The following is a 56,910-nucleotide window of genomic DNA, read 5'->3' on the forward strand; positions in this document are numbered from 1 at the left end:
GCAGCACGCGCTGGGATCCGAAGATCCCGGCGAGCTTCTGGAGCCGCGGGTCGGGCAGGTTCACGACGCCGATGTTCGGTTCGATGGTGGCGAACGGGTAGTTCGCCGCCAGCACCTGGTTGCGGGTCAGTGCGTTGAAAAGAGTTGATTTGCCGACGTTGGGCAGTCCGACGATGCCAATAGTAAGAGCCACGGACACTGATTCTACCCGGTGCGCCGGCGCCGGCTGCCACGGGCCGGGTCTCCAGGCGTCACTTCCTTGCCTGCGGCCCGGTTCTGTCAGGGCGCGGCTACCCACGGTCCCGCTGCCTTCGGCAAAAATGTCGCACCTGCATGCCACAGTGAAGGCATGGATTCTTTTGCAGTGATTCTGGCCCTCCTGATGCTGTTGCTCGGCGCCCTCGCGGGGGCGGCCTTTGCCTACACGGTCCTGCGCCGCCGCACCGCGGCGCTGGAAGCGGATTTCGACGGCGTCTCGGCACGGCTCTCGGCGGTCACCGCCCAATATGCTGCGGCCGAAGCCGAGCGTAAGCTGCTCGCCGTGCAGAACCGGGAACTGGGTGAGTCACGCCAGCAGGACGGCAGTGTCCTGCGGGCTCTGGCGCCGGTTGCCGAAAAGCTGACGGCCGTTCAGCAGCAGGTTTCCCTGCTGGAACGTGACCGGCTGGAGCAGTACGGGCAACTGGCACAGCAATTGCAGGAGGCCAGGCTTTCGGATGAACAGCTGATGAGGTCCACGCATGCCCTCGAGGCGGCGCTGCGTTCGAACAGCGCCCGCGGCCAATGGGGTGAAGTCCAGTTGCGGCGGGTCGTTGAAGCCTCCGGGATGCTGCGCCATGTCGATTTCCACGAGCAACTTCACAGCGCGGGAACCGACGCATCGGTCCGCCCGGACCTCGTGGTGCAGCTGCCCGGTGACAAGCAGCTGGTGATCGACGCCAAAGTGCCGCTGTCTGCTTACCTTGAGGCCCAGGATCTTGGCCACACCGACGGGGACACCGCCGGGAGCCGGTCAAACCAGCAGGTCCTTCTGGCTGCGCACGCCAAGGCGCTCAAGTCCCATGTTGATGCCCTCAGCAACAAAAAGTACTGGGACATATCCGGCAACTCCCCTGAGCTGGTCATTTGCTTCCTGCCGGCCGAGTCCATCCTCGCGGCCGCGCTCTCTGCCGATCCCGGGCTCCTGGACCATGCGCTGTCCAGGAACGTGGTCCTGGCCTCGCCGGGCACGCTGCTGGCCGTCCTCAAATCCGTCGCGTTCACCTGGCGGCAGGACGTGCTTACCGACAGTGCCCGCGAACTGTTCGAACTGGCCCGGCAGCTCTACGAACGGATGGGAACCCTCGGGGAAAATGTCAGCAAGCTGGGGTCCTCGCTGAAAACCTCGGTGGACCGGTACAACTCCATGGTGGGCACGTTGGAAGCACGGGTCCTCCCCACGGCGCGGAAGCTCAATGCCCTCGACGCCACCGGGCTTGCCACACCTTCCGCGGTCCAAGTCACCGCCCGCGCCGTATCCGCTCCCGAACTGCAGACACGGGAACGGTCAGCGGCTACACCGGAGGAGGCATCGGAAGAGGACGCCGCGTAGGCCTCACCCTTCCGGCCTGCCGGCTAGTTTGAGCGCCGGCCGCCGAGGGCCCGGGAAACGTCGCCGGCTTCCTTAAGGGTTGCGCGCAGTTCCTTGGGCAACGAGAAGAGCAGGTCCTCCTCGGCGGTGACGACTTCCTCGACGCTGCCGTAGCCGTAGTCGGCCAGCAGGCGGAGAACGTCTTTGACCAGCACTTCGGGAACGGAGGCACCGGACGTGACGCCGACAGTGGCCACGCCTTCGAACCAGGCCTCGTCCACCTCGTTCGCGAAGTCGACGCGGTAGGAAGCCTTTGCCCCATACTCGAGCGCGACCTCAACCAGGCGCACCGAGTTGGAGGAGTTGGCCGAACCGACCACAATCACGAGGTCCGCCTGGGGCGCGATCTTCTTGATGGCCACCTGTCGGTTCGTGGTGGCGTAGCAGATGTCATCACTGGGCGGGTCCTGCAGCGTCGGGAAGCGCTCCTTGAGCAGCCGGACGGTTTCCATGGTTTCGTCGACGCTCAGCGTGGTCTGCGACAGCCAGATGACTTTTTCCGGATCCCGGACGGTCACCTTGTCCACCTCGTGCGGACCGTTAATGATCTGGATGTGCTCCGGTGCTTCCCCGGCCGTACCCTCCACTTCCTCATGGCCGTCATGGCCGATCAGGAGGATGTCGAAGTCGTCCTTCGCGAAACGGACGGCTTCCTTGTGGACCTTTGTCACCAGGGGGCAGGTGGCATCGATGGTGCGCAGGCCGCGGTCGCCGGCGGACTGGACGACGGCCGGCGACACGCCATGGGCCGAGAAGATGACCAGGGCGCCTTCGGGCACCTCATCGGTTTCATCGACGAAGATGGCGCCCTGCTCTTCAAGGGAGCTCACGACGTGCACGTTGTGGACAATCTGCTTGCGGACGTACACCGGAGGCCCATAGTGCTCCAAGGCCTTCTCCACCGCGATGACGGCACGGTCTACCCCCGCGCAGTACCCGCGGGGGGCCGCCAGCAGGACCTTTTTGGGGCCGGATACCGGTGCGGCTGCCGACACATCCTCGGGCGAACGCCGCCGGCGCGGGACAGTTGGCATCGAAAGGGAGACTGCTGAGGAGGTCATTTCTCCATGCTACCGGGTGTGGCAGTGCGTCCCGGCAGCCCGGTCGGCCGGCCGAAAACCTCCGCTCCGGGCACCGTCCCCGGAGGGCTTCAGCCCTTTCGGACAGCGCCGCCAAGAAAACCGAGCACGAGCCCTGCGCCCAGCAGCACGGCACCGGTGACCGCGCCGGCCTGGATCCAGGACCCGAATCCGTTGGCCGAGGCAGCCACGAATTCCCGCTTAAAGAGGTCAGCCACCTCGTTGCCGCTCGCTGCGCCCATGACCGCGTCGGTCGCCCAGCGAGATCCCAGGCTCCACAGGCCGGCCAGCCCGAGTACTCCAATCCCCGTGCCCACCAGCACTGACCAACGCCGCCGGGCCGCCACAAGGGCAAGGAGGAAGGCGATGCCTGCCCCGATGGCCAGGCTGTAGCCAACAGGAGCGTAGGCGGCGACCTGCTCGATGAGCTGGCGCTGGCTGGACTGGCCAACGGTCAGCAGGGTCTGCTCCGGGGCTTCCAGCGGCACGCCGAGACGCTCGGAGATCTGCTCGGCCGCGAGGGCCACAAGCGGCGCCACATCCAGGGTGATGGACGTCGCGGCCTCGGTTTCGGAGGTGCCGGCGCCCGCCGCGGCAAAGTTGAGCCGGTGGCTCTTCCGCAAGGTTTCTTCCCAGGCAGCGGGGTAGCCCGGGAGTCCGGTGAGCGACGAGGCAGCCGATTCCAGCAACGGCCGGACGGCCTCGGCCAGGGGGCCGGGCACCGCTCCCCCGGTGTCGATTCCGCCCACCGCGGCGGCAGCAAGCCGGTTCTGAAATGTAGGATCCTTGCCCAAAGGAGCGGCCAGGGCAACAAAACCGTCCTCCTGCACGATGTTGCGGTCCACCCACATGGCCGGGACGGCAACTGCGGCCAGCAGCAGGCCAAGGACAACGGCCAAGGCCGAAACAAAAGAACGCAAGGGATTCCTAGCTGGTTGGGGGTTCCTGGCGGGTCGATGCGACACAGCCATCCTAGGTGCGCGGCCGCATGAGCAGAAAATGTCGCCGCCCGGTGATAAAGCTATGGATAGAGTTGATTAACCCACCGCGACGGCAAAGGACAGCCACTCATGCAACAGGGCAACGCCTCCACCCGGGCTGCACATGGCTGAAAATGCCATCGTGCCGGCCGCCGGGCGCACAACGGTGCCTCCCACCGCCGCAGACACCAGCCCGGACAATCCGTGGCCGCTGCAGCTGCTGTCCCAAAAACTCAAGACCCATATCGAACGAGCCCCTGCGGCGTGGGTCGAAGGCCAGGTCATTGAACTGAACCGGCGTGGCACCAGCGCCTTCCTGACGCTCAGGGACGTCGACGCGGAGATTTCACTGCCGGCGTCCGTCTGGTCGAAGATCCTGGACCGCCAGGAGACGCCGCTCGAGCGCGGCAGCCGCGTGGTTGCCCTGCTCAAGGCCGAATTCTGGCTGAAGACCGGACGGCTAAACATGTCCGTCAAGGACATCCGCCCGGTGGGCCTGGGCGACCTCCTCGCCCGGATCGAGAGGCTGCGCCACGCGCTCGCCGCCGAAGGCCTCTTTGCCGAATCCCGGAAGAAACGGCTGCCGCTGCTGCCCCACCGCATCGGCCTCATCACCGGCCGGGACTCCGACGCCAAGAAGGACGTCCTCCGCAACGCAGCGTTGCGGTGGCCCGCCGTCGAGTTCGAAGTCCGGGAGGTGGCCGTTCAGGGGAACACCGCGGTGAGCCAAATTGTCGGGGCGCTGAAGGAACTCGACTCCCGCTCCGACGTCGACGTCATCGTCATTGCACGCGGAGGGGGTGCGCTGGAGGACCTCCTGCCGTTCAGCAACGAGGAACTGATCCGGGCCGTCGCCGCCGCCGTCACCCCGGTGGTGAGTGCCATCGGGCACGAGGCGGACCGGCCCATCCTGGACGACGTCGCCGACCTTCGCGCGTCCACGCCCACGGACGCCGCCAAGCGGATCGTTCCGGAAGTCTCGGAGGAGCTCGCCCGGGTCCGGCAGGCCGAAGCCCAGCTGCACCGCTCGGTCTCCCAGCTTGTCGCCAGGGAATCTGACCGCCTCGCGGCCCTGCGTTCCCGACCGGCCCTCGCCTCACCGGAAGGCATGGTCACTGCCCGGGAGGAGGATGTGGAACGGCTTTCCCGCCGCTCCACTGCAGCGATCAGCGCGGCTGTCACCAGGGCAACGGACCAGCTCGCCCACCTCCAGGCCCAGGTCAGAGCGCTGTCTCCGCAGCAAACCCTGGACCGCGGCTACGCCGTGGTCCAGCTCGGCGAAGCCAGCGGGGCGGCAGCAGGGACAGTGGTGCGCCACCCCTCGCAGGTTCCGCCCGCCACGGAACTTTCCGTCCGGGTAGCGGGCGGGCGGTTCGGTGCGACATCGACCGGCGCCCGCCAGCCCGCCGGCGCCTGATGCATGACCGAGAAACCGCCCAGTTCAACAAACACGACAGGTGAAACTGACATGACGGACCAGACCAACGACGCCGCACCCGAGACTGCAGCGCAGGCACCCCTGCCGGCAGACATCGAGGCGCTGAGCTACGAGGAAGCACGGGAGCAGCTGGTGGGCGTGGTATCCCGGCTCGAAGCCGGCGGGACAAGCCTTGAAGATTCACTCGCCCTCTGGGAGCGGGGCGAAGCCCTCGCCCGTCGCTGCGAAGAATGGCTGGAGGGCGCACGGAAGAGGCTGGCGGCCGCCCGCAAGGTCAGCTGAAGCAGCAGTAAATAGCGGCCGTTCCGTCCGTTAGGACCTTTCAACGAGGCGGCGTTCGGCGTCCACATCGAACTCGGCTTTGGGCCACTCGAGCTGAAGCTCTCCGAGCGCCTCCAGAAGCAACTGCTGCACGGCGATCCGCGCGTACCATTTCTTGTTGGCAGGCACGACGTACCACGGGGCATGCTCCGAGTTGGCGGCATCGAATGCCGCCTGGTACGCAGCCATGTAGTCTTCCCAGAATGCGCGTTGCTTCAGGTCTCCGGTGTTGTACTTCCAGTGCTTGGCGGGATTATTCAGCCGGGCCAGGAGGCGCTCCTTCTGCTCCTCGTTGCTGATGTGAAGCATGACCTTGATGACCTTCGTGCCCACGGCAACCTGCCTGGCTTCGAACTCGTTGATGGCCGCGTAGCGGCGTTCAAGCTCCTTCGGGTCAGCCCAGCGGTGAACCCGGTGGATCAGGACGTCCTCGTAGTGAGACCGGTCAAAGACGCCCAGCATGCCGGCGGCGGGGACTTCCCTTTCGATGCGCCAGAGAAAGTCGTAGGCCTTCTCCTGAGGTGTCGGTGCCTTGAAGGACTTGAACTGGACGCCCTGCGGATCCATGGCGCCCAATACGTGCTTGACGATTCCGCCCTTGCCGGCGGTATCCATTCCCTGCAGGATCAGCAGGACCCGCTTGGTGCCGCCAAATTTCGATTCGGCAAACAGCTTCTCCTGAAGTTCCGCGAGCTTGTGGTCGAGGTCCTTAAGGAGGGTCTCGCCGTCGGCCTTGTTCCCGGGATAGCCCGGGGTGGTATTAGGGTCAACATCCGCCAGCTTGAAGCCCTTGCCGACCCTCAGGGATCCGGAGGGGAACTTCGTGAAATCCACGACGCCGGTCATGTTGGCCTCTTTCCACAGTTGTGTGTGGGAACAGGCTAGTTCCCCTGGTACCTGCCGAGGAAGTCTCCCATACGGCCAATTGCTTCTTCGATGTCCTTCACGTTTGGCAGGGTGACCATCCTGAAGTGGTCAGGCCGCACCCAGTTGAACGCCCGGCCATGGGACACGAGGATCTTTTGTTCCTTGAGCAGGTCCAGGACGAACTTCTCGTCGTCGCGGATGTGGAAAACCTCGGGATCCAGCTTGGGGAACAGGTACAGGGCTCCCCTGGCCTGCTGGGTGCTGACGCCGGGGATGGCGTTGAGCATGTCGTACGCTTTGTTCCGCTGCTCCAGCAGGCGCCCGCCAGGCAGGATGAGGTCGTTGATGCTCTGGTAGCCGCCCAGCGCAGTCTGGATGGCATGCTGCGCCGGCACATTGGCGCAGAGCCTCATGTTGGCGAGCAGATTAATGCCTTCGAGATAGTCGGAGGCGTCCTTCTTCGGGCCGGAGATGGCCATCCACCCTGCCCGGTAGCCGCACACGCGGTAGGCCTTGGACAGTCCGCTGAAGGTCAGGCACAGGACGTCGTCGCCGGTGAGGCCGGCCATGTTCACGTGGACGGCGTCCTCGTACAGGATCTTTTCGTAGATCTCGTCGGCGAAGAGCACCAGCCCATGCTTCTCCGCCAGGGCCACGATTTTCCGGAGTGTGCTTTCGGGGTAGACGGCACCTGTCGGGTTGTTCGGGTTGATGACCACGATCCCTTTGGTGCGCGGCGTGATTTTGGCTTCCAGGTCCTCCAGGTCCGGCTGCCAGCCCGATTCCTCGTCGCAAAGGTAGTGGACCGGACGTCCGCCGGCGAGGGCCACCGAAGCCGTCCACAGCGGGTAGTCGGGCGTGGGGATCAGGATCTCATCGCCCTCTTCGAGCAGAGCCATGAGCGACATGGTGATGAGCTCACTCACGCCGTTGCCCAGGTAGATGTCATCCACGTCGATGTTCTGGATCCCGCGGGTTTGGTAGTACTGCGAAACCGCCGTGCGGGCCGAGAAGATGCCGCGGGAGTCACTGTAGCCCTGGGCATGCGGCAGGTGGCGGATCATGTCCACCAGGATCGCGTCCGGCGCTTCAAAGCCGAAGGGGGCTGGGTTTCCGATGTTCAGTTTGAGGATGCGGTGTCCCTCTGCCTCCATTTGCTGGGCGGCCTGAAGAATCGGTCCACGGATGTCGTAAAGGACATTATGAAGCTTGGTGGACTGCTTGAATTCTGCCATCCATCAAATATGCCATATGCGGGATGTGCTTCCGGGGAGACGTGGCTCACACGTGACGGCGGCTGCCGGCTTCGCAGGGAAGTCCGGCAGCCGCCGTCGTGGTTCAGTTTTTGAGAGTCGGTGGCTTGCCCTACTTGACGATGCCCTTGTCCTTGAGCCAGGCCGCGGCCGCATCTTTGGCATTCTGCTTCTGGCTGCCGCTGACTGCACGGTTGAGGTTGATGAGGTCTTCGGTCGTCAGGATCCGGGACACCCCGTTCAGGGCCTCCTTGGCCTTGTCCGTCATCTTGGCGCTGTTGTACAGGGGCAGCACCTGCTGGGCCTTGAAGTTGTTCTTGGGGTCTTCCAGGACCACGAGGTCGTTGTCGGCGATCGAAGGGGTTGTGGTGTAGATGTCGGCCACCTGGACTTCATCCGTCAGGAGTGCCTGCAGGGTCAGGTTGCCGCCGCCGTCGTTGAACGGTTTGAGCGCCTTGAGTTCGCAGTTGTAGTTCTTCTTGAGCCCTGGGAACCCGTAGGCGCGCGTTTCGAACGTGGCCGGTGCGGCCATCGTGAAGTCCTTGCAGACCTTGGCCAGGTCCTCGATGGATTTGAGCTGGTGCTTCTCGGCCGTTGCCTTGGTCACCACCATGGCATCCTTGGACTCGGCCTTGGCCGCCTCCAGCACTCCGAGGCCTTCCGGCAGCTTCTCCGGCAGGGCCTTGTAAACGTCCTCCGCGGCGACTTCCGGCGCCTCGGGGTCCACATGCGAGAGCAAGTTTCCTGAGTAGTCCGGCACGACGTCCACGGAGCCGTCCTGCACGGCTTTGAAGTAGATCTCGCGGGAGCCGATGTTGGGCTTGGTGGTGGTTGTGATGCCGGCCGCGTTCAGTGCCCCGGCGTAGATTTCGGCAATGACCTGGCTTTCCGGGAAGTCGGCGGAACCGACAACCAGGGAGCCGCCACCCGTCGCACCGCCTGCGGTGGTGGTCGGTGACGTCAGCGGATCGCCGCCGCCGCAGGCCGAGAGCGCCAGGGCCATGCCAACACCTGCGGCAAGGCCGCCCAGGCCGCGGCGGGTGACGGTCGTGCGGATGGGGTGCTTCATGGGGTACCTCCTTGAACAGCGGCGGTCGCGGGTGCGGCAGCCGAGCGTGTGGTGGCGGCCTTGCGGCCGCCCTTGGGACCGGTGGCCAGTCCGGGGGAAACCAGCAGCCTCTGCGCCGCTGCAAGCACGAGGTCGACGGCGATCGCCAGGCCGGCGATCAGCAGCGAACCGGCCAGCATACGGGGGAAGTCCTGGAGGACCAGGCCGTCGAAGAGGTACCGTCCGAGTCCTCCGAGCGGCAGATACGCCACGACGGATACGGTGGCGATCACCTGCAGCACGGCCGTCCGGATGCCCCCGAACATCACTTGGAGACCATTGGGCAGCTCCACCCGGAAGAGGATCTGCAGTTCCTTCATGCCCATGGCGCGCGCGGCATCCACAACTGCCGGGTCGACGCTGGAGATCCCGGCGTACGTGCCTGCCAGCAGCGGCGGGACCGTGAGGATCACCAGCGCCCACACCGGCGGCATGAGGCCGCTGCCCGCGATGAGCGCGAAGAGCACCAGCAGGCCCAGCGTGGGCAGGGCCCGCAGCGCTCCTGCCACGGCCACTGCCGCGACCCTCCCCCGCCCGGTGTGGCCGATATAGAGCCCGACGGGCACGGCGATCGCCGCGGCGATTGCCAGGACGAGGCCGCTGTACTGCAGGTGCTCGAGCAGCCTGTTGGCGATGCCTGAGGTCCCCGTCCAGTGACTTGGATCGGCGAGCCAGGCAAAGGTTTCGGTGAAGATACTCATGGCCGGGCCCCCGCATGGATCTGCGTCTCGGCAATGTACTCCGCCCCCGTCACAGGCTCCGCGCGGGAGGGCGCAGCCGATACCCGGGTCCACGGCGTGAGCAGCCGCTCCAGGAGGACCAAGACGGCATCCATCAGGAGTGCCAGCAGGAGAATCGCAACGATCCCCACCACTACCTCCGTGACGAAGGTCCGCTGCAGCCCGTCCGTGAAGAGGATGCCCAGGTTTCCCACGCCCAGCAATGCGGCAACGCTCACCAGCGAGATGTTGCTCACGGACACGACGCGCAGGCCGGCGAACAGCACTGGAAGGGAGAGGGGCAGATCAATGGACAGGAAGCGTGCCGCGGGTTTGTAGCCCATGGCCACGGCCGCCTGCCGCAGGTCCTCATCGACCGAATCGAAGGCGTCCATAGCAGCCCGCACCAGCAACGCCACGGCGTAGATCGTCAAGGCAACGATGACATTCAGCGGGTCCAGGATCCTCGTGCCCAGCAGGGGCGGCAGGATGATGAAGAGTGCCAGCGACGGGATCGTGTACAGCAGCGACGTCAGGGTGGTTACAAGGGACCTGAGCACAGGGTGGCGCCGCGAGACCTGGGCCAGCGGAATGGATATCAGCAGCCCCAAAACCATGGGCACCAGGGCAAGGATCAGATGCTGGCCCGCCCGCTCGAAGACCATGCCGCTGTTCGCCAGGAACCAGTCCATCAGAGGGCATCCTGGCGGACCCGGCGGGCGGATTCGATGACAGCGAGCACTTCCGCCGCCTCGATCACGCCCGCGACCCTGCCCTCGCTGTCCACCGCCACGCCCAGGCCCGACGGCGAAGACAGGGCGGAATCCAGCGCCCGGCGCAGCGTATCCCCGGGCCGGAACAGCGAGCCTCCCGGGATGAGTTCGGAACCGGAACCGGGGCCTTCCCAGCCCAGGGGACGGGACTCCGCGTCCACGACGAGGCGCCAGCCGCCGGCGTTTCCCGTCATCCCGGCGTCGGCGTTTTCGCCCCGGGTGACAGTCGCCACCGGCCGGATCGTCACGCCGTCGGCCGCCGTAAATCCAAGGTGCCGGAACCCGCGGTCGCGGCCCACGAAGGACGCCACGAACTCACTGGCCGGCGCACGGAGGATTTCCTCCGGTGTGGCGTACTGGGCGAGCTTGCCGCCGACGGCGAAGACCGCCACCTTGTCCCCCAGCACAGTGGCCTCGTCGATGTCATGCGTGACAAAGACAATCGTCTTGGCCAGATCGCGCTGCAGCCGCAGCAGTTCCCGCTGGAGCTCGTCGCGGACCACGGGATCCACTGCGCTGAAGGGTTCATCCATGAGCAGCACCGGCGGATCGGCGGCCAGGGCACGGGCCACGCCCACTCGCTGCTGCTGCCCTCCGGAGAGCTGGGACGGGTAGCGCTTCCCAAGTGCGGCAGCCAGCCCGACGACGTCGAGCAGTTCTTCGGCGCGCCTCCGTGCGTCCGCCTTGGAGACGCCGTTCAGGCGCGGCACCGTGGCGATGTTGTCCAGCACCGAGCGGTGCGGCATGAGGCCGGAGGACTGCATGACATACCCCATGGACCGCCGAAGCTCCGCCGCCGGCACCGACGTGACATCCTTGCCGTCCACAGTGATGGTACCCCTGGTGGGCTCAACCATCCTGTTGATCATGCGCAGGGACGTGGTCTTTCCGCAGCCCGACGGTCCGACGAACACCGTGATGGAGCCTTTGTCGATGGTCATGCTCAGGTTGTCCACCGCCGGCTGTCCACCCTGATACTGCTTGGTGACGCTATCGAACTCAATCATGGCTTCGGCCATTCCCGGGCTTACCTAACTGTTGTCAGCAACATCGGACAAGCGAGCTGATCATAAGCACGCTGAATTTTGGGTGTAAAGCGCACTTTGACAAAGCGTAACCAGTGCCTGCGGGAAAGTAACCGCAGACGCCCATACCGTAACCATTCGGAGACAACTGCCCGCCGGATGGGTCTCCGACCGAAAACCGCCGGGCTAGCCGTTTCTGTACCTTTCCGCCGCGCGCTGGGTCCTGCCCGCTACCGCCACTTTCTGATGCCACTCGCGCTGGTAGGCCCGCCGGGCCGCAGCGTCGTGACGCCGATTCAGGGCGGCAAGTTCACGCTGCAGCTTGAGATAGCTGGCCCACCGCCTGGTGTCCAGGGTTTCGTCGGTTAGCGCAGCCTGGACGGCACAGCCCGGTTCGCGGTCGTGGGCGCAGTCGGAGAACCGGCACTGCCGGAACAGCTCCTCAAGATCGCCGAACATGTCGCCCATGCCCTCGTCGGCGTCGAACAGCCCAAAGCCACGCACTCCGGGTGTGTCCATGAGCACCGCGCCGCCCGGCAGTGACACCAGCTCCCGGGACGTAGTGGTGTGCCGTCCCCTGCCGTCAGCTGCCCGGACCTCTCCCGTGGATTGGACCTCCCTGCCGGCGAGTGCGTTGATGAGCGTGGACTTGCCGGCGCCGGAGGGCCCCAGCAGCACGAGGGTCCCTCCACTGGGCACGTGGGCGAGCAACTCGTCCAGGCCGTCCCCCTGCTCTGCTGATGTGGTCACCACGTCGACTCCGGCCGCCTGCAGGATGACCTTCCCGACGACGTCATCCGCGAGGTTGGCCAGGTCGGCTTTCGTGATGATCACCAGCGGCGTGGCACCTGAATCCCAGGCCGCAACGAGGGTCCGTTCCAGCCGGTTGTGGGTCAGCGGCCGGTCGACCGGAACCACCACGCCCACCACGTCGATGTTGGCGCCCAGAACCTGCGCCTCGGAGGACGCGTCGAACGCCCGTTTGCGGCTCAGCTCGGACGTGCGCGGAAGCACGGCGACGACGGCCGGCTCACCGGCGGCGTTGTGCCCGAGCCAGACCCAGTCGCCGCTGGCAGGCACGGGCGGCGAGGCCGGATACGGCACGTGCACAAGGCCGTCCGCCGTGGCGACGAGAAGGCGGTTACGGTCAACCCGGACGACCCGGCCAGGCATTTGCCCGCCGGTTACCGGGTGGGCCGCGAAATGCGCGGCCGTGGAGGCCGAGAAACCGTACTCGGCTGGTCCCGGCAGGGGTGCGGCGCCGGGCTTGTGGCTGGACTGGTTGTTTTCAGCCGTTGCGTTGTTTTCGGCCATTGCAGGGCCGGAAGGATTGTTCACTGTGGACCTTTGGGTGGGGCCCCTTGGCACCACGCTGGCCGTCCCGTACGAGCACGTATCGGGGTGGCGGCTGAGGATTAGGCGGTGCCGAATCGCGGGGCAGGATTAATGAAGGAGTCTTTGCTTATGCGCTCCGGGCGCAGGAAAGCTGCAATCATCAGGTCCACCTCCCCGCTGCGTCTCATGCCGGATGCCCTATCCGGTCGCTCCCAACAGGATAGCCAGCGGGTCTTTGCTTGGCTAGGAAATTCCGGGCTCGGCTAGGAAAATCCGGGGATTGGCTAGGAAATTCCGGGGCAAAAGGCTCAGTCGAGCTTGCCGTTGACGGGCCGCTCCCTGAACAGCCGCAGCGCCGCATCCACCAGTGAGACGCGGTTCAGGGAGCCAACTTCATCCAGCGGGATCCAGGCAGCGTGGGTGGTGGTGCCGTCCACCTCGTGGGTGAGTTCCCCGCCGGTGATCCTTGCCTCGTACACGAGCCGGAGCGCCTGGAAATCCCGATCGATGCCGTCCAGCCGTGATCCTGAGGGCCAGTGGCCGACGTCGATCCCCAGCATGGCACCGATCTCGGCGTGGTAGCCCGTTTCCTCGAAGATCTCCCGGACGCATCCGTCCACCGGATGTTCGGCGAGGTCCAGGCCGCCCCCGGGAAGCGTCCACCCCTCCTTGCCGTCTTGTTTCCAGTACGCCAGCAGAATGGCGTCGTTGCGGAGGATCACGGCGTATGCCGCGGGGCGGGTGTCGAAGAGAACGCTCATGAATCCAGCCTAGCCCGGGCACAGGAGCTCAATGCCGCCGCGTGCCGCCTGGCACGGGTTGCCCGTCTAGTGCTGTTCGCCCACGAGCTGCAGGACCCCAAACACGGGCTCCCGGTCAAGGACCCGCACGTCTGTGACGCCGGCCGCGCCGAGGTGGTTCCTGAAGGAGTCCTGCAGGCGGACAACGTTCATGCCCAGGCCGCTGCCCAGGATGACCGGGCCCTCCAGCCCTAGCTGGCGCAGAACCTGCGCGGCCATACCGGCCAGGTCCTTGCCCGCCTGGTCGAGGAGCTCCTGACTAACCCGGTGGCCGGCGTCTGCCGCCTCCACGACAAGCCTGGCCTGCTGGGCCCAGTAGCGCCGTCCCGTGGTCGGGGAATGGAACAGGGCGATCAGCTTGTTGGGGTCGTCAATGTTGCAGGAGGCCAGCAGGGCACGGGTGAGGTCGTCGGGCTCCAGCCCCTGGTTCATGCGGCGGAGGCTGTGGCGGACGGCTTCCCGCCCCAGCCAGTAGCCGCTGCCTTCATCGCCCAGAAGGTAGCCCCAGCCGCCGGCCCGGGCTTCTTCCCCCTGCCCGTTCCGGCCCCAGGCAGCCGATCCGGTGCCCGCGATGACAGCCACGCCGCTGGCCGCGCCGCCGGCCGCCAGCAGCAAGCGGGAATCATGGACCACGGTGACCGCTGCGCCGGGTGCGTGGGGCCTGATGAGCGCCGCCAGCGCGGCGGCGTCCTCCTCTGTATCAATCCCTCCGGCGCCGGCATAGACGTGGGCCACGGGACCCTGGCCGATTTTTGCGAACAGATCCGCCAGATGCGCCGCCGCTTCGTCGCGGGTGACGTTCTGGACGTTGGAACTGCCGACGGTTTCGTCGGCCACGGGCCGGCCGTTCTCGAAACGGACGCCCCGCGTCTTGGTGCCGCCGATGTCCAGGCCGATCACGGTACCTGCAGCAGGAACAGCACGGGCCGGGCGGGCGCCCTCCGGGGGAAGGACGGCGTCCGTTTGAGGCGAAGGGGCAGCCTTGCCGGCAGGAACACCCGGGGCATCGGATAGGTTGTCAGAGTCAGTCACCCCACCAGACTACTGAAGTGCATCTAAGGAGCGAGCAATGTCCGCAGGTCTGTTTGGCACCCGGGTCATCGCAGCGCCCATGGCCGGAGGAACGTCGACCACCCGCTTCGTTGAGGCTGTTCACCACTCGGGCGGCCTCGGCTTTCTCGCCGCCGGCTATAAGACCGTCGGCGCGATGAGGGATGAAGTGCAGGCCGCCAAAGCGGCCGGCATCAGGTTCGGCATGAACGTCTTTGTGCCGGATATGCGGCAGCTGCAGCCATCCGCCGAGGCCCTGGCCGGCCTGGAACGGTATCGCCAGAGTCTGCTCAGGGACGCGTCGCGCTATGGCGTCGATGTTCCGCCGCTGACCGTGGATGACGATGATGCGTGGCAGGGCAAGATCGAGGAACTCCTGCTCGATCCGGTGGAGCTGGTCAGTTTCACCTTCGGCCTGCCAGGGGCGGACGTGGTGGGAAAGCTCCGCCGGGCGGGATCAATGGTGCTGGCCACGGTCACGAACAGCGCGGAGGCAGGATTCGCCGCGGAACGCGGCGTGGACGCCCTCGTCGTCCAGCACGGCAGCGCGGGTGCACACAGCGGAGCGTTCCTGTCCGCGGAATCGCCAGCCGCCGGCCGGCCCGGTGACCGGTCCAGTGCCCCCTCCACGACGGCAGATCTGGTGCGGGAGGTGCGCGCCGCCGTCGGCCTTCCGCTGATAGCGGCCGGTGCGTTGTCCGACGCAGCCGAAGTGCAGTCGGTGCTCGCTGCAGGAGCCGAGGCGGCACAGGTGGGGACTGCCCTGCTGCGGACAGAGGAAAGCGGCGCCCGGCAGCTGCACAAGGATGCCCTGGGCTCAGACCGGTTCACGGAGACGCGGCCGACCCGGGCCTTCACCGGACGGTACGCCCGTGCCCTGGTCAATGAGTTCGTGCGGGACCATGACGACGCACCGCAAGGCTACCCGGCCATCCACCACCTCACCGCGCCCATCCGCGCCGCTGCCGCCGCCGCAGGGGACGCCGACCGCCTCAACCTGTGGGCGGGGACGGGATGGAGGTCGGCCCGCACCGGACCCGTCGCCGAGGTGATGGGCGGCCTCCTCGCCGGGGGCTGAGCCGTCCCGTCAGCTCCCGGAGCGCGCACGGACCAGGCCGGCCAGCAGCGCAGGTCCTTCCCCCAGCACGAGTTCCCGGAAATGGCGCACCGGCTCCGGTTCCGGGCCGCTGCGCTCACGCCATGCCAGGCCGATCTCCCGATAGGCCAGTGCCGACTCCAGCGGCACCTCCACCCACCCCAGATCCCCGCTGCGCGCGGCACCGGGCGACTGGGGGCTGGCGCCGGCCGGCAGTGGGCTGGCGCCGGGCGGCAGGATGCTCACTCCCAGGCCCGCCGAAACAAGGCCACGGACGGTATGGGAGTCCTGGCTCTCAAAGGCGATCCGGGGCCGGAACCCGGCCTCCCGGAAGAGTGCATCGGTGAGGGACCGGAGCCCATACCCTGGCCCCAGCGCAACGAAAGGCTCCCCTTTGATGTCCCGCAGGGCGGCGGAGCGGCGTCCTGCAATCCGGTGTGCGTGATGCACCACGAGCCGCAGTGGTTCCCGGTAGAGGGCGGCCGATCCGATGGTCCGGCTGGCCGCCGCCACGGGAGCAGTCAGTGCAAGGTCGGCCGCGCCGGACGCCAACTCCGCAAGACAGGTATCCCTCGCTCCCTGGCTGAGCTGGAACTCGGTCTGCGGGTACCGGTGCCGGAAGGCGCTGATCAGCAGCGGCAGCGTGGCCTCGCCAAACGTGTGCTGGAAGGCCACGGCGATCCGGCCGCGGACCACCTCGGATTCGTGGCGCACCAGGTCAAGGCCGGCGCGGAACTCCGCGAGCGCGGACTCGATGTAAGGCAGAAGCGCCCTGGCCGCCGGCGAGAGGCGGACGCCCCGGCCCTCGCGGATGAGCAGTTCCGTGCCCACCACGGCACTGGCGCGGGCCAGCGCCCGGCTCACCGTCGACTGCGGAACACCCAGGAGTTCGGCAGTTTCCGTGATGTGCTGTGTGCGCCCCAGCTCAGCGAGCAGCGGCAGGATGGGCAGCAGCTGAACGAGCTGCCCATGCTCGATGTCCATTGATTCCCCGCCATTCCCTGCTGCCGCAGAAAGGGATGCGTTCCATCCATCCTTGCATGATTCACTGCTGAATCATGCATTGGATACTAAATTACGGCAGTCCTACGCTGAAAGCATGCCAACACCCGCCGTTCCCGGCTCCCGCAGCCAGCCAAGCCCCGGCCTTCCCGGCTCCGCACCTCCTGAGGAGACGGGATGGGAGGGCCATGCGAAGGGATCGGGCGCCTACGGCAAGATCCTCGCGGGTCTGGCTTTCGCCGGCGTGGCGACTTTTGCTCAGCTCTACTCCACCCAGGCTGTGCTGCCCCTGATGTCCTCTGAACTCAAGGTCACGGCAGCTGAGGCCGCGCTGACCATTTCGCTGGCAACGGTGGGACTCGCCGTCACCGTCATCCCGTGGTCGTTCCTGGCCGACAGGATCGGGCGGGTCAGGGCCATGACCTGGGGCATCTCGGCCGCCACGGTGCTGGGGCTGCTGGTTCCGCTCGCCACCTCGTTTCCTTTGCTGCTGGGACTCAGGATGCTCGAAGGCATGGCACTGGGCGGCATCCCCGCCATCGCCATTGCCTACCTGAACGAGGAAATCAACAAGGCCCATGCCGCAATGGCCGCCGGCAGTTACGTGGCCGGGACCACCCTTGGTGGACTGGCCGGACGGCTGGTCGCCGGGCCGGTGGGCGAACTCTGGGGCTGGCGTGCCGCCGCCCTCGCCGTCTCCGTTCTCGCCACACTTGCGGCCGTGTTGTTCCTGGTGCTGGTTCCGAAGGCCAGGGGGTTCAAACCCTCCCCGGCGAACGGCCTTCGCGGCGCACTCCGGACACTGGGCGGGCATGTCCGTAATACTCGCCTTCTGGCCCTCTACATCCAGGCCTTCCTCCTCATGGGCGGCTTCGTTGCCGTTTACAACTACCTCGGCTTCCGGCTCTCCGGCGCACCGTTCAGCATGCCGGCAACTCTGATCAGCATGATCTTCCTGGCCTATCTGTCCGGGACGGTGACCTCCAGATGGGCAGGCGGCCTGACCCAGCGGTTTGGCCGGCGGACCGTGCTGCTGGCGGGCATCCTGCTGATGACGGCCGGCCTCGCCCTCACGCTCACCCACCTGCTGCCGCTGATCCTGGTGGGGCTGCTGGTGTTTACGGGCGGGTTCTTCGCCGCGCACAGCATCGGGGCAGGCTGGACTGGCACCATCGCTTCCGCGGGGAGGGCACAGGCCGCGTCGCTGTACAACCTCGCCTACTACCTGGGATCCAGTGTGATCGGCTGGGCCGGCGGCCTGGTGTTCCAGTCGCTGGGCTGGACGGCGCTCGCCGTCACCGTGATCGTGCTGGGATGCACGACGGCGGTGATCGCCGCCGTCGTGCATCCCAGCCGGGGCGGAGGTTCCCCGTCGAGGTTAGAGAGTCCCCTCGGTGGCCTGGACGAGGTCTCCAAGAATGTCCGTGGCGTCTTCCAGTCCTACTGAAACCCTGAGCAGGCTGGCATGCGGCTTCGCCTCAGCAGCCACCGGGCGGTGGGTAAGGCCGGCAGGGTGCTGGATCAGGGTGTCCACTCCGCCGAGGGACACCGCATGCGTGATCATCCGGACGGCGGCCGGGACGCGCTCAGCGTGTTCTGCGCTGCGCAGTTCAAAAGCGATCAGGGAACCCGGCCCCGCCATCTGCGTGCCGACCAGCCCGTGCGGGTCACATTCCGGGAGGCCCGGGTAGCGGACCATGCGCACCAGTTCATGTCCGGCCAGTCCGGAGGCCACCTTGTGGGCCGTGGACTGCTGGGCCCGGACCCGGACGGGAAGGGTGGCAAGTCCGCGGTGGAGGAGATAGGCCGGCCATGGCGTGAGGATACCGCCGGTGATGGCCCGAACCTGCCGCAGGCGGACGGCCCACTCCGGCGACGCCGCCACCACCCCGCCCATCGCGTCACCGTGGCCGCCCATGAACTTGGTCGCGCTGTGCAGCACGAGGGCCGCTCCGTGGTCCAGCGGCCGCTGCAGCACCGGGGTGGCAAAAGTGTTGTCCACAAGGACGGGAACGCCATCCGCGGCCGCCACGAGAAGGGCGATATCCACGAGGTCCAGGCTGGGGTTGGCGGGGGTTTCCACGACGACCAGTCCTGTGTCCGGCCGGAGCGCGGCGTGGACGCCATCCGGCGCCGTGAAAGTCACCTCGGTTCCCAGCACACCCGACGCGAGCACATGGTCGCTGCCGCCATAGAGGGGCCGGACCGCCACGATGTGCTTCTTGCCTCCGCCCACTGCTGCAAGGAGCACGGCGCTCAGGGCCGCCATTCCGGTCGCGAAGGCCACGGCTTCCGGCGCCCCTTCCAGCACGGCAACGCCGGCTTCGAACCGCGCCACGGTGGGGTTCCAGAGCCGCTGGTAAACGGTGCTTTGCCCCTCCAGGCGGGGGCCGCCGGTGGCCATCTGCTCGTAGGCGAGGCCGCCGTCCTCCACCGAGGGCAGCGGTGCCGTCGTTGAAAGGTCGACCGGGAGTGCATGGACGCCTTGGCCGGTGAGCCCGTCGCGGCCGGCATGGACTGCCATCGAGTCTCGAGAAAGCATGATGCTCCTTGTGAATTATTCGCCATTGAACGCCGCAAGTATCTGGCAAATATTCGGAGATCGACAGGTCATATGAATGTTATGGACGGAAAGCCCCGTCTATGATGAATGGAGAACACCCTTAGGAGGATCCGTGAGCACCAACGCGAAGAATATTCGGCCCATGTCGGCACATGCCGAGCCGCTGGATGCCATCGACGAGCGGCTGCTGGCGGCGCTCGTCGAGGACGCCCGGATCTCCAACAAGCAGCTTGCAGAACTCGTTGGCATCGCCCCCTCCACGGCACTGATGCGGACCCGCGCACTGTCCGAGCGCGGCATCATTCAGGGTTTCGAGGCCAAACTGAGCCTCTCGGCCATCGGACGCTCCGTGCAGGCGCTCATTGCCGTGCGGCTCCGCGCCCACGACCGCGAGCAGATCGACCGTTTCACTTCCCGCGTTCCCAAGCTGCCTGCGGTGCTGTCCACTTTCCATACCTCCGGCTCAGTGGACTACCTGCTGCACATCGCAGTGGCCACCACCGAAGACCTCCGGGATTGGGTGCTCGACAACCTGGCGACGGACCCGGTGGTGGGCCACACCGAAACCACGTTGGTGTTCGAGCACATGCCGGGCAACCACGGGCCATTGCACGAGCAGGACTGACGGCCGCTGCCGCTCAAGGCGGGGCGGCGGTCCGCTCAGGCGGACCGCCGGGACCGGCGCAGCGCCACCGCCGCGAGCGTGCCGGCGGCGATGCCACAAAGCACGAGGAATCCGGTGGCCGTCGCCTCAAGTCCGTACACCGCTGCCGCTAATCCCAGTCCGATCACCGGGACGGCGCTCCCCAGGTACGTGATCACGTAGACCGTGCTGATGATCTGCGCGTGGCGGGAGGCTTCCACCTTGCCGGCCACATCGTTAAAGGCGGTGCGGAATGCGATGCCCTGGCCGACGCCGGCGGCCAGGCTGGCAGCGACCAGCAGCCAGAGGGTGGCCCAGGCTGCGGCCGCGGCGATGAGGGTCACGGAGATGCCCAGCAGCGCCAGCCCGGCGGGAACGGCAAACCGGCTGCGGACACCAATGAGCTGGCTCAGGGCAGAGGCGGCAAGAGTAAGGCCGGCGAGGACACCGATGAGCGGCCTGGAATCGACGCCTACGATCGGTGCGAAGTAGCCGGGAGCCAGGGACAGGCAGAATCCAAAGACGGTGAAGCTCAGGAACCCGACGGCGGCCGCCAGCCAGAAGGCGCCCCGTGCGGCGTGCGAGACCGAGGGCCGCCGGGGCGCCAGTGCCCTGAGCGGCCGCGGCCCCTGGGCCGGCTGGATGGCCGGCCGGGCGCGGAGCAGGTACAGCGGCACCAGAAGTGCCGCAAGGACCACGGAGTGGATCACGGAGGGAGTGGACGTGGGGTGGGGCAGCAGCGAGAGCACTCCGCCGATGGCCGGGCCGGCCGCCACCCCGCCGGCGGACGCCAGCAGGGTGAAGCGCGAGGCCCATTCCGGCCGCTCGGGAAGCAGTTCCCGGAGGGCGGCCGAGCTGGCGCCGGTAGCCAGGGCCACCGCGATCCCCTGCAGCGCGCGCCCAGCCGACAGCACGGCAAGGCTCTCCGCGTGGGCGAAGACGAAACCGCCCGCGAGGCCCGCCAGCACGGCCAGGAGCAGCGCCGCGCGACGCCCAATGTGATCCGACCAGTGGCCTGCCACCACGAGTGTGGACATGAGCGCCAGGACATAGGCCGAGAACGCCAGCGACACGTCAAGGGATGTGAGGCCCAGCTCCGCCTGCAGCAACGGGTACAGGGGCGTCGCGAGATTGGCCCCCACCAGGAGCGTGAAGATCACCACGCCCGCCATTGCCAGCCGCGCGGTGTTGGAAGCGTCCCAACCCCGACTGCCGGCCGTCGCCGGCCGCATCCGAAGTTCGCTGAAGACGGTCATGCCCGTACCCTTGCCTGCCCGGCAGTCCCGCTCCTTGTGGGAGCTTCGACTGCAGATGAAGATTGATACCTCCAGAATGGGTCAGGGGTGACCAAGGAGCTTCTGTTTTCGTGGAAAAATGATCAAAACAGTCAATCCTCGATGCCAGAAGTGAACCGGAGTGATCATTTGAACAGCCTGGACCCCACCGACCTCCGCATCCTGCTGGAACTGGTCCGTGATCCGCGGATCCAGATCGGCGAACTGAGCGAGAAACTGAGGATCGCCAGGAACACGGCCCAATCGCGCATGCGCCGGATGCTGCGTTCCGGCGTCCTCCGCGACGGCGGCCGGGAAATCGACCTGGAGTCCGTGGGGTACGACGTCGTCGCTTTCGTGACGATCGAAGTGACCCACCGCGAGCTCGACGGCGTCGTGGGCGCCTTGCGCCTTCTCCCCCAGGTCCTGGAGGTGCACGAGATTTCCGGGCGGGGCGACGTCTGGTGCCGGGTGGTGGCCACCGATACGCATAACCTGCAGGCCGCCCTCCGCTCCATCCTCAGGATCAAGGGAGTCATCCGGACTGAAACCGTGCTTGCGCTCCACACCCACATCCCGTACCGGACGGAGCCGCTCATCAGCCGGCTGGTGCAGGGCGCGTCAGTCCAGGCACCTGCCCGTGGGGAATAGGATTCAAAGATGGATTGGCTCTCGTACATCTCCCAGCTCAACTGGCTCGCCGTGCTGCTTGCCTTCATCGCCAGCATGGCCATCGGCTTCGTCTGGTACCTTCCGGCGGTGCTGGGCACGCGCTGGATGGAGGCTATCGGCAAAACGGAAGAAGACCTGAAGAACGCGGAGGGCGGTGCCGGGATCTGGTTGCCCATGATGGTCTACGCCGCGCTGACGGCCATCCTGCTCGGAGCGCTGATTGCCAGGCTGGGCATCGACAACGCGCTGGCCGGCGGATTGTTTGCCCTGGTCCTGGCTGTGGTTTTCCGCGCCGGAGGCCATGTCATCCACAACGGCTTCGCCGGACGCGGGACAGCCGTGACCCTGATCGATTCCGGCCACGACGTGCTCGCCATGACCGTAGCCGGCGTCATCATCGGCGCGATGTCCTGAACGGCCACGGAGGGAACCGCACACCGTGACCATCATCGACAACGCCGTCTACGTTGACGGGATCCGCAGCGCCGAACCAGGAAACCTCGAGCAGACCTTCGAGACGCTGGCCGAGCACGGGGGCATGGCCTGGATTGGGCTCTACCGGCCGACCGAACCCGAAATGGCTGCCGTGGCTGCGGAATTCGGGCTGCATGAACTCGCCGTCGAGGACGCCATTTCAGCCCACCAGCGGCCCAAGCTGGAGCGCTACGGCGACAACCTCTTCACGGTGCTGAGGCCTGCGCGCTACCTTGACGACACCGAGACCGTGGAGTTCGGAGAACTGCACATCTTCACGGGCAGGAACTTCGTGGTGACAGTGCGGCACGCCGAGATGTCCGGGGTGGGGCAGGTCCGGCGACGTCTGGAGTCGCGGCCCGACCTGCTTCGCCACGGTCCCGAGGCCGTGCTCTACGCCCTGCTGGACAAGGTGGTGGATGACTACGCGCCGGTGGTTGCCGGGCTGGAAAACGACATCGACGAGATCGAGGACCAGCTGTTCTCCGGCGATTCCACCGTGTCCCGCCGCATCTATGAACTGGCCCGCGAGGTCATCCAGTTCCAGCGTGCCATCCATCCCCTGCCGGGAATGATGCAGCAGCTGAAGCGCGGCTTCGAAAAGTACGTGGTGGACACCGACCTGCAGCACAGCCTGCGGGACGTGGAGGACCATGTGGAGCGGGTCATATCCCGGGCAAACTCCTTCCGCGACCTCCTGCAAAACGCGCTCACCCTGGACGGCACGCTGACCGCCAACCGGCAGAATGAGGCCAGCGCGCAACAAAACGAACAGGTCAAGAAAATCTCCTCCTGGGCCGCCATCTTCTTCGCCCCGTCCTTCGTGGCAGGTGTGTACGGGATGAACTTCGACCACATGCCCGAGCTGCACTGGTCCTTCGGGTATCCCATGTCCATCGGGCTGATGGCGGGCACGGCGGTCCTGATGTACGTCATCTTCAAACGCAAGGGCTGGCTGTAGGGTCATGTCAAGGTTCGAGCGCGGCCTCATCATCACGCCGGGCACCGACCGGCAGCTGGGCGCCTATGGCCTCTTTCGACCGGCGCCCTCCCAGCAGCGGGTCCTGGAACTGCCGTCACACACCCTGACCGTGAAGAGCGCCGATCCCGACCTCCTCTGGGTGGGGTTCGACGCACTGTGCGGCGGTCCGCTGGGGCAGGCCGACTACTTGACACTGGCGGGCATGTTCCCTGCCTGGGTGGTCGACGGCGTCCCGCCCCCGGACGTGGAGCCCGCAGGGAACACCGCCGCCCGTACCGCCGCCAGTGCCGCGGCGGCGTGGCACCGGTTCCTCGACGTGATGGACATTCTCTGCGACCGGGACATCATGCTCGTTCTCATCAGCCGGAGCCATCTGGATTGGGACGCCGCGTCACGGCCCGCTGTGCCGGCGTCGCCGGACGCCGCCGCCCTCGCCGGGATTGCGGACAGGCTTGCAGTGCTGCGCCGGGTCGAATCGGACGAGCAACTGCAGGAAGAACAAACCAGCGGCTGCTGAGGCGGCGCCGGACTGCGTCAGCGCTCACTCAGCGCGCCGACACCGACAGCCCGCCGCGGGCGCCAGCCGTCCCGGCCAGCCCTGAACCATCCGGCCGTGGACCGTCGGCCCCTGAACCAAGGGCGGCGGCGATCACGACGGAGCTCGCGGAGGCCCACGCCTGCGGGCGGCAGCTGGCCGGGAACGGCACAGGAACACGCATGGTGTCCGAGCCGTGGCCGCCGAACAGCTCAGGAAGCCGCCAGTCGTTGGCCTCCGCCACCTTCAGCAGCCCCGACGCCAGCTCTGCGGCCTCATCGTGGAAGCCATCGGCCAGCATGCCGCTGATAATCAGCGCGGTGTCGTGGCTCCACACGGCTCCGGCGTGGTAGCGGGTGGGCCAGTAGCCGCCGTTGGTGGTGGACAGCGTGCGCACGCCGTAACCCGAGAACATGGTCGGATCCATGATGCGCCTGACCACGATCTCCTGCTCGTCCTCATTGAGGATCCCCGTACCCAGCAGGTGCCCCATATTGGACGTGACGCCGTCGACCGCTTTCTTGTCCGCGTCGAGCGCCAGCGCGGGGTAGGGGCCCAGCTCATCCTCACACCAGAACTGCGAACGGAACCTCTCCGCCATTCCTGCCGCGTAGTCCCGCCATTCCTGGGCGCCGGGGCGGCCGAACGCATCCAGGAGCTCAGCCCCGACCGTAGCTGCCTCAAAGGCATAAGCCTGGACTTCGGCCAACGCGATGGGACCCGTTGCCAGTGAGCCGTCGTGCCACCGGATTGCGTCACCGGAATCCTTCCAGCCCTGGTTGACGAGCCCATGCCCGGAGGTGTCGAGGTATTCCAGGAAGCCGTCCCCGTCCAGGTCGCCGTGATCCCGAAGCCATTCGAGGGCGTCCCGGAGGTTGGGAAGCAGCTCTTCAACCTCGGCGTCGGGCATTCCGGCCTTCCAGGCATCATGAAGGAGGCAGATCCAGAGCGGCGTGGCGTCGATGGTGCCGTAATAGACCGGCGGCAGCCTCAGGGCCTGGCCGCTCTCGGCCATCGTCAGGACTGTCCGCCGGACTTCGTGCAGGATTTTTCCGGGCTGCACCGCCGCGGTGTGGTCCGTTTCTGTTCCCTGCCGTCCGGCCAGCGCCCGCAGGGTGCCGCGGGCGATGGCCGTGTTGATCGGCAGCAGCATGCGGGCGGCAATGATGGAATCCCGGCCGAACATGGTGAAAAACCACGGCGCACCGGCTGCGAGGAAGGTGTCATCCGGGTGCGAGGAATGGGCGAGCCGCAGGCTGTTGAGATCGCTGGTTGAACGCTGCAGGAGGTTCCTGAGGCGCGGATCCGCGCACATCGGGGCCTCGATGGGCGAGCCGTTGCCGGCGAGCATCGGCGAATCGGCGTCAGTCAGGTCCACGGCCCACCCAAGGACGACGGCGGCTCCTGGCTGTACCTCCACCTCCCAGTCGATGGTGACCGTGGTTCCCTTAAAGCCGACGGAGCCAGGCCCCGTCCCGCCGCTGGACCCCGTGGTGAGGTGCAGCTCGGTATCGGCATCACGCCAGGCCCATGTGCAGGCAGCAGGCACAACCGGCCGGTGGGAGCGTTCTCCCTGCTTGATCTGCTCCATGGTGGTGTTGTCGGCAGCCAGGGTCAGGCGGACGTTGAGGGTGACGGGCTCGCGGAACGCCGACTCAATCGTCAGGGTCTCTGCCACGCGGCCGGTGCATCCGCTTAGGGATTCGCTGTCCTGGCCCGGCCGGATCCTGCCCGATTCAGCAGTGCGGGTCCGCACCAGCGAGAGCAGCGGATCAGCCACGTCAGCGTCAGCACGGACGAAGTAGATGTAGTCAGTCTCCTTAGACGAGCGCAGCTGCGTTGATACCCACTCTGGCTCGCGGCCGTCCACGGTCAGCACAGCCCCGTTCAGCACGCGGTCATCACCGCAGTAGATTCCTTGGGCACCCGCCCCGCGGATCTGCCCATGGGCGTCTGCCCATGCCTGGATCGGGGCGCTGAAGACGCCGGAAAGGTTATGCAGGTACGGCTGCTCAGAGGCCACGGAAAACTCCTCGAATTTAGGTTGGGCGGAGACCGGAAGAGTGCTGCGGAAATGGTGCTGCGGAAATGGTGCTGCGGAAATGGTGCTGCGAAATCAACGGAGCACATCCAGCAAAAATTTGATCGATCAAATTTCTGGCGTTAAGATCGTCTCACAACAACCGTCAGAAGGAAAAGCCCCGGCAGATCCTTCCCGCACTGAGGAGCATTCGTGGCCCGGCCCACCCTCGCAAGCCTTGCCGCTGAGCTGGGCGTGTCGAGGCAGACCATCTCCAACGTGCTCAATGCCCCCCAACGGGTGAAGCCGGCCACACTGGATCGCGTCCGGGCGGCCATCGAAGCCGCCGGCTACCGGCCCAGCGCAGCGGCCCGGCAGTTGCGAACCCGGCGGTCCATGAATCTCGGCATGAGGCTGATGCCGGTGACGGACGGTATTAACGGCTCCATCCTCGACCGCTTTCTGCATGCCCTCACCGAGTCTGCCCAGGGCGCCGGGTACCGGCTGACTCTCTTCTGCGCTGACTCGCACGAGGACGAAGTCCTACAGTACGGGGAACTGCTCCATGTCGCGGGAATCGATGGCTTCATCCTCACTTCCAGCAGCCGCGACGATGTCCGTACGAAATGGCTGCAGGACAACGGCACGCCGTTCGCCGTCTTTGGGCGGCCTTGGGAGGACGCTTCGGCGCAGCATCCGTGGGTGGACATTGACGGCGCGGCCGGCACTGGGGAAGCCGTCAGCATACTCGCCGGGCAGGGCCATACCCGCATCGCGTTCCTGGGCTGGAAGGACGGCGGATCGGTGGGAGATGACCGCCAGTCCGGGTGGGAGCGGGCTATGGGGGCTTTAGGCTTCAGCGAGGATGGTTCCGGGCTCTGCACGTCAGCCACCGACACTGTCACCGGAGGCATTTCCGGCGGCCGGGAACTCATCGAGAGAGGCGCGACGGCGATTGTCTGCGCGAGCGATTCGCTGGCGATCGGGGCCGCGGAAATCCTTCGCGAGCTCCGCCCGGAACAGTTCCTGCCGGGGCGGCCCGCCGGCCCCGGACTCCGGGCTGCAGTGGTGGGGTTTGATGACACCCCCGTGGCCGCGGCGTTGGGTCTCTCCAGCGTGGCCCAGCCGGTGGAGGACGCTGCCCGGCACATCGTGCGCCTGCTGACATTCGAACTGGCGGACCGCCGCGGAGAGGGCAGCGCCCCCGAGCAGCACGTGCTGCTTGCGCCGCACGTCGTGGAAAGGGTGCCCTTGCCGCTGGCGGCTCCGCACTGAGACCCGCTCCGCATTTCCCAAGCATGCGGCTGTATCATCCGTCTACCGTTGCCGTAACGGGTCTCGAAGATCTACGGCTCCGGTAGGTGGCCCGCTCTGGTTCACGGGGAATGAGCGGGCCACCGCCCCCGCCCTACACCGCCGGCCCTGCGTTGCTTCGTAGCCTGCGCAACACCCGGCGGGGCGCGCCTCTGCTGCCCTGGCCCGGCGGCCTGTAAAGTCTCGACAAAGCACCTGACCGGAATGGGGACCGATGAGGCTTGAGGGCTGGCACGTTATGGTGCTGTTGTCGACGGTAGTTATGGCAGCGGCCGTCGTCGTTGCGGCCACACTCCTGGTCACCTGGACTGTGCGCAGGGCCAGGAAGCGCAATACGGAGGACGGCCCAGCGGAGAATCCATAAGCCGGCTTTGATGTCTGGCGCTTTCGGTTCCCTACGGCAAGACTGGCAGGGGACGTGAAGGGAGACCCGCATGGAACCTGGCATTCACTTCGCTGCGTCCACCTGCGTCGTTCTCGCGGTAACGTGCTTCGCCGTCAGTGCGGTCATCTCCCGCCACCCACGACAACTGCGGATTGGGAATGGCCAGGGGACGGCCGGCGAGCACCTTCGGTTCGCCGTACTTGCCGGGACGGCCTTCAGCCTGACAGGGGCCCTGCTCATCATCAGAACTCTCACCTGAGGTCGTGATGGCAAGGTCCCGCCCGAAGCAGGCAAGAGGGCGGGCCACCTGAATCATTGGTATTGCCCTGGAGAGCCATGCGCCCAACACGGCCAGCGCACTGATTCAGGTTGTTCTCTGCCGTTTCCGGCCCGCCACGTCTTAATGGAAGAAGTTGAAAGGGGCTTCGAACCCTTGCCTTCTTCGGTGCGAACTCAGGATAACGCCGGTTCACGCATTTTTCACTAAATCCTGTTCAGACCAACGCAGATACAGGGAACCAAGTCAGGACAAGGGTGAAGCAAGAACCGTGTGCTTCCTTGAGAATTGGTAGGCATATTAGATTGCCCGAGTTGATATATTAGTCCTATACTGGGACCTGATCTGCAGAGAACCGATCGTAAACTCGATGAGGAGTGGAACAGCATGCAGCAACTCGCGCACCGGCTCGAACGGCTGGGCACCGAAACCGCCTTCAGCGTCGCGCAAGCCGCGGCCGCCTGGAAGGCCAAGGGAAACCTGGTGTACCCCTTCCACCTGGGCGACATCAACATCCCCACGGCCCCGAACATCGTGGAAGCGATGAACCGGGCCATCGCTGACGGCTACACGGGCTACTGCCCCGGCCCCGGCATTCCGCAGCTTCGTGAAGCACTCGCCGACGACATCGGCTCGCGCCGCGGTATACAGTTCTCCCCCGACAACGTGGTCGTGATGACCGGCGGCAAGCCCGTCATCACCAAGTTCCTGCAGGCGGTCATGAACCCCGGCCAGGAAGTGCTCTACCCCAACCCCGGCTTCCCGATCTACGAGTCGCAGATCGAGTACCTCGGCGGCACGGCCGTGCCGTACCGCTACGTGCCCACGAGCACGGGCTTCGCGATCGACCTCGAGCAGATCCGCGCATCGATCACCCCGAACACGGTCGCAATCATCTACAACGACCTGCAGAACCCCATTTCAGCCGAGTCGACTGCAGCCGAACGCGAGGCCATCGCACAGCTCGCGATAGAGCACGACCTCTGGGTACTCTCCGACGAGGCGTACTTCGAGACTCGCTATGAGGGAGTCTCGAGCTCGATCACATCGATTCCCGGCATGGCCGAGCGTACCGTCATCCTCTACACGTTCAGCAAGAAGTTCGCCATGACAGGCTCCCGCCTCGGCTGCGCCGTCGCCCCGCGCGAGATCGCCCAGGTGCTCAGCACGCTCAACACCAATGACGAGTCCTGCACGACGCACTACGTGCAGTGGGCCGGCGTCGAAGCGCTCCGCGGCCCCCAGGATTCTGTGCAGCAGATGCTTGACGTCCTGCAGAAGCGTCGGGACACCGCATGCGAGATCGTGAATTCCATCCCCGGCATGCACGTCGCCGTCCCGCAGTCGACCTTCTACCTGTTCCCCGACGTCACCGAGGCCATGGAGCGTATGGGTTATACGGCAGTCGGTGACTTCGCCTCTGATGCCCTGTACAAGACCGGCGTTTCCTTCTGCACGCGCGAGCACTTCGGCCGCCGCCTGCCCGGCGAGGAACGGCAGTACATCCGGCTCGCCTACTCGGGCATCGAGGTGCCAGACATCCTCGACGGCCTCGGCCGCCTGCGCGAGTGGATCGAGACGGCATGAGCCGGGTCGTCGTCACGGGGCGTATCCCCGATGCCGCAATCGAGAAGCTCCGCGCCGAGCACGAGGTCGATGCCTGGCAGGGTCCGGAGTCGATTGGCCGCGAGGAGCTCCTGCGCCGGGTAGCCGGCGCCGATGCCGTCGTGAGCCTGCTCACCGAGCGCATCGACGCCGAGCTGCTCGACGCCGCCGGCCCGCAGCTCAAAGTCGTGGCGAACGTCGCCGTCGGCTATGACAACATTGACGTGCCGGCCTGCACCGAACGGGGCATCGTGGCCACCAACACGCCCGGCGTCCTGACCGAGGCGACCGCTGACATCGCGTTCGGGCTCATCCTCATGGCAACTCGCCGGCTCGGTGAGGGCGAACGGCTCATCCGCGCCGGCCAGGCGTGGAAGTGGGGCATGTTCTTCCTGCTCGGCAGCAGCCTGCAGGGCAAGACCCTCGGCGTCGTCGGCATGGGCGGCATCGGCCAGGCAACGGCCCGGCGCGCAAAGGCCTTCGGCATGGACATCGTCTACCAGTCACGCAGTGAGATCGACCCCGCGATCGCAGCGGAACTGGGCGCCCGACGGGTCGATCTCGACGAGTTGCTGACTGTTTCTGACGTCGTTTCACTGCACTGCCCTTACGGAGCAGCCACGCACCATCTGATAGGCGAGGAGCAGCTCGCAGCGATGAAGAGCTCGACATACCTCGTCAACACCGCACGCGGACCGATCGTCGACGAAGCGGCGCTCGCCGCTGCGCTGCGCGACGGCGTCATCGCGGGTGCCGGGCTGGACGTCTTCGAGCACGAACCCCAGGTCCATCCTGAGTTGCTGGATCTGGAGAATGTGACACTCGTGCCGCACCTGGGCTCGGCAACCGTCGAGACGCGCACCGCCATGGCCGTGCTCGCCGCCGACAACGCACTCGCTGTGCTCGGCGGGGAACGACCGCCTACACCGATCGGTTAGTGGCGGCCGGCGCGCACGAGGATGTGTCCTCGGCTCGCCAACGTCACGACCAACACAGAAACGAGTACGAGCCCCGTCCAGAAGGACGGGGCTCGTACTCGTTCATGTTCTCCATGCCGTGAACCCTTCTGCAGTCGCCCCTCCCAAGCGACGTCCACCGCCCGGCTTTCGGCGCAGTCCGGCTTCAGGTACCTTCTCAAACCACGATGATGGCCCCTCGCTCCGAGGAGGCGGCGACGGCGGCAGGGACGTCGACGGCGGTCCCGCCGTCCGCGCGACTGCTGCCGCGCTCGACCGATTGGGCAGCCAAGAACCTTACAACCGCTGGCGCCCGGTGAAGTGACCGACAGTACACGCTTGCTTAGCGACAACGCAAAAACCAAAGCCCGCCTCGAAGAACACGGCCAAGTCATGGCCTACATCCAAGCCGTCCGGGCGGGCGACGACTATCAAAGTCCAGGATCTGCACAAAGAAAACACCCCGGTCCGAAGACCGGGGTGTCCACGATGACTCGACCCATCCGTGAAGGACGTCTCGACTCACCACACAGTGGAGCTAAGGGGATTCGAACCCCTGACCTCTTCGATGCGAACGAAGCGCTCTACCAACTGAGCTATAACCCCGGGGACGCTGCCCTCAGGGAGGAACCGCAACGCCGGTTTCCCTAGGCTACAAATTTTCCGGCCGGTTTGCCAACCAGGCCCCGAATGTCATCCTGCCGTAGGGCTCTCCGGGGGCCAGGTTGCTGCCCGCGCGCAGGAACTTTCCCATCGGGCCAGGCAGCGGCAGCGTGACTATCAGTCCCTTCGAACCTGTTGCCTGCTTCCACGTACGCGCCATGGCCGCCATATCCGTGACGTCGGGGCCGCCGATCGTCCAGAGCCGGTGGTGCTCCCCTGGCGGCGCCCTCAGTGCCGCTTCAAGCAAAGCGGCAGCAACCTCGTCAGGTGCGATCGTTTGGAACCGTGCCCCACGGATCGCCGGAAGGAGCCCTACGCGCGCCCCCGCGGCGAAGATCCGGGCCAGGAGGCTGTGGAACTGTGTGGCACGCACGATCACGGTCTCCAGCTCCGAGCGTGCGTACACCCGTTCCTTGTCTGCTTTCGACCGGTAGTAGCCATAGGTGCTTTGGTCGCAGTTCACGATGGACAGCAGGACCGCCTTCGGCACTCCGGCCTCCAGGGCTGCACCGAGCAGAATCGCGCCGCCGGCGGCAAACTGCCTGAGCGCCTTGCCGGATTGCCCCTCCAGGCAGTCAATGACGACGTCGGCCCCCGCCAGCGCTTCCGGCAGGCCTTCGCCAGTAGTGGCGTCCCCCCGGAAGTAGGTGGCGCCGTCATGCTGCCCGTGAGCACCGTCCTTCGGCGGGTTCCGGCTGAGAACCGCAACTGCATGCCCTTGGCTCAGGGCCTGGCGCACAACTTCCCGGCCAATCTGGCCTGTACCTCCGGCAACGCAGATGCGGCTCATGCTTCCCAGCTACACTCGGCCGTCAAAAGAGGCTACGCCCGGCGGCGCTGCAGGACGTCGTCGAGGTTGCTAAGCGCGCTCTGCGCCTTGCCCTGCGGGCGCCCGGCGTTCGGCGAAGCGACAGCCGGCGCGGCCGCAGTGCCCTGTTTGAGCGACGGCTTGCCGGCGGCTTTGGGGGCCTCCGGGAGGTCGAGCGGTTCGGGGGCAGGGCGTTCCGCCTTGGCGGCCTCGACATAGGTGGGCTTGGGGACCTGGACCGGCTCCCAGCTGTCGGACTCGTCTTTTGCCGGGGCGGCAGCATCCTGCGCCGAGGCCGGGCCGCTCCTGTCACCCGCCGCGAGAGCCACCGCCAGGGCGGCCTCACGCAGTTCGACGGCGGTCAGCGGCTTGGGCTGGGGGGCTGCGGCTTCGGCGTCGAAAAGGGTGCTTTCGCGAAGTGTGGCCGTTTCGTCAGCGGTCTGTGGAACGGCAGGGTGGGCGGCGGGGCGCGGACGATTCGCAGACGCATCCATGGCCGCTGAGAAGGCAGCATTTACCTTCCTGCGGCGGTCACGCACGGCGAGCCTGCGGAGAACAACGACGGCGGCGGCACCCGCCAGAAATGCCAGAGACGGAAGCCAGCCGGTTCCCACTCCAAAGACCGCCAGCACTCCGGATATCAGGGCAGTGGCGAAGGACAGGAGTCCTGCCAGTGCGATGGCAACACGCCCATAGCGGATGCGGAAGGCGCCTCCGTCCTTCGGGGTGGACGTGCCGGCGGGCGTGGAGCGTGCTCCGGATGCGCTGCTCTTCCTGGTGTCCATGGGATTCTCCTGCTGGACGGTCATGTGAAGGACCGTTCCGGCTTGCGGGTTTGCAGTTTCGTGGTCAACGCTCTCCATCATCAGATCGCCGGCCGCCTGAAACTGGTGGCGGCCGCTTCGGAGCAGGTACGGCGCAACCCAAACAATCCAGAGCGCGACAGCGACCACAAGGATGACTGAGCTGCTGAGAGGGAAGTCCACACACAAAACCGTATGAGCAATCGGCGACCGGTTGTGGCATTCGTCTCGGTGTGTCGCTCCGCGCCTCTCAAATCATTGGACTTAAGGCCGATAAGTCCACGGCGGGCGCCGCTCAGGCCGGCCTCGAACGCAGCCACCTGTTGAGAAGTCCTTCCGGAACTTCCTCAGCCGTCAGGGCAAAAGACCGGTGGTCCGCCCATTTCCCATTGATGTGCAGGAACCGGGGCCGGTAGCCCTCGTCGCGGAAGCCGAGCTTTTCCACGACCCGCAGGCTGGGTCGGTTTTCCGGGCGGATGTTGATTTCCATCCGGTGCAGGCCCAAGGTCTGAAAGCAATGGTCGGTGGCCATGGCGACGGCCGTCGGCGCGATGCCCTGGCCTGCCCGCGCCTCATCCACCCAGTAGCCCAGAGTGGCCATCATGGCAGAGCCCCAGATAATGGAGGACACCGTTAACTGGCCCACGATGACAGGATCCCGGAATCCCGGTGTCCATGCAGTAATGAGGAAAGGGAGGGCTGTGCCCTGGGCTGCCTGGGTGTTCAGCGACCGCACCATTTGCCGGTAGTCGGGAAGGGCTCCGCCGGGGGCCGGATTGGAAGCCTCCCACGGGGCCAGCCAGTCGCTGTTGCGCGAACGGACCGCAGTCCATTCCTTACGGTCCCGGTACCTGATGGGACGCAGGACGATGTCACCACACTCCAGTGTGACCGGCCAGATATGGCTGACCCTCATGGGGAATTAGTGGGTGAGGCCGGCAGCGAACTTCGGCAGCCACTCGCGAAGGCCAGGTCCCAGGTCATCGCTGTCAACGGCCAGCTGGACGCACGCCTTGAGGTAGCTGAGCTTGTCCCCCGTATCGTAACGCCGGCCGCGGAAGACGACGCCGAACACACCGCCGCCTTCACCGTCCCTGCTGGCCAGTTCCTGCAGGGCATCCGTCAGCTGGATTTCGCCGCCGCGGCCCGGTTCCGTCCGTTCCAGCACATCGAAGACGGCGGGGTGGAGGACGTAGCGCCCGATGACGGCCAGGTTGGAGGGGGCATCCGCGACATCCGGCTTTTCCACAAGTTTGTTGATCCTGACGAAGCCTTCGCCGTCGATCTCCGAGATGTCGGCGCAGCCATAGGCGCTGATCTGGGAGGGTTCCACCTCGATGAGGGCCACAACAGAGCCGCCGGTCTTTGCCTGGACCTCGATCATGGTGCTCAGGAGTTCGTCGCGGGCATCGATCAGGTCGTCGCCGAGCAGCACGGCGAAAGGTTCGTGGCCGACGTGCTGGCGCGCGCGCAGCACTGCGTGGCCCAGGCCCTTGGGGTCGCCCTGGCGGACGTAATGGATGTCGCCCAGATTGCTGGCAGCCTGGATGGACTCGAGCTTGGCGGTGTCGCCCTTGGCTTCCAGCGTTGCTTCCAGCGCAGGAACCCGGTCGAAATGGTCCTCGAGGGCACGCTTGTTTCGCCCGGTGATCATCAGGACATCGCTCAGGCCTACCTGTACAGCTTCTTCGACTACGTACTGGATGGCCGGCTTGTCCACCACCGGGAGCATTTCCTTGGGCATGGCCTTGGTGGCAGGCAGGAACCTGGTGCCGAGTCCCGCTGCGGGGATGACGGCCTTGCGGACTGAAGGATTAGTGGAAGTCACTCGACTAATGTAACGGAGGGAACATTCATACAGTAAATGCTTCCGGCAGTGGCTTGGCCGGGATTCCGTGCAGCAAAGGATGGCACACCATGTCGCAAACGACCCGGCAATCGAAGGATGAGATCCGTTCCCGGCACCGGACAATCCGTCTGGGCCTGCAGCCTGAGGCCCTGTCCGCAGCCGCCTCAGGGATAGCCCGCCACGGCCTGTCCTGGGCTGCCACCATCGCGGACGGCAGGCCGGCGACGTTTACCGCGTATCTGGGCGTGGCCCACGAGCCGCCCACCCTCGCGCTGATAGCGGCGCTTCACGAAGCGGGCCACAAAGTACTGCTGCCGGTATGCGAGCCGGACCGCGGGCTGAGCTGGGTGTTGTGGAATCCGGACAGCGAGTTTGTCCGGAGCCGGTACGCGCCCATCAAGGAACCGGCCGGAGAACGCCACGGCTTGGAGGCCATCCGGGGGGTGGCAGGACTCTTCCTGCCGGCGACGGCCGTGGACATGAGCGGAAACAGGATCGGACAGGGCGGCGGGTATTACGACAAGTTCCTGGCGGACGCCGAAGCCGCGGGCCTGCAGGCGCCCAGGGCTGCGGTCATTTACGACTCCGAACTCCTGCCCGCGTCGAGCATTCCTGTTGAGGGGTTTGACCGTCCCGTCGACGCGGCACTGACGCCCTCGGGCCTGGTCCGACTTTCCTGATGCAATCTGCGGGAAGATGCTAGAATTGGCACTCAGGCCCTGCGACTGCTAATGGAGTTGTTTCTGCACGGAGATCCCGCAAGGAGTTCCGCGCAGTGGCACCCCCGCAGCACGGGACCTGTCGTTTGTCCAAGAGGAGGATCTTCAGTGCCCACGTATGCCTATGCCTGCAAGGATTGCAGCCATGCCTTTGACATCGTGCAGTCATTCACTGACAGCACTCTGACAGCCTGCCCCCAATGCGAGGGAACCCTGCGCAAGAAGTTCAACAGCGTAGGCGTGGTCTTCAAGGGCTCTGGCTTTTACCGGACGGACTCCCGGGACACGAAGGGCAGCACGGTGTCACCGTCCCCTGCTGCCTCCTCTCCGGCGCCGGCCGCTCCTGCAGCCGCACCGGCCGCTGCCGCCAGCTAGACGCTCTGTCCCTTCCCACGGCTGACCGCCACGTTGCGGTTATCCACATACGGGCATTTTGCCGGGCCACTTTCCACATGGGGCCGGCTTACACTGCCGCCCGGGGCCGGGGTTCCATAGCGTGGCAGCATGCCAGCTCTCGGACTGCCTCCCGTTAGAACCTTCCGCCCTGCCGCCCGCGCCCGCAGAGGCACTTCGGCGTCCGGACCTCCCGAACGCCGCAGGCCGAGCCGTCTGCGGGGCTGGCTGAACCGCAACCGGCGCCTTGCCGTAGCGCTGCTGCTGTGTGCGGCGGCCGGTGTCACGGTCCACCAGCTGACCCCGGCCCCGGCACACACGTCCCCGGCCCTGGCCGCAGCACGGGACATACCGGCGGGAGCCACTCTCGGCGGGAGCGATGTGGCAGCAGTTAATGTCCCGCCCCACATGCTCTCCACCGGCACGCTCACCAACGCAGCGCAACTCAGCGGAAAGCAGCTGGCCGCACCGCTCCGGAAGGGACAGCTGCTATCCGACACCCAGCTCGTGGGGCCAGGCCTGCTGATTGGGTCGCCGCCGGGATCAGCCGCCGTCCCCCTGCGCATGGCGGACCCCTCATCCATCCAGCTCGTCTCCCCCGGCATGCTCATCGACGTCGTCCTGACCAGCGGGCCAGGCCTCGACCAGCAGTCCCCGTCCAAGGTCCTGGCCAAGGCGGTACCGGTGCTCTGGACCTCGGCGCGCGAGGGGCAGGGCGGCCAATGGCTTGCCGCCGGGGACTCCGACGGCCTGATGGTGGTTGCCGCCACGCCGGCGCAGGCAAGCGCTCTGGCGGGAGCTTCAACCCAGGGAAAACTCTTCTTCGTCCTCGTGGGCTCCAAGGGCCGGTGACGCCGCCGGGCTGCGGCTAACCCCAGTGCGGGGGCTTCTGCTCCTTGAGCCAGGCGTCGTGGTCGTTGTCGGACTCCGGGTCACCCCAGGCCCGGGGATCGTCCTCCGAAGCCTTGTTGGGCACTGCACCGCCCGGCGTCACCGGAGCTGGGGTCGTGCCTGACGCTGGGGACTTGGCCGGTGGGGTGCTTTTTTCGCCAGCCGGGCCGTCGCCTGTGCGGGCATCATGGTCTGCTGCATGCGGGCTCACTGCGCGTTTTCCTTCCTGTCCGGCAGGCCGGCGTCGTAATCGTCCTCGCCGTCCTCGTCCTGGTCCCCATCCTGGTCCCGGACATCCTCGACGCTGCCGTCTTCGAACTGGCCGTCGTCGAACTGGCCGTCATCGAACTGACCGTCGTCGAACGTGCCGTCCTCCTCCGGAGCTGGCCCATAGGAATCGTCGTCCAAGCCTGTGACATCCTCGTCGAAGAAGCCCGGTGAGGCCACAGCCCGGACGGGCGGCGCCGGCTTCTCGAGTCCGAGGTAGCCGCCAATCCGGTCGGCGCAGGCCGAAGGATCCGTGAACACCTCAATCGTCCACAGGGGCATATAGCGCCAGCCGAGACGCTCCAGAAGCTGTGGACGGAGCCTGCTGCGTTCGCGGACGGTCATCTGGCGGTACTGCTCGGTGCCGTCGGACTCGATGGCCACGGGCCGCGGGATCTCGGCCTCGTCCTGGCCCATCGTGCTCAACGGATCGGCCGCCGCCACGACGTCAATGACACCGTCGTACTGGTGCCAGACGCGTGCACCACGTGCCCTGAGCCGGTCTCCCAGGTCAGCCACGAGCGGATCCGCACCCAGCGCCTGCTCACTTGCCGCTGCCCGCGAAGCCGGCGTTCCGAGGTCGGTGTTGCCCGAGATCTCGCGGTCCAGCAGCTCGTATAGGTCGATGGCGCCATGGGCCAGCCGGTTCCTGTCCAGGTCCTCCGGCTTGAAGCAGGTCAGAACATGCAGGGACTGCCGTGCGCGGGTCATGGCCAGGGCAAACTTGGCGCGGCCTCCCTCGGCGGAGAGCGGACCAAAGTTGTGCAGTGCCCGTCCATGGGGCGTCCGGCCGTAGCCGGGAGAGAAAATGACGTGGTCACGAACCAGCCCCTGGGCCCGCTCCAGATCCACCACGCGGAATGATTCCTCGCCTGCCGTGAAGAATCCAGAGAGCCCCGGATAGTTGGGAAGCTGCAGGCGGATGGCCTCGCCGATCCTCGCGGCATGCCGCAGGCTGGCAGTGACGACGGCCAGGGATGTGCGCGGACGGAGGCGGGCGTGCTCGAACACCAGCTCAACGACGCGGTTGACCTCGGCCACGACTGACTCCACGCCTTCGTGGTCGGCGCTGGGAAGTCCGGTGCCGTCCGGCAGGTACTCAACCAGCAGGGCCCGGTCCAGGCCCGTGGCGGACTGGCCTTCGGGCAGGCGGCGGAGACCGCCGTCGTAAAAGCCCTTGCTCAGCTGCAGCACCAGGTCCTCGTCCACGGCGCGGTAGACGGAGTGCAGCCGCCACGTCGGAAGGACCTCTGACAGGGCGCTGAAGGCGCTCTCCACACTCTGGTGCGTCGGTTCGCCGGCGGCGAGCCGCTCCACCGCCACCGTGAACGTACGGGGGCTGGCGATCTTGTCGTCACCGAAGGCAATAACCTGTTTGGCGCGGGCCACGGCAGGCAGGACAGCCTGGAGCGAGGTCGCCTCGGCGTCCAGAATCACCACCGCGTCGAACTTCTGCTCGGCCGGGAGGAGCCCGGTCATCAGGTAGGGGCTGACCGACCAGACGGGCACCAGCATGGGGACCAGCGCGGGGGCCTGGGCTGTCAGCGCCGCAAGGGTGACCCGTCCGTCCTTGAGGAGGCTCCGGAGAAGGTCAGCCTGGCGCGGGTTCTCCGCGATCCCGGCACGCCAGCGCTCGGCAAGCTGCCACCGCAGGCGTCCGGCGCCGCTGGCGATGTGGGCGTTGTCCGCGAGCCGGTACTCGGCTTCGAGCTGGCGCAGGGCGTCGCCGTCGGACATCGCGAGGTAATCATCACCGCTGATCATCGCTTCAAGCGCTGACTGCCACCAGGCCAGGTCGAGCTCGGCGGCGACGGACTCGGCAGGAACCTCCCGTTCAGACAGGTCGGCGAGCAGCTCGCCAAGGCCGTGCTCGCGCATGTTCTCGATGAGGAGTGTGCGCTCCGGCAGTGTCTTGAGGGTCTGGGAGTCGGCCACGAGCCGCTCGAGCCGCTCCATCAGTTCCGGATAGGGGGTTTTTTCGAGCGCCCCGCCGGCCGCGGTGTGCCGCAGCGCGTCCCCGAGCAGCTTGAGTTCCCGGGTGAGGCCGCGGTACATGATGCTGAGCTCGGCAAGGCCCGAGGGCACCGCCGGATGCCGCTGCGTCGTGGCGTAGTCGGACCACAGCGCGCGCTGCTCCTGGACCAGCACCAGCGAGCTGTGAAGGTCGGAGATGTGCACACCCGGGCGGACGTACTCCTTGGCCACCCGCCGCAGGCGCGACCGCTGCATGGAGGGCATGTCGATGCCGTGTTCCCGGCGCCAGGCCGAGGAGGCGGTGGCCGAGATGAGGTCATGGACGGGCCGGTCGAAGATGTCCGGGGTGAACTTGTCCAGGCTTTCGCGGACGGCCACGAGCAACCTGAGCTGGGCGCCCCACTCGGCGAAGTTCGTGCCAAGCCGGATCTCGGCGTGGTCCGCCACTTCCTTCATGCGTTCGTGCAGCACAGGCAGCTTTTTCTCCACCGCACGCGCCAGGTCGTGGGCTTCTTCGGTCTCCTTGCGCGTCACGAGACGGGCGCCGTGCCACGGGCTCGACGTCGAGGACTTGCTGAAGCTGCCGAGTTCCGCAGCGCGCTTCAGCCTGCCGGCGAGTTCCTCGCGGTCCCGGATGCTGTCCAGCACGCTGCGCTTCAGGCGCACGGTCGTGGCCGGGGCGGGCTGGATGGATGTCAGCTCCGCCAGGGACTGCATCGCCTGGTAGGGCGAGCAGCCCCACCGTTCACGGACGTTGTGCAGCGACGCCACGTGGTCCATCAGGGCGTGGCGGTGCTCCGTGAGGGTCCTGTGCAGGTTGCCCAGGTGCGGCTCGGCTGACTTCTCGTTCCGCATGATGGCCCGGACCAGCTGCCCCTTGAGCTGCTGCGGCGTTGCGCTGCCCGAGAGCTGGAACAGGACGGATTCCAGGCCCAGGCCTTCGAACTTCGCGGCCACTTCGTTGAGGCTGGCGCGCCGGTCCCCCACCACGAGGACGGTTTTGCCTTCGTCCACCAGCGCGCCGATGGTGTTGATGGCGGTCTGGGTCTGGCCGGTGCCCGGCGGGCTGCTGACCAGCAGCGAGTCCCCTGCCCGCACGGCGTCGATCACGTACTGCTGGTCGGCGTCGGCGTCGAGCAGCAGCAGTTCGTCGGCGGGATCCCGCTCGTCCACGCTCGGGAAGCGCCCCGGCTGCAGCTCAGGCACCTCCTGTACCTCGCCGGCAGCCGCCCGGGCCAGGGAGGCCACGAGGGCATTCTGCTGGTTGATCCAGGGGTCGTCCAGGTTGCCCGCAAGGTCCGCGAACGTGGACACCAGCAGGTTGTGCTCCACCTCCGCGCCGTGGATGGGTTTGACGAGCGTGCTGAGTCTGTCCAGCACCGGCTGGGGATCGAAGCGTGCCGTGCTGTAGGCCATCCTGGTGACGGCGTTGACGTCGAAAACGATGCCGTGGATGGTCTTCAGGTGACGGATGAGCGCCGGGTTGATGCGGGCCTGCTCGGTGAGCTGCAGTTCGTAGTCATCTTCCCCGGGCCTGATGGTCAGTGAGATGGCGGTCAGCATGACCGGCGCCGAGACGCGCTGCGGCTTGCCCCCGACGGCGGATGTCCACACCACCGTGCCGGCGGACAGGTATCCGGCTTCGATGCCGCGGTCGTTGGCCAGCTCGAAAATTTTGGAGCGAAGATTCCGGGACGCGCGGGCGGCGACGACGTACTGCTGCTGGTCGCGGATCAGCGTGGACAGCCTGGTGCGGCGTCCAGCCATGAGCTGGGCAAGGCCAGAGGGGTGGGCGTGCGTCAGGTCGATGGAACCCTCGGGGGTTTTGGTGAAGCGCAGCATCGTGTCCGCCCCGGTGACGGGCTTGAGCCCGGAGAGCCACTTTTTGAGCTCTTCCGAACCTTCCAGGTCGGCCTGACCAACTGACACTACTGCCTTCTTTTCTGCGCTTGCACGTGACGCCATGGACCATACGGGCATAGTTTCGAGCGTAGCCGGAAACCGCCGCCCGCGAGAGACCGCAACACTGGAACGGGCTAAGTTGCGGCGCATTTCACCCAGTGCCGGCCGTGGGCGGCAAGCGCAGGGTCGACAGCGGCCACATGGCACGGTCCCACGGTGTGGTCTCAAAAGCGGAGCGGCCGGCCTCCTTTCGGAGGCCGGCCGCTCAGACTGCTATTCCCACTCGATGGTTCCCGGCGGCTTGCTGGTGACGTCCAGCACCACGCGGTTGACGCCGTCGACCTCATTCGTGATCCGGTTGGAGATCCGGGCCAGCAGGTCGTACGGGAGGCGTGACCAGTCGGCCGTCATGGCGTCCTCGGAGGACACCGGGCGCAGCACGATCGGGTGGCCGTAGGTCCGTCCGTCACCCATGACGCCAACGCTGCGGACATCCGCAAGCAGCACGACGGGCATCTGCCAGACGTCGTTGTCGAGGCCGGCGGCAGTCAGTTCGGCGCGGGCGATGGCGTCCGCCTTGCGCAGCAGGTCCAGGCGTTCCTTGGTGACCTCACCGACAATCCGGATCCCGAGACCGGGCCCGGGGAACGGCTGGCGGCCGACGATTTCCTGCGGCAGTCCGAGCTGGGCGCCGACGGCGCGCACCTCGTCCTTGAACAGGGCACGCAGCGGTTCGACCAGCTCAAACTGCAGGTCCTCCGGCAGTCCGCCCACGTTGTGGTGGCTCTTGATGTTCGCAGCACCCTCGCCGCCGCCGGATTCGACGACGTCCGGGTACAGGGTGCCCTGCACCAGGAACTTGATCTTCTCGCCGTGGGCCGCGGCCTCGGCGATGATGGCCAGCTCGGCTTCTTCGAAGGCACGGATGAATTCGCGGCCGATGATCTTGCGCTTGGTCTCGGGATCGCTGACTCCGGCAAGGGCGGCCTGGAAGCGCTCCTGCTCGTTGGCCACGTACAGCTTGACGCCGGTGGCGGCGACGAAGTCGCGTTCGACCTGTTCGGCCTCGCCCTCACGCAGCAGGCCGTGGTCCACGAAGACACAGGTCAGCTGGTCCCCGACAGCTCGCTGGACCAGCGCGGCGGCGACGGCCGAGTCCACGCCGCCGGAGAGGCCGCAGATGACCCGGGCGTCACCGATCTGCTTGCGGATCCGTTCGACCTGCTCTTCAAGGATGTTGCCGGTGGTCCAGTTCGGTTCCAGCTTGGCGCCCTTGAACAGGAAGTTCTCCAGGACCTGCTGGCCGTAGGCCGAGTGCTTGACCTCCGGGTGCCACTGCACGCCGTACAGGCACTTCTCTTCATTGGCGAACGCCGCAACTTCAGCGCCCGCCGTCGTCGCGAGTACTTCGAAGCCCTCCGGGGCTTCGTGCACGGAGTCGCCGTGGCTCATCCACGTGTTCTGGTGCTGGGGCATCCCTTCCAGCACGGACCGGCCTTCGCCAAGGATGGTGGTCTGCGTGGACCCGTATTCCCGCAGGCCGGTTTTGTCCACCTTGCCACCCAGGGCATTGGCCATCGCCTGGAAGCCGTAGCAGATGCCAAAGACCGGGATGCCTGCCTCGAAGAGGTCGGCGCCGACGCTCGGAGCGCCGTCGGCGTAGACACTGGAGGGTCCGCCCGAGAGGATGATGGCGGCAGGGTTCTTGGCCAGGAGCTGCTCGGTGGTGTAGGTATGCGGAACCACTTCCGAATACACATTCGCTTCCCGGACGCGGCGGGCAATCAGCTGCGCGTACTGGGCACCGTAGTCAACAACCAGCACCGGCTTCTGGGAAGTCTGGGATGCAGTGGGAGTAGTCACCGTCCTAGACTACTTTGCGCCGTTGCCCCGACGCACCTTGAGAGGCCCCGCTGTGACGCACGAAACGTCACCCGCCGGCCTAGTAGCGGCTGGCTGCCTCCGGGTTGGCTGCGAGCTCGGCCTCCACCTCGGCGTGGAACTTCTTCTCCACGATGAAGGACAGGAACGGCACCACGCCGCCGAGCGCCAGCAGGATCAACTTAACGAAGGGCCAGCGCATGAGGGTCCACAGCCGGAAGTTCGACATGAGGTACACCACGTACATCCAGCCGTGGACGATCAGCACGGTCACGGACAAGTTCACGCCGCCGAGGACGCCCTTGGGTTCGGCGTCGGCAAATCCAAACGCAAACGGCTGGCCGGTCACGGCGTTGGTTCCGCCGGCGAACAGGTACTGGCCGAAGCCGTAGCGTGCCACCAGCTCCGCGCAGAGCAGCAGCAGCATGGCACCGGTGAGGTAGGCCATGACCTTGTAGAACTTCAGGGCAGAGCGGATCTGCGCCTGCGTGCCGCCGAAGCGGCGCTTCTTCGGTCCTGCTCCCGTTGAGCTCGACGGCTGCACGGCAGGCTTGGGTTCAATCATGGCTGTACCTTTTGTTGGGTCTCGTTTGGTTGGGTGGGTGCCGGTCCGGCATGGCCGTGGTCCTCATGCTCCTCGAGGCTGCGCTGGTAGTCGTCCTTGACCAGCCGCCACCAGATGAAGAGGGCGAAACCGGCGAAGACGATCCATTCCACGGAATAGAAGAGGTTGAGCCAGTTGACCTTTGCCGGCGGAGGCTGGGCGCCGATGTTGAGCGGTTCGAGGCCCCCCGCGGCGGCGGCAGCACCGACGTCGGACGTTCCGGACATCTCCGCCGTGGCGGAAACGAAGGCAGGGTAGCTGCTGACGTTCCAGACGTTTATGAGCTCGGCCACGGAGACGGCGGATGCCTGTCCCGGCGCGGGGGCCTTGCCGGGAACAGGTGCCTCGGACGGCAGGAGCCGTCCGGTCAGGCGGATGGTGCCCGACGGCGGGTCTTCGGCTTCGGCGGGGTCAGCCACCCAACCGCGGGCCACCGGTATCCAGGTTTTCGGGGACACTGCCGCGCCCTTAAGTGCGGGGGCGCCGTCGACGGCGAAGGCCGACACGACCCAGTAGCCGGTCTTCCCGCTATGGAGCCGGCCCGGAATGATCACCTGCTTGGCGGCGTCATAGCTGCCCGTGGCCGTGACCATCTGGTCGGCGACGGAGCCACGGAAGAATTCCCCCGGCTGCAGCAGCCCCGTGAGGTCCTTGACTTCCTCGGTGGTCGGGCTGACCGGCACCTCGGGCTGCGTGGATCTGCCGAACTGCCACTGGCTGAGCAGCACGAACACACCGGAGACGACGATCGCAAAGACCAGGCCTGCGATCCACCGGGGCTGGAGGGCTGTTTTCCACACCCCTTAACCGTACTTCGTCTCTGTGTAGAACAACGAAACGGCTGGTGGGGCCTGCCCAATCTTCAGTGGTCGAAGAAGACCAGGCTCGAGTTGATCAGCTCCGCGATCACTTCTGCGTCGTAGGCCCTGCGCAGCGAGTCCCGGAAGGATTCCTTGGAGAGGGACCTGGCGAGTGTGGCCAGCACTTCCAGATGGTCAGAGAACGAGCTCGCGGGCGTGGCGATGAGCAGCACCACGTCGGCGGGACCGTCGGCGGCGCCGAAATCGAGGGCCCTTCCGTACTTGGCAATGCCAATGGCGATGGACGTCCGCGAGACAAACTCACTGCGGGCGTGGGGCAGCCCCACGCCCCCGGGAAGGCCCGTGGCCAGCTGGTGCTCGCGGGCGTTGACGTGCTCCAGGAATCCTGCAAGGTCCGAGATCCGGCCGGCGTCGTATAGTCTGCGGGCAAGCTGCTGTGACGCATCCAGCTTGTCCGTCGCGTCCATCTCCAGAATCACCATGTCCGGTGTGGTGAGCTCCGCATCGTAACGGTCCAGTGCTTCCGCCAAGTGGTGTCCCTTCGGTGAGGCGTGGGCCCCTTGCGCGGCGGATGGCGAAATCAGCGCAGCGGCACGATGTCCTCTACACCCAGGCGGGCAGCGTCTGCCGACTCGTCGTCCGGCTGCTGCTGGCTGAGTCTTTCGGCTTCCACCCGCGCAAGGTAATGCTTGATTTCGCTTTCCCGCTGCGCATCGCTCCAGCCAAGAATTTCTCCCATAAGTTTAGCGACTACCGGCGCAGCAGAAACACCACGGTCCCAGGACTCAATGGAAATGCGGGTTCTCCGGGTCAGCACGTCCTGCACATGCCTGGCACCTTCATGGCTGGCCGCGTAGACCGCCTCTGCCTGCAGGTAGTCGTCTGCTCCGGGCAACGGCTCCGCGAGGTCCGGGTTGTCATGGATGAGTGCCAGCACCTCCGGCGTCATGGCCCCGTACCGGTTGAGCAGGTGTTCCACGCGCGCCACATGGACGCCGGTTTCCTCGGCGGTTCTGTTGCGCCGGTTCCACGCCGCCTTGAAGCCGCTGGCGCCCAGGAGAGGGATGGTCTCCGTGCAGCTCGGCGGCACGCGTTCGTCCATGCTCCGTGTGGCCTCGTCCACGGCGTCCTTGGCCATGACCCGGTAGGTGGTCCACTTGCCGCCGGCCACCACGACGAGACCGGGCAAGGGATGGGCCACCACATGCTCGCGGGACAGTTTGGCCGTGGAGTCGTTCTCCCCCGCCAGCAGTGGCCGCAGGCCCGCGTAGACGCCCTCCACGTCCTCGCGTGTCAGCGGTCGCTTGAGGACGGCATTGACGTGCTCGAGCAGGTAGTCGATGTCCTTGCTGGACGCCGCCGGGTGTGCCTTGTCCAGGTGCCAGTCGGTGTCCGTGGTGCCGATGATCCAGTGCCTTCCCCAAGGGATGACGAACAGCACGGACTTCTCGGTGCGCAGGATGAGGCCGACGGTGGACTGGAACCGGTCCCGCGGAACCACCAGGTGGATGCCCTTGGAGGCGCGGACCTTGAGCTGGCCGCGCTCGGTGATCATGGCCTGGGTTTCATCCGTCCAGACGCCGGTGGCGTTGATAACCTGCTTGGCCCGGATTTTGAAGCTGGAGCCGTCCTCATGGTTGACCACCTTGGCACCCACCACGCGTTCGCCTTCGCGGAGGAAGTCGACGACGGCCATCTGGTTTACGGCATGGGCACCGTAATGGGCGGCCGTGCGGACGAGGTTGGCCACGTATCTGGCGTCGTCCACCTGCCCGTCGTAATAGCGGATGGAGCCCACGAAGGCGTCGTCCTTGAGACTCGGCGCCGCCCGCAGGGTGCCGCGCCGCGTCAGGTGCTTGTGGAACGGTACACCGCGTTTGTGGCCTCCGGAGATGGACATGATGTCGTAGAGGGCGATGCCCGCCCCGACATAGGGCCGCTCCAGGAACGGCCTGGTCAGCGGATAGAGGAACGGCACCGGACGGGCGAGGTGCGGCGCCAGCTCCGACAGGAGCAGCCCGCGTTCCTGCAGCGCTTCCTTGACGAGCCCGAAGTCCAGCATCTCCAGATACCGGAGCCCGCCGTGAATGAGCTTGGAGGAGCGGGAGGAGGTGCCCGCCGCCCAGTCGCTGGCCTCCACGATGCCGACACTGAGGCCCCGTGTGATCGCGTCGAGGGCAGCGCCGCAACCTACGATTCCGCCGCCGACGATGAGGATGTCGAGTTCCTTGCCTGGCTGCGTCGTGGCCTTGAGTGCCGCGACGGAGGCTTCCCTGGCCTCCGGCCCCAGGGCTCCCCTGGGTGCGGTCGAACCGCCGGCGAAACTGGTCATGATGCGCCTCCTACCTCATCGAACGTCGTAGTTCACCAGACTACTTGTTACCTCTGCCGATGGGCAGGGCGCGGCTAGGGGCGGGAGGGGTCAGTACCCCGCGTACGGCGACACGACGACGTCGACCCGCTGGAACTCCTTGAGGTCCGAGTAGCCGGTGGTCGCCATGGACCGCCGCAGCGCCCCGATCAGGTTCGACGTGCCGTTGGTGTGGTGGCCGGGCCCGAAGAGTACCTCTTCGAGGGGACCCACCGTACCGACGTTGACGCGGTCGCCGCGCGGCGATTCGAGGTGGTGGGCCTCCTGGCCCCAGTGCCAGCCCCTGCCCGGTGCTTCGTCGGCACGGGCCAGTGCGGTGCCGAGCATGACGGCGTCGGCGCCCATGGCGATCGCCTTGACGATGGCGCCGGAGCTGCCCATTCCGCCGTCGGCAATCACGTGGACGTACCGTCCGCCTGATTCATCCATGTAGTCCCGGCGCGCGGCGGTAACGTCCGAAATGGCCGAAGCCATGGGCGAGTGGATCCCCAAAGCCCGACGGGTGGTGCTGGTGGCGCCGCCGCCAAAGCCAACGAGGACGCCGGCAGCACCGGTGCGCATGAGGTGCAAAGCGGGCGTGTAGCCTGCCGCGCCGCCCACGATAACGGGCACGTCGAGTTCGTAGATGAACTGCTTGAGGTTCAGCGGTTCGTGGTCTTTGGACACGTGCTCGGCGGAGACCGTGGTTCCGCGGATGACAAAGATGTCGACGCCGGCGGCCACCACGGTTTTGTAGTGTTCCTGTGTGCGCTGGGGCGTCAGCGATCCGGCGACCGTAACGCCGGCGGCCCGGATTTCTGCCAGCCGGGACGTGATCAGGTCAGGCTGGATCGGTGCCCGGTACAGCTCCTGCATCTTTCGGGTGACGGCGGGGCTGTTCCTTTCGTCGTCGAGCTCGGCGATCTGGTCCAGAACCGCTTGCGGGTCCTCGTACCGGGTCCAGAGCCCTTCGAGGTCCAGGACTCCCAGTCCGCCGAGCCGACCGAGGGCGATGGCCGTCGCCGGCGACATGGCGGAGTCCATCGGAGCGGCGATGACCGGCATGTCGAACTGGTAGGCATCAATCTGCCACGAGACGGAAACGTCCTTGGGATCACGCGTACGACGGTTGGGGACGATCGCGATGTCATCCAGGGAGTAGGCACGACGCCCACGCTTGCCACGGCCAATCTCAATCTCGTAAGTCACGTGACCACTTTACTTGACCGGTGCCGACTCCCTGGCTCAGCTGCGATTCGAACATCCTGAAGTAGCGTCCGTGCAGCGCCACGAGTTCCTTGTGCGTGCCCTGCTCCACGATCCGGCCGTCCTCCAGCATGTAGACGATGTCCGCTTTCTCGATGGTGGCAAGGCGGTGGCTGATGGCGATGATGGTGCTGCTCCGGTCCGCGAAGAGCCGGGTGAAAATGCGGTGCTCGGCCAGTGCGTCGATCGCGGAGGTCGGCTCGTCCATCACCATGAAGGAGGCGTTCCGGTAGAAGTTCCGGGCCATCGCCAGCCGTTGCCACTGCCCGCCGGAGAGGCCGCTCCCCTTCCGTCCCCGCGGATCCTCCATCCAGTTGCTGACGTGGTTATCCAGGCCGTTGGGAAGCTTGTTGATGAAGTCGAGCGCTTCGGCATCCGCCGCGGCCTGGCGGATCCGCGCGTCGTCGCGGGGCGAGTCGACATCGCCGAAAAAGATGTTCTCCGCTGCGGTGGCAAACTCATACTTCAGGAACTCCTGGCTGAGGACCGCCAGATGGCGGTGCCATGAGGTGACGTCGACGGCGGCGAGGTCAACGCCGTCGAGCAGCACCTGTCCCGAATCGGGCCGGTAGAGCCCCGCCAGGATCCTGATCAGGGTGGACTTGCCGGCACCGTTTTCCCCCACGATCGCTATATGCTGCCCCTCCCTGATCGTCAGGGAGATGCCCTTGATGACCTCCAGCTCACTGCCGGTGTAGGTGAACCGGATATCGCGCAGTTCAACTTTTTCCGGAGCGTTGAGCAGCGGCGGCGAATGGTCGGAGTGCACCGGCAGCGCCATGAACAGCTCATAGTCCTTGAGGTTGGCCAGGTCCTCGTCGATGGAGCTGAGGGAGGAGACCAGACTGTTGGCGGTGGACAGCGCACGGCTGACGATCTGCTGCACGTACAGAAACTGCCCCACCGGCTGGGCACGGGCGATGATCTGGCCCACCACCCAGATCAGGGACACGACTTCCGCGCCGTACTGCAGGGCGTCCGCCGCCAGCTGTTTCGGAATGTAGCGCTTCTGGAAATCAAGCCGGCGCCGTTCGTCCGCGTCACGCAGCCGGGAACGCAGGTCCATGAGGTAGCCCACTATCCCGTACAGCCGCATTTCGGCGATGTGCTGCGGGCGCAGGAGGTTGGTCTCGATCATCCTGCGCTGGCGGCGGGAATCCACCTGGGTGTTCCAGTGGGCAATCTGCTCGCGGGACAGTTTGAACTGGAGGTAGACACTGGGCACGATGGCCACCAGGACGATCACGGCGATCCACCAGCTGACCAGCAGGAGGGCGCCCACCGCCAGGATCACGGAAACCAGCTGCGTGAAGATCGCAGCGATCCGGTCCAGGACCCTGGCATACGAATCAGAGAACCTCTTGGCGCGGTCGTAGAGATCCACGGTTTCTTTGTCGTCGTAGCGCCAGAATTCCAGGGCGAGGAAGCGCTCATACATGAGGTCGCCCACGATCGCGCCCACCTTGAAGCTCATGAGCTGCTGGATGTAGCGGTCCACGCTACTGAAGCCGCCCCAGAAAAGACCGAGAGCGGCGGTGATGATGACGTAGACGACGGCCTGCTGGCCCGCGGCCGCGTCCCCGGAGTACGCCGCGGCGAGTGCTGTGGTGGTCAGCGCCGCAAAGTAGGTGGTGACGAGGGGCAGCGTCGCGGAAATCAGTGAGCCCGCGACCTTCATGATGACCGCCGCCGGCGAGGCCCGGAAGCTGACCCGCAGCACCTGAGCCACTGCCCGGGCGTAGGGCCTTACGGCAAGCCTGCGCCGGGGGTCCCGTTTGGGATTGAGTTCGGCGGGATGGACTGGTGCGGACATGGCTTCAGCCTAGTCCGCACCACTGCTGGGCCTACGGCGCCCCGGGTTCCCTGGCCGCAGCGAAGCAAGGTCAGGGAAGCGCCGGTGGGCCCACGGCGCCCGGGTTCCCTGGCCGCAGCGAAGCAAGCTCAGGGAAGCGCCGGGGATCAGCGTGAGCCGTAGTTCGGCGCCTCGACGGTCATCTGGATGTCGTGCGGGTGGGATTCCTTCAGGCCGGCCGGGGTGATCCGGACGAACTTGCCGCGTGCCTTCAGTTCGGCGATGGACGGGGAGCCCACGTAGAACATGGTCTGGCGGAGGCCGCCCACGAGCTGGTAGGCGACAGAGGCCAGGGGCCCGCGGTAGGCCACGCGGCCTTCGATGCCCTCGGGGATGAGCTTGTCGTCACCGGAGACGTCAGCCTGGAAGTAGCGGTCCTTCGAGTACGACGTGTTCTTGCCGCGGGACTGCATGGCGCCCAGCGAGCCCATGCCGCGGTAGCTCTTGAACTGTTTGCCGTTGACGAAAATCAGCTCGCCGGGGGACTCGTCACATCCGGCCAGCAGGGAACCGAGCATCACGGTGTCGGCACCGGCGACCAGCGCCTTGCCGATGTCGCCCGAGTACTGGAGGCCGCCGTCAGCGATCAGCGGAACGCCGGCCGGTATGGCGGCCTTGGCGGACTCGTAGATGGCGGTGATCTGGGGAACGCCCACACCGGCCACTACACGGGTGGTGCAGATGGAGCCCGGGCCGACGCCCACCTTGATGCCGTCGGCTCCGGCGTCGATGAGCGCCTGGGCGCCTTCGCGCGTGGCTGCCTGGCCGCCGATGATGTCCACGTGTGCCGCGACGGGGTCCGACTTGAGCCGGCGGATCATGTCCAGCACGCCCTGGGAGTGGCCGTTGGCGGTGTCCACGAAGAGGGCGTCCACGCCGGCGTCGACGAGCTTCATGGCCCGGTCCCAGCCGTCGCCGAAGAAGCCGATGGCGGCACCGACGCGCAGCCGGCCCTCGTCATCCTTCGTGGCCAGCGGGTACTGCTCGGCCTTGGTGAAGTCCTTGGTGGTGATGAGTCCCTTGAGGCGGCCCTGCTCATCAACGAGCGGCAGCTTCTCGATCTTGTTGGTGGCCAGCTTGTGCGACGCTTCATCGCGGCTGATCCCCACATGGCCGGTGACCAGCGGCATCTTCGTCATGACGTCGCTGACGAGGCGGATCGGGTAGTCCGATTCCGGCACGAAGCGGGTGTCCCGGTTAGTGACGATACCGAGCAGCCGGTTGCCGTCGTCGACCACTGGCAGACCGGAAACGCGGTACTGGGAGCAGAGATCGTCGAGCTCCTGCAGCGTGGCCTCGGGGCGGATGGTCAGCGGGTTGGTGATCATGCCCGACTCGCTGCGCTTGACGCGGTCCACCTGGTCGGCCTGGTCGTCGATGGACAGGTTGCGGTGCACCACGCCCAGGCCTCCCTGGCGTGCCATGGCGATGGCCATGCGGGACTCAGTGACGGTGTCCATCGCGGCGGACAGCAGCGGGGTCTGCACCGTGATCCGCTTGGAGATCCGGGAGGACGTGTCGGCATCTGACGGGATGACGTCGGTGTGGCCGGGAAGCAGCAGGACGTCGTCGTAGGTCAGGCCAATGAAGCCGAAGGGGTCATGTTCGGGCTGGGTCATGAGTGCGCCTCTTACCTTGGGTATGGGTTCACGGGTAGGGGTTGCAACTGATGACCAGCCCGTCATTACGGGACTGGCCTGTGCAGAAGTGTTGAATAAATTCTAGAACCTCCGCGGCGATCCCCATATTCCGGAACGGCTTTGTGAGCAATGGCACGTGACGGCGGCCGCCGCCGGTTTCTCAGAGCCTGCTATTTCCAGCCAGTGGCGGCCAGCAGCCGCTTCTCGAACATCGGAATCATGGACTGCACGTACGTCTTGGTGAGGTGGTTGTCATCCTTATAGACGTAGACGTTGCCGACCACCGCCGGGCAGGTGCCGTCGGCGCAGATGAAGTCGCTCATGTCCATCAGGTGGAGCCCGTCCACCTTGCCCCGGTAGTCATCCAAGGGTGATGACAATGCGAGGGACTCGGCGAGTGGGGCGTTGCACTCGGGCGCCTGGGCTCCATACTTTTGGACGCATTCGGGCATGTTGATGGCGAAGCGGGGGTTGTCCCGGATGCCCACCACGTCGATTCCGGCGTCAGTGAACGGCTTGATGCCCTCCACGTAGCCCGGCACTTCGGTTTCGAACGGCGCCTCCTTGTGGGTCAGCGACGCCACCGTGAACACGGCATCCGGCCTGTGTTCCATCACGTAGGCGGCACTGGCCCGGTTGAACGCGTTGCACTCGGCATCGCGCTCCGGCGATTCCGCACCGAAGCGGCAGTTTCCTTTGAGCAGCGTGACCACTTCCCAGCCGTGGTCCCGGGCGATCGGCCCCAGCGCGGCCATGTACTGCTGGGCGTGGGAATCCCCCAGCACCACAATCCGCTTCTTCACGTGCTCCGGCCGGCTGTTTTGCAGGCATCCCGAGAGGAGCGGGTCGGTGGGGACGTTTCCATCCGTGCACAGGCCGTCGATGTCTGCCCATTCGTTTTTCATGGCCGCGGGGGCGGGAATGACCGTGGCTTTCGGGGTGGGCTTGCCGGCGTTTTCGGGCGCTAGAGCGGCGGCGCCGGGGGTCAGTTCGCGCGGCTGCGCTGCGGCGGCCGCTTCGTCCGCCGTCAGCCTGGTCTGCCAGAGAGAGACGGGGCCGGCCAGCAAGGCGCCGCAGGCAACGATCACGACGGCGGTCCGCCAGGCCCGCAGCTGCGGCCAGTGCCATTCCCGCAGCGGCTTTTCCACGAAGCGGGTGGTGAGCACGGCAAGGACCACGGAGGCGGCCACGATGGCCAGGCCCTGCACCAGGTTGGGCTTGTCGATTCCGGTGCCGGCCAGCGCCAAAACCAGGAGCGGCCAGTGCCAGAGATACAGCGCGTACGAGTTGTCCCCGAGTGCAACCAGCGGCCTGGAGCTCAGGACGCGGTCCACGCCGAACCGGCTGCCGCTCTGGCCCGCGACGATAATGGCTGCGGCCGCCAGCGTGGGCCACAGTGCGATGAAGCCTGGAAAGGACCGGTCCACGGTCAGCACCAGGCCGCAGGAGATCATGGCCGCCAGCCCGGCCCAGCCCAGCACCACGCGCGCTGCCTTGCCCGGCTTCAGATATGGCAGGGACAGCGCCAGCAGCGAGCCGAGCGCGAACTCCCAGAGCCTGGTCCGGGTGTCGAAGTAGGCGTAGGCCTGGTTGGTGGCGGTCTGTTCGATGGAAAAGATCAGGGAAGCGATGAAGATCCCGGCGAAGGCCACGAGCAGGATGAGCCGGTAGCTGATGTCCCGCCGGCGCCTGAGCAGACGCCACACGAGGGCGGCCCCGGCGAAGATGAGCGGCCACAGAATGAACACCTGGCCCTGGATGGACAGGGACCAAAAATGCTGCAGCGGGCTGGCGCCCGCGTGGTTCTGGGCGTAGTAGTCCACCGCGGTGTCCGCGAGCAGCCAGTTCTGCCGGTACAGCAGTGAGGCCCAGGCCTCGTTGAGGACGTCCGGCCAGCGGCTCTGCGGAATGACCAGCCAGGTGCCCGCCAGGACACCGAGAATCACCACGACGGCGGCAGGAATCAGCCGCTTGAAGAGGTGCAGCCAGTGGCTGACCAGGCGCAGTGGCCTGCCGTTTTCGACTTTGCGGACAAAGGACAGCGTGAGCAGGAAGGCGGAGATCAGCAGGAAGATGTCTACCCCGCCGGAGACGCGTCCCAGCCATACGTGGTAGGTGACCACCATGAGGACGGCGAGGGCGCGGAGCCCCTGGACCTCGGGGCGGTAGCCCTGCTTTGCCTTCACCTGAGCGGAGCGCGTGACCTCACCGGCATGATGGTGTGACTCGTTCCCCCGCTGGCCCGTCTTTCTCGCTACTGGCACAGACAACCCCTCAAAGCCGGTGGCACACAAAACATCCATGTTACCAATTCGTGATCTTTGCGGCCAAACCGGCAGCTGCGTGCGGCGTGTCCCTCGCCAGGGCCGGGGGCAGAATCAGCCTGATCACACTGCACGTCAGCGGATTTCCACAGCAGGGATTTCCACAGCAAAAGAGCCGGCCCAGCGATGCTGGGCCGGCTCTTTGGGGCTGCCGCCGTGCGGGGCTGCAGCCTAGTGGCTGTGGCCTGCGTGCTCGTCTTCCTCGGCAGGCTTCTCGGCAACAAGGGTCTCGGTGGTGAGAACCAGCGCGGCAATGGAAGCCGCGTTGCGGAGGGCTGCACGGGTGACCTTGACGGGGTCGATAACGCCCGCTGCGATCAGGTCCTCGTACTCGCCGGACTTGGCGTTGAAGCCATTGTTGGTTTCGAGTTCGGCAACCCTGGCGGTGACGACGTAGCCGTCATGGCCGGCGTTCTGCGCGATCCAGCGCAGCGGCTGGACCAGGGCACGGCGGACGATTCCAACAGCAGCTGCCGCGTCACCTTCAAGGGCCGTCACTGCCGGGTCCTCGTCGAGTGCCTTCAGGGCGTGGATCAGCGCGGAACCGCCACCGGCCACGATGCCTTCTTCGAGGGCAGCGCGGGTGGAGGACACGGCATCTTCGATGCGGTGCTTCTTTTCCTTCAGCTCAACCTCGGTGGCAGCGCCAACCTTGATTACGCCGATGCCGCCGGCCAGCTTGGCCAGCCGCTCCTGCAGCTTTTCCTTGTCCCAGTCGGAGTCGGTGCGGGTCAGCTCGGCACGCAGCTGGGCAACGCGCGCCTCTACGTCCTCGGCCGAGCCGGCGCCGTCAACGATCGTGGTGTTGTCCTTGGTGACCGTGATGCGGCGGGCGGTACCCAGCACCTCAAGGCCGACGGAGTCCAGGCTGAGGCCCAGCTCGGGGGAGACAACCTGTGCACCAGTGAGGGTGGCGATGTCCTGCAGCATGGCCTTGCGGCGGTCACCGAAGCCCGGAGCCTTGACGGCAACGACGTTCAGGGTGCCGCGGATGCGGTTGACGATCAGCGTGGACAGGGCCTCGCCCTCGATGTCCTCCGCAATGATGAACAGCGGCTTGGAGCTCTGCAGGGCCTTTTCCAGCAGCGGCAGGAATTCCTGGACAGCAGAGATCTTGCCCTGGTTGATCAGGATCAGGGCGTCCTCGAGGACGGCCTCCTGGCGCTCCGCGTCAGTGACGAAGTACGGGGACAGGTAACCCTTGTCGAACTGCATGCCCTCGGTGAGGACCAGCTCGGTCTGGGTCGTGGAGGACTCCTCGATGGTGATCACACCATCCTTGCCGACCTTGCCGAACGCTTCGGCCAGCAGCTCGCCGACCTCGTCGCTCTGCGCGGAGATCGCAGCCACGTTGGCCACCTGGGTGCCCTCGACGGGACGGGCGTTCTCGAGCAGGCGTGCAGCAACGGCTTCGACGGAAACCTCGATGCCGCGCTTGATCTGGCCCGGAGCGGCACCTGCAGCAACGTTGCGCAGGCCTTCCTTGACCAGTGCCTGCGCGAGCACAGTAGCCGTCGTGGTGCCGTCGCCGGCCACGTCGTTTGTCTTGGTGGCTACTTCCTTGGCCAGCTGGGCGCCAAGGTTTTCGTAGGGGTCATCCAGTTCGACTTCACGGGCGATGGTCACGCCGTCGTTGGTGATCGTGGGAGCGCCCCACTTCTTGTCCAGCACGACGTTGCGGCCGCGGGGACCAAGCGTCACCTTGACCGTGTTGGCGAGCTTGTCGATGCCGGCTTCAAGAGACCGGCGGGCAGCGTCGTTGAACGCAAGCTGCTTTGCCATGGTTTGTCCTTTCAAGACAGAACCCCGTGCTGCCGACCGGTCTGATGAAAACAGACAGGATCAGCGGCACGGGGATCCAGAGAGTTACTTAACGACGATCGCCAGAACGTCGCGGGCAGACAGCACGAGGTACTCTTCGCCGCCGGTCTTGACTTCAGTTCCGCCGTACTTGGAGTAGATAACGACGTCGCCGATGGCTACGTCGACCGGAACGCGGTTGCCGTCTTCGAAGCGGCCGGGGCCTACTGCGACAACTTCGCCTTCCTGCGGCTTCTCCTGCGCGGAGTCCGGGATGACCAGGCCGGAAGCCGTGGTCTGCTCGGCTTCGAGCGGGCGGACAACAATACGATCCTCAAGAGGCTTAATAGAGACCGACACTCGGACCTCTCCTTTTCGTCAGCAAATTCATGGGCAGTAAAACTGTGGTGCGTTGGCAGCAGACCGTCGTCGCGGTGCCGGCAGCAGCCAGGCTGGCAGTTCTTCTTGTGTTAGCACCCTCCTAGGGAGAGTGCTAATGATGACTCTATGTAAGGGGTTAGCACTCGGTCAAGGTGAGTGCCAGATGTTCATCTGCGGTGAACAGCCCTAAGTGCCGGAAAGCCGCTGTTCACCGGCCAGCCAGGGCATCAAATCCGACATCCTCGCCGCCGTCGTCGTCGCTTTTTGGCGAATTTTTACGCTGGCGGACGAGGACGACGGCGGCGCCCGCGGCGGTCAAGGCCGAGACCCCCAGGACCACCACGCCTCCGACGCGTGCCCCCGCATACAGGTCCCGGATCTGGCGGGCTTCGTCGGTCGCATCGTGGATGTCTTTGCCGCCCACCGAGTAGACGGTGGAGTTGAACGAGTCCAGCAGGAAGATGATCACCAGCAGCAGGAGGCAGACGATGGCGACAGCGACCCCGGCAATCAGCGCCGGGCGCGCATACCGGAACAGTTGCGGGTAGCGGGCCACCTCGGCAGGAGCATCGGGAGAACCGGCAGGCTGATCTTGACTGGGAGTTGCACTGGAGTCCATTCAGTCCACCCTATCGGGCACGCTCGCCGGTCCCTCCACTAGGCTTGAAGGCATGTCTGACGCACCGCAGGACCAGATCGCACAGCTCCTCACCGAAGAAGGATGGCAGCTGCTGGCCTCGCTGGGGCCCTACCGCGAGGATGAGTCCTTCGCGCTTAATTCCAGCCTCCGGAAGGAGGGGCACTCCCCCGATCTGGTGTCGGCTGTGCTCACCCAGTCCAGGCTGCGGACCAGGGCCGAAGCCAAATTCGGCGAATTCGCCCGCCAGATGCTCTTCACCCAGGCCGGCCTCGAGCAGGCAACCCGGCTCAATGTGGCGGCCAGGCATGCCCAGCGCTTCGCCGAGGCGGGCATACGCCACGTGGCCGACCTCGGGTGCGGCCTGGGCGCGGACGCCATGGCGCTGGCGTCGCTGGATATCGCCGTCACGGCCGTGGAGGTCGACGAAACAACGGCCGCGTGCGCCACCATCAACCTCATTCCGTTTCCGCACGCCACAGTGGTGCATTCGGATGCGACGTCCGTTCCCCTCGGTGACGCCGACGGCGTGTGGCTGGATCCGGCCCGGCGCACCACATCCACGTCCGGGACCAAAAGGATCTGGGACCCGGAGGCCTTCTCGCCGCCGCTGTCCTTCGTGGAATCACTCGCGGCCTCCGGGCTCGCCGTGGGCGTCAAGATGGGGCCGGGCATGCCGCACGATTCCATCCCGGCCGGCTGCGAGGCCCAGTGGGTTTCGGTGGGCGGCGACGTCACCGAGGTAACGCTCTGGTTCAACGCCGTTGCCAGGCCGGGGATCCGGAGGGCCGCCCTGCTGCTCGGTCCGCAGGGGGCCGCCGAACTCACCAGCGCGGAGGATTTCGACGGCGGCCCTGTTGCGCCCGTCGGGCCGGTCCAGGGCTACATCTACGAACCCGACGGCGCCGT

General features: G+C 66.3%; 52 protein-coding genes and 1 tRNA gene (2 of these 53 running past the window's edge). 18 read left to right on the forward strand and 35 right to left on the reverse strand.

Annotated features, from left to right (window positions below):
• On the reverse strand, positions 1-193 hold the start of the coding sequence (gene ychF, locus ACIP90_RS09335) for a redox-regulated ATPase YchF (protein WP_400578803.1). The gene continues 893 nt to the left of window position 1, outside the view; the window shows 193 of its 1,086 coding nt (coding positions 1-193); its start codon is at positions 191-193; the stop codon falls past the left edge of the window.
• Positions 194-349: 156 nt separating this feature from the next.
• On the opposite strand from ychF, the gene ACIP90_RS09340 reads away from it, so the two are divergent.
• Complete coding sequence (locus ACIP90_RS09340) at positions 350-1,591, forward strand: DNA recombination protein RmuC (RefSeq protein ID WP_400578805.1); 1,242 nt, start codon at positions 350-352, stop codon at positions 1,589-1,591.
• Between the two features lie 23 nt (positions 1,592-1,614).
• Here the strand turns inward: ACIP90_RS09340 and ACIP90_RS09345 are convergent, their stop codons facing one another.
• Together ACIP90_RS09345 and ACIP90_RS09350 are read right to left on the reverse strand one after the other, a co-directional pair.
• Positions 1,615-2,691: a 4-hydroxy-3-methylbut-2-enyl diphosphate reductase gene (locus tag ACIP90_RS09345; RefSeq protein WP_400578807.1), complete on the reverse strand. Its 1,077-nt coding sequence runs from the start codon at positions 2,689-2,691 to the stop codon at positions 1,615-1,617.
• An 89-nt stretch (positions 2,692-2,780) separates the two neighbouring features.
• Positions 2,781-3,629, reverse strand: a complete 849-nt coding sequence (locus ACIP90_RS09350; RefSeq protein ID WP_400578809.1) for a hypothetical protein — start codon at positions 3,627-3,629, stop codon at positions 2,781-2,783.
• A gap of 184 nt (positions 3,630-3,813) precedes the next feature.
• On the opposite strand from ACIP90_RS09350, the gene xseA reads away from it, so the two are divergent.
• Positions 3,814-5,106 (forward strand): exodeoxyribonuclease VII large subunit, encoded by a 1,293-nt coding sequence (gene xseA, locus ACIP90_RS09355; RefSeq protein ID WP_400578811.1) that lies wholly within the window; start codon positions 3,814-3,816, stop codon positions 5,104-5,106.
• 51 nt (positions 5,107-5,157) lie between these two features.
• Positions 5,158-5,409, forward strand: coding sequence for an exodeoxyribonuclease VII small subunit (locus tag ACIP90_RS09360; RefSeq protein ID WP_400578813.1), 252 nt, complete (start codon positions 5,158-5,160; stop codon positions 5,407-5,409).
• 30 nt (positions 5,410-5,439) lie between these two features.
• Here the strand turns inward: ACIP90_RS09360 and ACIP90_RS09365 are convergent, their stop codons facing one another.
• The 9 genes from ACIP90_RS09365 to ACIP90_RS09405 form a co-directional block, all read right to left on the reverse strand.
• The gene (locus ACIP90_RS09365; protein WP_400578815.1) at positions 5,440-6,294 is read right to left on the reverse strand and encodes a PPK2 family polyphosphate kinase; all 855 of its coding nucleotides are present in this window, start codon (positions 6,292-6,294) and stop codon (positions 5,440-5,442) included.
• Between the two features lie 35 nt (positions 6,295-6,329).
• A complete protein-coding gene (locus ACIP90_RS09370) occupies positions 6,330-7,550 on the reverse strand; it encodes a pyridoxal phosphate-dependent aminotransferase (protein ID WP_400578817.1) in 1,221 nt (406 codons plus the stop codon).
• Positions 7,551-7,680: 130 nt separating this feature from the next.
• Positions 7,681-8,637 (reverse strand): ABC transporter substrate-binding protein, encoded by a 957-nt coding sequence (locus tag ACIP90_RS09375; protein ID WP_400578819.1) that lies wholly within the window; start codon positions 8,635-8,637, stop codon positions 7,681-7,683.
• Positions 8,634-9,377, reverse strand: coding sequence for an ABC transporter permease (locus ACIP90_RS09380; protein ID WP_400578821.1), 744 nt, complete (start codon positions 9,375-9,377; stop codon positions 8,634-8,636). The genes ACIP90_RS09375 and ACIP90_RS09380 overlap by 4 nt, the downstream gene beginning before the upstream one ends.
• The gene (locus tag ACIP90_RS09385) at positions 9,374-10,087 is read right to left on the reverse strand and encodes an ABC transporter permease (protein WP_400578822.1); all 714 of its coding nucleotides are present in this window, start codon (positions 10,085-10,087) and stop codon (positions 9,374-9,376) included. The genes ACIP90_RS09380 and ACIP90_RS09385 overlap by 4 nt, the downstream gene beginning before the upstream one ends.
• The gene (locus tag ACIP90_RS09390; RefSeq protein WP_400578824.1) at positions 10,087-11,187 is read right to left on the reverse strand and encodes an ABC transporter ATP-binding protein; all 1,101 of its coding nucleotides are present in this window, start codon (positions 11,185-11,187) and stop codon (positions 10,087-10,089) included. The genes ACIP90_RS09385 and ACIP90_RS09390 overlap by 1 nt, the downstream gene beginning before the upstream one ends.
• A 192-nt stretch (positions 11,188-11,379) precedes the next feature.
• Positions 11,380-12,507, reverse strand: coding sequence for a ribosome small subunit-dependent GTPase A (gene rsgA / locus ACIP90_RS09395; RefSeq protein ID WP_400578932.1), 1,128 nt, complete (start codon positions 12,505-12,507; stop codon positions 11,380-11,382).
• A gap of 329 nt (positions 12,508-12,836) precedes the next feature.
• Positions 12,837-13,289 carry an NUDIX hydrolase gene (locus tag ACIP90_RS09400; protein WP_400578826.1) on the reverse strand — a complete coding sequence of 151 codons (453 nt, stop codon included), beginning with the start codon at positions 13,287-13,289 and terminating at the stop codon, positions 12,837-12,839.
• 66 nt (positions 13,290-13,355) lie between these two features.
• Positions 13,356-14,360, reverse strand: a complete 1,005-nt coding sequence (locus ACIP90_RS09405; RefSeq protein ID WP_400578827.1) for an N-acetylglucosamine kinase — start codon at positions 14,358-14,360, stop codon at positions 13,356-13,358.
• A gap of 37 nt (positions 14,361-14,397) precedes the next feature.
• On the opposite strand from ACIP90_RS09405, the gene ACIP90_RS09410 reads away from it, so the two are divergent.
• A complete protein-coding gene (locus tag ACIP90_RS09410) occupies positions 14,398-15,456 on the forward strand; it encodes a nitronate monooxygenase (RefSeq protein ID WP_400578829.1) in 1,059 nt (352 codons plus the stop codon).
• A gap of 9 nt (positions 15,457-15,465) precedes the next feature.
• Here the strand turns inward: ACIP90_RS09410 and ACIP90_RS09415 are convergent, their stop codons facing one another.
• The gene (locus ACIP90_RS09415) at positions 15,466-16,458 is read right to left on the reverse strand and encodes a LysR family transcriptional regulator (RefSeq protein ID WP_400578830.1); all 993 of its coding nucleotides are present in this window, start codon (positions 16,456-16,458) and stop codon (positions 15,466-15,468) included.
• A gap of 115 nt (positions 16,459-16,573) precedes the next feature.
• On the opposite strand from ACIP90_RS09415, the gene ACIP90_RS09420 reads away from it, so the two are divergent.
• A complete protein-coding gene (locus ACIP90_RS09420) occupies positions 16,574-17,923 on the forward strand; it encodes an MFS transporter (RefSeq protein WP_400578832.1) in 1,350 nt (449 codons plus the stop codon).
• On the opposite strand, the gene ACIP90_RS09425 is transcribed toward ACIP90_RS09420, so the two are convergent.
• A complete protein-coding gene (locus ACIP90_RS09425; protein WP_400578834.1) occupies positions 17,855-19,018 on the reverse strand; it encodes a trans-sulfuration enzyme family protein in 1,164 nt (387 codons plus the stop codon). The genes ACIP90_RS09420 and ACIP90_RS09425 overlap by 69 nt on opposite strands.
• 133 nt (positions 19,019-19,151) lie before the next feature.
• On the opposite strand from ACIP90_RS09425, the gene ACIP90_RS09430 reads away from it, so the two are divergent.
• Positions 19,152-19,664 carry an Lrp/AsnC family transcriptional regulator gene (locus tag ACIP90_RS09430; RefSeq protein WP_400578836.1) on the forward strand — a complete coding sequence of 171 codons (513 nt, stop codon included), beginning with the start codon at positions 19,152-19,154 and terminating at the stop codon, positions 19,662-19,664.
• Between the two features lie 35 nt (positions 19,665-19,699).
• Here the strand turns inward: ACIP90_RS09430 and ACIP90_RS09435 are convergent, their stop codons facing one another.
• Positions 19,700-20,938, reverse strand: a complete 1,239-nt coding sequence (locus tag ACIP90_RS09435; protein WP_400578838.1) for an MFS transporter — start codon at positions 20,936-20,938, stop codon at positions 19,700-19,702.
• A 141-nt stretch (positions 20,939-21,079) separates the two neighbouring features.
• On the opposite strand from ACIP90_RS09435, the gene ACIP90_RS09440 reads away from it, so the two are divergent.
• The 4 genes from ACIP90_RS09440 to zapE are packed head-to-tail and all read left to right on the forward strand — an operon-like array spanning position 21,080 to position 23,601.
• Positions 21,080-21,607 carry an Lrp/AsnC family transcriptional regulator gene (locus ACIP90_RS09440; protein WP_400578840.1) on the forward strand — a complete coding sequence of 176 codons (528 nt, stop codon included), beginning with the start codon at positions 21,080-21,082 and terminating at the stop codon, positions 21,605-21,607.
• Between the two features lie 9 nt (positions 21,608-21,616).
• Positions 21,617-22,042, forward strand: a complete 426-nt coding sequence (locus tag ACIP90_RS09445; RefSeq protein WP_400578842.1) for a DUF1761 domain-containing protein — start codon at positions 21,617-21,619, stop codon at positions 22,040-22,042.
• A gap of 25 nt (positions 22,043-22,067) precedes the next feature.
• On the forward strand, positions 22,068-23,063 hold the full coding sequence (gene corA, locus ACIP90_RS09450) for a magnesium/cobalt transporter CorA (protein WP_400578844.1): 996 nt from the start codon (positions 22,068-22,070) through the stop codon (positions 23,061-23,063).
• A gap of 4 nt (positions 23,064-23,067) precedes the next feature.
• Complete coding sequence (gene zapE / locus ACIP90_RS09455; RefSeq protein ID WP_400578845.1) at positions 23,068-23,601, forward strand: AFG1/ZapE family ATPase; 534 nt, start codon at positions 23,068-23,070, stop codon at positions 23,599-23,601.
• Between the two features lie 28 nt (positions 23,602-23,629).
• On the opposite strand, the gene ACIP90_RS09460 is transcribed toward zapE, so the two are convergent.
• Positions 23,630-25,642, reverse strand: a complete 2,013-nt coding sequence (locus ACIP90_RS09460) for a glycogen debranching N-terminal domain-containing protein (protein WP_400578847.1) — start codon at positions 25,640-25,642, stop codon at positions 23,630-23,632.
• Positions 25,643-25,852: 210 nt separating this feature from the next.
• On the opposite strand from ACIP90_RS09460, the gene ACIP90_RS09465 reads away from it, so the two are divergent.
• The 4 genes from ACIP90_RS09465 to ACIP90_RS09480 all read left to right on the forward strand — a co-directional run bounded on the left by ACIP90_RS09465 (position 25,853) and on the right by ACIP90_RS09480 (position 30,158).
• Entirely contained in the window at positions 25,853-26,914 is a 1,062-nt protein-coding gene (locus tag ACIP90_RS09465) for a LacI family DNA-binding transcriptional regulator (protein ID WP_400578848.1), read from the forward strand.
• Positions 26,915-27,387: 473 nt separating this feature from the next.
• Positions 27,388-27,597 carry a hypothetical protein gene (locus tag ACIP90_RS09470; RefSeq protein WP_400578849.1) on the forward strand — a complete coding sequence of 70 codons (210 nt, stop codon included), beginning with the start codon at positions 27,388-27,390 and terminating at the stop codon, positions 27,595-27,597.
• Positions 27,598-28,002: 405 nt separating this feature from the next.
• On the forward strand, positions 28,003-29,202 hold the full coding sequence (locus tag ACIP90_RS09475; RefSeq protein WP_400578850.1) for a pyridoxal phosphate-dependent aminotransferase: 1,200 nt from the start codon (positions 28,003-28,005) through the stop codon (positions 29,200-29,202).
• On the forward strand, positions 29,199-30,158 hold the full coding sequence (locus tag ACIP90_RS09480; RefSeq protein WP_400578852.1) for a 2-hydroxyacid dehydrogenase: 960 nt from the start codon (positions 29,199-29,201) through the stop codon (positions 30,156-30,158). Before ACIP90_RS09475 ends, ACIP90_RS09480 begins: the two co-directional genes overlap by 4 nt.
• Before the next feature lie 551 nt (positions 30,159-30,709).
• Here the strand turns inward: ACIP90_RS09480 and ACIP90_RS09485 are convergent.
• The 5 genes from ACIP90_RS09485 to galU all read right to left on the reverse strand — a co-directional run bounded on the left by ACIP90_RS09485 (position 30,710) and on the right by galU (position 34,278).
• A tRNA-Ala gene (locus ACIP90_RS09485) sits at positions 30,710-30,782 on the reverse strand.
• 46 nt (positions 30,783-30,828) lie between these two features.
• The gene (locus tag ACIP90_RS09490; protein WP_400578854.1) at positions 30,829-31,629 is read right to left on the reverse strand and encodes an SDR family oxidoreductase; all 801 of its coding nucleotides are present in this window, start codon (positions 31,627-31,629) and stop codon (positions 30,829-30,831) included.
• Between the two features lie 32 nt (positions 31,630-31,661).
• Positions 31,662-32,633 (reverse strand): hypothetical protein, encoded by a 972-nt coding sequence (locus ACIP90_RS09495; RefSeq protein ID WP_400578856.1) that lies wholly within the window; start codon positions 32,631-32,633, stop codon positions 31,662-31,664.
• A gap of 112 nt (positions 32,634-32,745) precedes the next feature.
• Positions 32,746-33,366 (reverse strand): GNAT family N-acetyltransferase, encoded by a 621-nt coding sequence (locus tag ACIP90_RS09500; RefSeq protein ID WP_400578857.1) that lies wholly within the window; start codon positions 33,364-33,366, stop codon positions 32,746-32,748.
• Positions 33,367-33,372: 6 nt separating this feature from the next.
• Positions 33,373-34,278 (reverse strand): UTP--glucose-1-phosphate uridylyltransferase GalU, encoded by a 906-nt coding sequence (gene galU / locus ACIP90_RS09505; RefSeq protein ID WP_400578858.1) that lies wholly within the window; start codon positions 34,276-34,278, stop codon positions 33,373-33,375.
• Positions 34,279-34,367: 89 nt separating this feature from the next.
• Between galU and ACIP90_RS09510 the strand changes: the two genes are divergently transcribed.
• The 3 genes from ACIP90_RS09510 to ACIP90_RS09520 all read left to right on the forward strand — a co-directional run bounded on the left by ACIP90_RS09510 (position 34,368) and on the right by ACIP90_RS09520 (position 36,263).
• On the forward strand, positions 34,368-34,979 hold the full coding sequence (locus tag ACIP90_RS09510) for a 5-formyltetrahydrofolate cyclo-ligase (RefSeq protein ID WP_400578860.1): 612 nt from the start codon (positions 34,368-34,370) through the stop codon (positions 34,977-34,979).
• Between the two features lie 147 nt (positions 34,980-35,126).
• Positions 35,127-35,393: an FmdB family zinc ribbon protein gene (locus ACIP90_RS09515; RefSeq protein WP_400578861.1), complete on the forward strand. Its 267-nt coding sequence runs from the start codon at positions 35,127-35,129 to the stop codon at positions 35,391-35,393.
• 129 nt (positions 35,394-35,522) lie between these two features.
• On the forward strand, positions 35,523-36,263 hold the full coding sequence (locus tag ACIP90_RS09520; RefSeq protein WP_400578862.1) for an RcpC/CpaB family pilus assembly protein: 741 nt from the start codon (positions 35,523-35,525) through the stop codon (positions 36,261-36,263).
• Positions 36,264-36,279: 16 nt separating this feature from the next.
• On the opposite strand, the gene ACIP90_RS09525 is transcribed toward ACIP90_RS09520, so the two are convergent.
• The 14 genes from ACIP90_RS09525 to ACIP90_RS09590 form a co-directional block, all read right to left on the reverse strand.
• The gene (locus tag ACIP90_RS09525; RefSeq protein WP_400578937.1) at positions 36,280-36,513 is read right to left on the reverse strand and encodes a hypothetical protein; all 234 of its coding nucleotides are present in this window, start codon (positions 36,511-36,513) and stop codon (positions 36,280-36,282) included.
• Positions 36,510-40,523, reverse strand: a complete 4,014-nt coding sequence (locus ACIP90_RS09530) for an AAA family ATPase (protein WP_400578864.1) — start codon at positions 40,521-40,523, stop codon at positions 36,510-36,512. Before ACIP90_RS09530 ends, ACIP90_RS09525 begins: the two co-directional genes overlap by 4 nt.
• Positions 40,524-40,718: 195 nt before the next feature.
• Positions 40,719-42,308, reverse strand: a complete 1,590-nt coding sequence (guaA, locus tag ACIP90_RS09535) for a glutamine-hydrolyzing GMP synthase (RefSeq protein ID WP_400578865.1) — start codon at positions 42,306-42,308, stop codon at positions 40,719-40,721.
• A 79-nt stretch (positions 42,309-42,387) separates the two neighbouring features.
• Positions 42,388-42,891: a DUF3817 domain-containing protein gene (locus ACIP90_RS09540; RefSeq protein ID WP_400578867.1), complete on the reverse strand. Its 504-nt coding sequence runs from the start codon at positions 42,889-42,891 to the stop codon at positions 42,388-42,390.
• Complete coding sequence (locus ACIP90_RS09545; protein WP_400578869.1) at positions 42,888-43,730, reverse strand: SURF1 family protein; 843 nt, start codon at positions 43,728-43,730, stop codon at positions 42,888-42,890. The genes ACIP90_RS09540 and ACIP90_RS09545 overlap by 4 nt, the downstream gene beginning before the upstream one ends.
• A gap of 62 nt (positions 43,731-43,792) precedes the next feature.
• Positions 43,793-44,281 carry a PTS sugar transporter subunit IIA gene (locus ACIP90_RS09550; protein ID WP_400578872.1) on the reverse strand — a complete coding sequence of 163 codons (489 nt, stop codon included), beginning with the start codon at positions 44,279-44,281 and terminating at the stop codon, positions 43,793-43,795.
• Positions 44,282-44,331: 50 nt separating this feature from the next.
• Entirely contained in the window at positions 44,332-46,083 is a 1,752-nt protein-coding gene (locus tag ACIP90_RS09555) for a glycerol-3-phosphate dehydrogenase/oxidase (RefSeq protein ID WP_400578873.1), read from the reverse strand.
• Positions 46,084-46,173: 90 nt separating this feature from the next.
• Positions 46,174-47,310 (reverse strand): GuaB3 family IMP dehydrogenase-related protein, encoded by a 1,137-nt coding sequence (locus ACIP90_RS09560; protein ID WP_400578875.1) that lies wholly within the window; start codon positions 47,308-47,310, stop codon positions 46,174-46,176.
• Positions 47,294-49,180 (reverse strand): ABC transporter ATP-binding protein, encoded by a 1,887-nt coding sequence (locus ACIP90_RS09565; protein WP_400578877.1) that lies wholly within the window; start codon positions 49,178-49,180, stop codon positions 47,294-47,296. Before ACIP90_RS09565 ends, ACIP90_RS09560 begins: the two co-directional genes overlap by 17 nt.
• Positions 49,181-49,326: 146 nt before the next feature.
• Entirely contained in the window at positions 49,327-50,838 is a 1,512-nt protein-coding gene (guaB, locus tag ACIP90_RS09570) for an IMP dehydrogenase (protein WP_400578879.1), read from the reverse strand.
• A gap of 191 nt (positions 50,839-51,029) precedes the next feature.
• Complete coding sequence (locus ACIP90_RS09575) at positions 51,030-53,162, reverse strand: acyltransferase family protein (RefSeq protein WP_400578880.1); 2,133 nt, start codon at positions 53,160-53,162, stop codon at positions 51,030-51,032.
• A gap of 192 nt (positions 53,163-53,354) precedes the next feature.
• On the reverse strand, positions 53,355-54,965 hold the full coding sequence (groL, locus tag ACIP90_RS09580) for a chaperonin GroEL (protein ID WP_400578882.1): 1,611 nt from the start codon (positions 54,963-54,965) through the stop codon (positions 53,355-53,357).
• Between the two features lie 84 nt (positions 54,966-55,049).
• Positions 55,050-55,343 carry a co-chaperone GroES gene (gene groES, locus ACIP90_RS09585; protein WP_214837451.1) on the reverse strand — a complete coding sequence of 98 codons (294 nt, stop codon included), beginning with the start codon at positions 55,341-55,343 and terminating at the stop codon, positions 55,050-55,052.
• A gap of 229 nt (positions 55,344-55,572) precedes the next feature.
• Positions 55,573-55,983 carry a hypothetical protein gene (locus tag ACIP90_RS09590; RefSeq protein ID WP_400578884.1) on the reverse strand — a complete coding sequence of 137 codons (411 nt, stop codon included), beginning with the start codon at positions 55,981-55,983 and terminating at the stop codon, positions 55,573-55,575.
• Positions 55,984-56,035: 52 nt separating this feature from the next.
• Between ACIP90_RS09590 and ACIP90_RS09595 the strand changes: the two genes are divergently transcribed.
• A protein-coding gene (locus ACIP90_RS09595; RefSeq protein WP_400578886.1) for an SAM-dependent methyltransferase crosses the window boundary here: on the forward strand, positions 56,036-56,910 show its 5' portion. The gene runs 355 nt beyond the window's last position; only the first 875 of its 1,230 coding nucleotides appear in the window; it begins with the start codon at positions 56,036-56,038; its stop codon lies beyond the right edge, outside the window.

The organism is Arthrobacter sp. NPDC093139 (assembly GCF_044754165.1).
GTDB lineage: Bacteria > Actinomycetota > Actinomycetes > Actinomycetales > Micrococcaceae > Arthrobacter.

Coding starts and splice junctions, on each gene's coding strand:
- rsgA (WP_400578932.1), bottom strand. CDS start 12,507: ATGGCCGAAAACAACGCAACGGCTGAAAACAACCAGTCCAGCCACAAG.
- ACIP90_RS09520 (WP_400578862.1), top strand. CDS start 35,523: ATGCCAGCTCTCGGACTGCCTCCCGTTAGAACCTTCCGCCCTGCCGCC.
- ACIP90_RS09500 (WP_400578857.1), bottom strand. CDS start 33,366: ATGAGGGTCAGCCATATCTGGCCGGTCACACTGGAGTGTGGTGACATC.
- ACIP90_RS09380 (WP_400578821.1), bottom strand. CDS start 9,377: ATGAGTATCTTCACCGAAACCTTTGCCTGGCTCGCCGATCCAAGTCAC.
- ACIP90_RS09540 (WP_400578867.1), bottom strand. CDS start 42,891: ATGATTGAACCCAAGCCTGCCGTGCAGCCGTCGAGCTCAACGGGAGCA.
- ACIP90_RS09475 (WP_400578850.1), top strand. CDS start 28,003: ATGCAGCAACTCGCGCACCGGCTCGAACGGCTGGGCACCGAAACCGCC.
- ACIP90_RS09490 (WP_400578854.1), bottom strand. CDS start 31,629: ATGAGCCGCATCTGCGTTGCCGGAGGTACAGGCCAGATTGGCCGGGAA.
- ACIP90_RS09420 (WP_400578832.1), top strand. CDS start 16,574: ATGCCAACACCCGCCGTTCCCGGCTCCCGCAGCCAGCCAAGCCCCGGC.
- ACIP90_RS09510 (WP_400578860.1), top strand. CDS start 34,368: ATGTCGCAAACGACCCGGCAATCGAAGGATGAGATCCGTTCCCGGCAC.
- ACIP90_RS09385 (WP_400578822.1), bottom strand. CDS start 10,087: ATGGACTGGTTCCTGGCGAACAGCGGCATGGTCTTCGAGCGGGCGGGC.
- groL (WP_400578882.1), bottom strand. CDS start 54,965: ATGGCAAAGCAGCTTGCGTTCAACGACGCTGCCCGCCGGTCTCTTGAA.
- ACIP90_RS09345 (WP_400578807.1), bottom strand. CDS start 2,691: ATGACCTCCTCAGCAGTCTCCCTTTCGATGCCAACTGTCCCGCGCCGG.
- ACIP90_RS09410 (WP_400578829.1), top strand. CDS start 14,398: ATGTCCGCAGGTCTGTTTGGCACCCGGGTCATCGCAGCGCCCATGGCC.
- ACIP90_RS09440 (WP_400578840.1), top strand. CDS start 21,080: ATGCCAGAAGTGAACCGGAGTGATCATTTGAACAGCCTGGACCCCACC.
- ACIP90_RS09590 (WP_400578884.1), bottom strand. CDS start 55,983: ATGGACTCCAGTGCAACTCCCAGTCAAGATCAGCCTGCCGGTTCTCCC.
- ACIP90_RS09340 (WP_400578805.1), top strand. CDS start 350: ATGGATTCTTTTGCAGTGATTCTGGCCCTCCTGATGCTGTTGCTCGGC.
- ACIP90_RS09480 (WP_400578852.1), top strand. CDS start 29,199: ATGAGCCGGGTCGTCGTCACGGGGCGTATCCCCGATGCCGCAATCGAG.
- ACIP90_RS09425 (WP_400578834.1), bottom strand. CDS start 19,018: ATGCTTTCTCGAGACTCGATGGCAGTCCATGCCGGCCGCGACGGGCTC.
- ACIP90_RS09435 (WP_400578838.1), bottom strand. CDS start 20,938: ATGACCGTCTTCAGCGAACTTCGGATGCGGCCGGCGACGGCCGGCAGT.
- xseA (WP_400578811.1), top strand. CDS start 3,814: ATGGCTGAAAATGCCATCGTGCCGGCCGCCGGGCGCACAACGGTGCCT.
- ACIP90_RS09390 (WP_400578824.1), bottom strand. CDS start 11,187: ATGGCCGAAGCCATGATTGAGTTCGATAGCGTCACCAAGCAGTATCAG.
- guaB (WP_400578879.1), bottom strand. CDS start 50,838: ATGACCCAGCCCGAACATGACCCCTTCGGCTTCATTGGCCTGACCTAC.
- ACIP90_RS09555 (WP_400578873.1), bottom strand. CDS start 46,083: ATGACCAGTTTCGCCGGCGGTTCGACCGCACCCAGGGGAGCCCTGGGG.
- ACIP90_RS09400 (WP_400578826.1), bottom strand. CDS start 13,289: ATGAGCGTTCTCTTCGACACCCGCCCCGCGGCATACGCCGTGATCCTC.
- zapE (WP_400578845.1), top strand. CDS start 23,068: ATGTCAAGGTTCGAGCGCGGCCTCATCATCACGCCGGGCACCGACCGG.
- ACIP90_RS09530 (WP_400578864.1), bottom strand. CDS start 40,523: ATGCCCGTATGGTCCATGGCGTCACGTGCAAGCGCAGAAAAGAAGGCA.
- ACIP90_RS09445 (WP_400578842.1), top strand. CDS start 21,617: ATGGATTGGCTCTCGTACATCTCCCAGCTCAACTGGCTCGCCGTGCTG.
- ACIP90_RS09575 (WP_400578880.1), bottom strand. CDS start 53,162: ATGGATGTTTTGTGTGCCACCGGCTTTGAGGGGTTGTCTGTGCCAGTA.
- ACIP90_RS09415 (WP_400578830.1), bottom strand. CDS start 16,458: ATGGACATCGAGCATGGGCAGCTCGTTCAGCTGCTGCCCATCCTGCCG.
- ACIP90_RS09365 (WP_400578815.1), bottom strand. CDS start 6,294: ATGACCGGCGTCGTGGATTTCACGAAGTTCCCCTCCGGATCCCTGAGG.
- ACIP90_RS09470 (WP_400578849.1), top strand. CDS start 27,388: ATGGAACCTGGCATTCACTTCGCTGCGTCCACCTGCGTCGTTCTCGCG.
- ACIP90_RS09370 (WP_400578817.1), bottom strand. CDS start 7,550: ATGGCAGAATTCAAGCAGTCCACCAAGCTTCATAATGTCCTTTACGAC.
- ACIP90_RS09375 (WP_400578819.1), bottom strand. CDS start 8,637: ATGAAGCACCCCATCCGCACGACCGTCACCCGCCGCGGCCTGGGCGGC.
- ACIP90_RS09360 (WP_400578813.1), top strand. CDS start 5,158: ATGACGGACCAGACCAACGACGCCGCACCCGAGACTGCAGCGCAGGCA.
- ACIP90_RS09565 (WP_400578877.1), bottom strand. CDS start 49,180: ATGTCCGCACCAGTCCATCCCGCCGAACTCAATCCCAAACGGGACCCC.